General features: G+C 39.7%; 56 protein-coding genes and 1 pseudogene (2 of these 57 cut by a window edge). 20 read left to right on the top strand and 37 right to left on the bottom strand.

Going from position 1 to position 57,671, the window contains the following annotated elements; translation table 11 throughout:
* The 8 genes from ftsW to rsmH form a co-directional block, all read right to left on the bottom strand.
* Positions 1 to 772, bottom strand: the 5' portion of a protein-coding gene (gene ftsW, locus B0184_RS02810) for a putative lipid II flippase FtsW (protein WP_005709458.1). The gene continues 407 nt to the left of window position 1, outside the view; only the first 772 of its 1,179 coding nucleotides appear in the window; the start codon lies at positions 770 to 772; its stop codon lies off the left edge, out of view.
* Complete coding sequence (murD, locus tag B0184_RS02805) at positions 772 to 2,073, bottom strand: UDP-N-acetylmuramoyl-L-alanine--D-glutamate ligase (RefSeq protein WP_005709410.1); 1,302 nt, start codon at positions 2,071 to 2,073, stop codon at positions 772 to 774. Before murD ends, ftsW begins: the two co-directional genes overlap by 1 nt.
* Before the next feature lie 161 nt (positions 2,074 to 2,234).
* The gene (gene mraY / locus B0184_RS02800) at positions 2,235 to 3,317 is read right to left on the bottom strand and encodes a phospho-N-acetylmuramoyl-pentapeptide-transferase (RefSeq protein WP_005709500.1); all 1,083 of its coding nucleotides are present in this window, start codon (positions 3,315 to 3,317) and stop codon (positions 2,235 to 2,237) included.
* Positions 3,318 to 3,326: 9 nt separating this feature from the next.
* Complete coding sequence (gene murF, locus B0184_RS02795) at positions 3,327 to 4,721, bottom strand: UDP-N-acetylmuramoyl-tripeptide--D-alanyl-D-alanine ligase (protein ID WP_005709497.1); 1,395 nt, start codon at positions 4,719 to 4,721, stop codon at positions 3,327 to 3,329.
* A 217-nt stretch (positions 4,722 to 4,938) separates the two neighbouring features.
* Positions 4,939 to 6,411, bottom strand: coding sequence for a UDP-N-acetylmuramoyl-L-alanyl-D-glutamate--2,6-diaminopimelate ligase (gene murE / locus B0184_RS02790; RefSeq protein ID WP_005709466.1), 1,473 nt, complete (start codon positions 6,409 to 6,411; stop codon positions 4,939 to 4,941).
* A gap of 8 nt (positions 6,412 to 6,419) precedes the next feature.
* Positions 6,420 to 8,468, bottom strand: coding sequence for a penicillin-binding transpeptidase domain-containing protein (locus B0184_RS02785; protein WP_005709519.1), 2,049 nt, complete (start codon positions 8,466 to 8,468; stop codon positions 6,420 to 6,422).
* Positions 8,469 to 8,476: 8 nt separating this feature from the next.
* Entirely contained in the window at positions 8,477 to 8,797 is a 321-nt protein-coding gene (gene ftsL / locus B0184_RS02780; protein ID WP_005709543.1) for a cell division protein FtsL, read from the bottom strand.
* A gap of 9 nt (positions 8,798 to 8,806) precedes the next feature.
* The gene (gene rsmH, locus B0184_RS02775) at positions 8,807 to 9,748 is read right to left on the bottom strand and encodes a 16S rRNA (cytosine(1402)-N(4))-methyltransferase RsmH (RefSeq protein WP_005709383.1); all 942 of its coding nucleotides are present in this window, start codon (positions 9,746 to 9,748) and stop codon (positions 8,807 to 8,809) included.
* A gap of 337 nt (positions 9,749 to 10,085) precedes the next feature.
* Between rsmH and rnr the strand changes: the two genes are divergently transcribed.
* Complete coding sequence (rnr, locus tag B0184_RS02770; protein WP_005709407.1) at positions 10,086 to 12,446, top strand: ribonuclease R; 2,361 nt, start codon at positions 10,086 to 10,088, stop codon at positions 12,444 to 12,446.
* Between the two features lie 86 nt (positions 12,447 to 12,532).
* Here rnr and rne read toward each other — a convergent pair whose 3' ends face one another.
* Positions 12,533 to 15,505: a ribonuclease E gene (gene rne / locus B0184_RS02765; RefSeq protein ID WP_005709526.1), complete on the bottom strand. Its 2,973-nt coding sequence runs from the start codon at positions 15,503 to 15,505 to the stop codon at positions 12,533 to 12,535.
* A 420-nt stretch (positions 15,506 to 15,925) separates the two neighbouring features.
* On the opposite strand from rne, the gene B0184_RS02760 reads away from it, so the two are divergent.
* A complete protein-coding gene (locus B0184_RS02760; protein ID WP_005709467.1) occupies positions 15,926 to 16,882 on the top strand; it encodes an RsiV family protein in 957 nt (318 codons plus the stop codon).
* A 59-nt stretch (positions 16,883 to 16,941) separates the two neighbouring features.
* Here B0184_RS02760 and B0184_RS02755 read toward each other — a convergent pair whose 3' ends face one another.
* The 5 genes from B0184_RS02755 to B0184_RS02735 all read right to left on the bottom strand — a co-directional run bounded on the left by B0184_RS02755 (position 16,942) and on the right by B0184_RS02735 (position 21,035).
* Positions 16,942 to 17,580 (bottom strand): nitroreductase family protein, encoded by a 639-nt coding sequence (locus B0184_RS02755; protein WP_005709539.1) that lies wholly within the window; start codon positions 17,578 to 17,580, stop codon positions 16,942 to 16,944.
* Between the two features lie 123 nt (positions 17,581 to 17,703).
* Positions 17,704 to 18,744 carry a 23S rRNA pseudouridine(2605) synthase RluB gene (gene rluB, locus B0184_RS02750; RefSeq protein ID WP_005709439.1) on the bottom strand — a complete coding sequence of 347 codons (1,041 nt, stop codon included), beginning with the start codon at positions 18,742 to 18,744 and terminating at the stop codon, positions 17,704 to 17,706.
* A gap of 38 nt (positions 18,745 to 18,782) precedes the next feature.
* Positions 18,783 to 19,400: an L-threonylcarbamoyladenylate synthase gene (locus B0184_RS02745; protein WP_005709509.1), complete on the bottom strand. Its 618-nt coding sequence runs from the start codon at positions 19,398 to 19,400 to the stop codon at positions 18,783 to 18,785.
* A gap of 215 nt (positions 19,401 to 19,615) precedes the next feature.
* Positions 19,616 to 20,545 carry a zinc ABC transporter substrate-binding protein ZnuA gene (znuA, locus tag B0184_RS02740; RefSeq protein ID WP_416036920.1) on the bottom strand — a complete coding sequence of 310 codons (930 nt, stop codon included), beginning with the start codon at positions 20,543 to 20,545 and terminating at the stop codon, positions 19,616 to 19,618.
* A 79-nt stretch (positions 20,546 to 20,624) separates the two neighbouring features.
* Positions 20,625 to 21,035 (bottom strand): DNA polymerase III subunit psi, encoded by a 411-nt coding sequence (locus B0184_RS02735; protein WP_005709422.1) that lies wholly within the window; start codon positions 21,033 to 21,035, stop codon positions 20,625 to 20,627.
* A gap of 80 nt (positions 21,036 to 21,115) precedes the next feature.
* Here B0184_RS02735 and rsmC point away from each other — a divergent pair, with 80 nt between their 5' ends.
* Positions 21,116 to 22,102, top strand: a complete 987-nt coding sequence (rsmC, locus tag B0184_RS02730; protein ID WP_005709490.1) for a 16S rRNA (guanine(1207)-N(2))-methyltransferase RsmC — start codon at positions 21,116 to 21,118, stop codon at positions 22,100 to 22,102.
* Positions 22,103 to 22,128: 26 nt separating this feature from the next.
* On the opposite strand, the gene fabR is transcribed toward rsmC, so the two are convergent.
* Both fabR and oxyR read right to left on the bottom strand, forming a co-directional pair.
* Positions 22,129 to 22,743 carry an HTH-type transcriptional repressor FabR gene (gene fabR, locus B0184_RS02725; protein WP_005709428.1) on the bottom strand — a complete coding sequence of 205 codons (615 nt, stop codon included), beginning with the start codon at positions 22,741 to 22,743 and terminating at the stop codon, positions 22,129 to 22,131.
* 30 nt (positions 22,744 to 22,773) lie between these two features.
* Positions 22,774 to 23,652, bottom strand: coding sequence for a DNA-binding transcriptional regulator OxyR (oxyR, locus tag B0184_RS02720; protein WP_005709511.1), 879 nt, complete (start codon positions 23,650 to 23,652; stop codon positions 22,774 to 22,776).
* 123 nt (positions 23,653 to 23,775) lie between these two features.
* Between oxyR and B0184_RS02715 the strand changes: the two genes are divergently transcribed.
* Entirely contained in the window at positions 23,776 to 24,513 is a 738-nt protein-coding gene (locus tag B0184_RS02715) for a glutathione peroxidase (RefSeq protein ID WP_005709405.1), read from the top strand.
* 124 nt (positions 24,514 to 24,637) lie between these two features.
* A complete protein-coding gene (gene mpl / locus B0184_RS02710; protein WP_005709485.1) occupies positions 24,638 to 26,002 on the top strand; it encodes a UDP-N-acetylmuramate:L-alanyl-gamma-D-glutamyl-meso-diaminopimelate ligase in 1,365 nt (454 codons plus the stop codon).
* 62 nt (positions 26,003 to 26,064) lie between these two features.
* Here mpl and rsmI read toward each other — a convergent pair whose 3' ends face one another.
* On the bottom strand, positions 26,065 to 26,916 hold the full coding sequence (rsmI, locus tag B0184_RS02705) for a 16S rRNA (cytidine(1402)-2'-O)-methyltransferase (RefSeq protein WP_005709381.1): 852 nt from the start codon (positions 26,914 to 26,916) through the stop codon (positions 26,065 to 26,067).
* Between the two features lie 79 nt (positions 26,917 to 26,995).
* Here rsmI and B0184_RS02700 point away from each other — a divergent pair, with 79 nt between their 5' ends.
* From B0184_RS02700 to B0184_RS02680, 5 genes are all read left to right on the top strand, one after another.
* Complete coding sequence (locus tag B0184_RS02700) at positions 26,996 to 28,738, top strand: penicillin-binding protein activator (RefSeq protein WP_005709475.1); 1,743 nt, start codon at positions 26,996 to 26,998, stop codon at positions 28,736 to 28,738.
* Positions 28,713 to 29,087, top strand: coding sequence for a YraN family protein (locus B0184_RS02695; RefSeq protein WP_039851551.1), 375 nt, complete (start codon positions 28,713 to 28,715; stop codon positions 29,085 to 29,087). The genes B0184_RS02700 and B0184_RS02695 overlap by 26 nt, the downstream gene beginning before the upstream one ends.
* Before the next feature lie 13 nt (positions 29,088 to 29,100).
* The gene (locus tag B0184_RS02690; RefSeq protein ID WP_039851578.1) at positions 29,101 to 29,679 is read left to right on the top strand and encodes a D-sedoheptulose-7-phosphate isomerase; all 579 of its coding nucleotides are present in this window, start codon (positions 29,101 to 29,103) and stop codon (positions 29,677 to 29,679) included.
* A gap of 10 nt (positions 29,680 to 29,689) precedes the next feature.
* Positions 29,690 to 30,280 (top strand): division/outer membrane stress-associated lipid-binding lipoprotein, encoded by a 591-nt coding sequence (gene dolP, locus B0184_RS02685; protein WP_005709376.1) that lies wholly within the window; start codon positions 29,690 to 29,692, stop codon positions 30,278 to 30,280.
* A 210-nt stretch (positions 30,281 to 30,490) separates the two neighbouring features.
* Positions 30,491 to 32,083: a carbon starvation CstA family protein gene (locus B0184_RS02680; RefSeq protein WP_005709506.1), complete on the top strand. Its 1,593-nt coding sequence runs from the start codon at positions 30,491 to 30,493 to the stop codon at positions 32,081 to 32,083.
* A gap of 110 nt (positions 32,084 to 32,193) precedes the next feature.
* Here the strand turns inward: B0184_RS02680 and B0184_RS02675 are convergent, their stop codons facing one another.
* The 11 genes from B0184_RS02675 to B0184_RS02625 all read right to left on the bottom strand — a co-directional run bounded on the left by B0184_RS02675 (position 32,194) and on the right by B0184_RS02625 (position 42,620).
* On the bottom strand, positions 32,194 to 33,465 hold the full coding sequence (locus B0184_RS02675; protein WP_005709515.1) for an HlyC/CorC family transporter: 1,272 nt from the start codon (positions 33,463 to 33,465) through the stop codon (positions 32,194 to 32,196).
* Between the two features lie 92 nt (positions 33,466 to 33,557).
* Positions 33,558 to 34,349: a cytochrome C assembly family protein gene (locus B0184_RS02670; RefSeq protein ID WP_005709390.1), complete on the bottom strand. Its 792-nt coding sequence runs from the start codon at positions 34,347 to 34,349 to the stop codon at positions 33,558 to 33,560.
* 220 nt (positions 34,350 to 34,569) lie between these two features.
* The gene (locus tag B0184_RS02665) at positions 34,570 to 35,217 is read right to left on the bottom strand and encodes a TerD family protein (RefSeq protein ID WP_005709392.1); all 648 of its coding nucleotides are present in this window, start codon (positions 35,215 to 35,217) and stop codon (positions 34,570 to 34,572) included.
* A gap of 12 nt (positions 35,218 to 35,229) precedes the next feature.
* On the bottom strand, positions 35,230 to 35,808 hold the full coding sequence (locus B0184_RS02660) for a TerD family protein (RefSeq protein ID WP_005709452.1): 579 nt from the start codon (positions 35,806 to 35,808) through the stop codon (positions 35,230 to 35,232).
* Between the two features lie 36 nt (positions 35,809 to 35,844).
* Positions 35,845 to 37,344 (bottom strand): helix-hairpin-helix domain-containing protein, encoded by a 1,500-nt coding sequence (locus B0184_RS02655; RefSeq protein ID WP_005709556.1) that lies wholly within the window; start codon positions 37,342 to 37,344, stop codon positions 35,845 to 35,847.
* The gene (locus tag B0184_RS02650; RefSeq protein WP_005709424.1) at positions 37,344 to 38,894 is read right to left on the bottom strand and encodes a PP2C family serine/threonine-protein phosphatase; all 1,551 of its coding nucleotides are present in this window, start codon (positions 38,892 to 38,894) and stop codon (positions 37,344 to 37,346) included. Before B0184_RS02650 ends, B0184_RS02655 begins: the two co-directional genes overlap by 1 nt.
* 2 nt (positions 38,895 to 38,896) lie before the next feature.
* Positions 38,897 to 39,934, bottom strand: coding sequence for a TerY-C metal binding domain-containing protein (locus tag B0184_RS02645; protein ID WP_005709527.1), 1,038 nt, complete (start codon positions 39,932 to 39,934; stop codon positions 38,897 to 38,899).
* Positions 39,935 to 39,942: 8 nt separating this feature from the next.
* On the bottom strand, positions 39,943 to 40,578 hold the full coding sequence (locus tag B0184_RS02640; protein ID WP_005709454.1) for a vWA domain-containing protein: 636 nt from the start codon (positions 40,576 to 40,578) through the stop codon (positions 39,943 to 39,945).
* 18 nt (positions 40,579 to 40,596) lie between these two features.
* A complete protein-coding gene (locus B0184_RS02635; protein WP_005709530.1) occupies positions 40,597 to 41,235 on the bottom strand; it encodes a vWA domain-containing protein in 639 nt (212 codons plus the stop codon).
* A 9-nt stretch (positions 41,236 to 41,244) separates the two neighbouring features.
* The gene (locus B0184_RS02630) at positions 41,245 to 41,613 is read right to left on the bottom strand and encodes a hypothetical protein (RefSeq protein WP_039851547.1); all 369 of its coding nucleotides are present in this window, start codon (positions 41,611 to 41,613) and stop codon (positions 41,245 to 41,247) included.
* Between the two features lie 5 nt (positions 41,614 to 41,618).
* Positions 41,619 to 42,620, bottom strand: coding sequence for a TerC/Alx family metal homeostasis membrane protein (locus B0184_RS02625; RefSeq protein WP_005709553.1), 1,002 nt, complete (start codon positions 42,618 to 42,620; stop codon positions 41,619 to 41,621).
* A 100-nt stretch (positions 42,621 to 42,720) separates the two neighbouring features.
* Between B0184_RS02625 and B0184_RS02620 the strand changes: the two genes are divergently transcribed.
* From B0184_RS02620 to B0184_RS02575, 10 genes and pseudogenes are all read left to right on the top strand, one after another.
* Positions 42,721 to 43,083, top strand: coding sequence for a transcriptional regulator (locus tag B0184_RS02620; protein WP_005709442.1), 363 nt, complete (start codon positions 42,721 to 42,723; stop codon positions 43,081 to 43,083).
* 99 nt (positions 43,084 to 43,182) lie between these two features.
* On the top strand, positions 43,183 to 43,707 hold the full coding sequence (gene yceD, locus B0184_RS02615) for a 23S rRNA accumulation protein YceD (RefSeq protein WP_039851545.1): 525 nt from the start codon (positions 43,183 to 43,185) through the stop codon (positions 43,705 to 43,707).
* Positions 43,708 to 43,723: 16 nt separating this feature from the next.
* A complete protein-coding gene (gene rpmF / locus B0184_RS02610; RefSeq protein WP_005598552.1) occupies positions 43,724 to 43,894 on the top strand; it encodes a 50S ribosomal protein L32 in 171 nt (56 codons plus the stop codon).
* A gap of 18 nt (positions 43,895 to 43,912) precedes the next feature.
* Positions 43,913 to 44,938 (top strand): phosphate acyltransferase PlsX, encoded by a 1,026-nt coding sequence (gene plsX, locus B0184_RS02605; RefSeq protein WP_005709491.1) that lies wholly within the window; start codon positions 43,913 to 43,915, stop codon positions 44,936 to 44,938.
* A 109-nt stretch (positions 44,939 to 45,047) separates the two neighbouring features.
* Entirely contained in the window at positions 45,048 to 45,998 is a 951-nt protein-coding gene (locus B0184_RS02600; RefSeq protein WP_005709456.1) for a beta-ketoacyl-ACP synthase III, read from the top strand.
* Between the two features lie 149 nt (positions 45,999 to 46,147).
* Positions 46,148 to 46,897, top strand: a complete 750-nt coding sequence (trmB, locus tag B0184_RS02595; protein ID WP_005709540.1) for a tRNA (guanosine(46)-N7)-methyltransferase TrmB — start codon at positions 46,148 to 46,150, stop codon at positions 46,895 to 46,897.
* 102 nt (positions 46,898 to 46,999) lie between these two features.
* On the top strand, positions 47,000 to 47,341 hold the full coding sequence (locus tag B0184_RS02590) for a YggL family protein (RefSeq protein ID WP_005709545.1): 342 nt from the start codon (positions 47,000 to 47,002) through the stop codon (positions 47,339 to 47,341).
* A gap of 96 nt (positions 47,342 to 47,437) precedes the next feature.
* On the top strand, positions 47,438 to 47,974 hold the full coding sequence (locus B0184_RS02585) for a YggT family protein (RefSeq protein WP_005709451.1): 537 nt from the start codon (positions 47,438 to 47,440) through the stop codon (positions 47,972 to 47,974).
* Positions 47,974 to 48,270, top strand: coding sequence for a DUF167 family protein YggU (yggU, locus tag B0184_RS02580; protein ID WP_005709538.1), 297 nt, complete (start codon positions 47,974 to 47,976; stop codon positions 48,268 to 48,270). The genes B0184_RS02585 and yggU overlap by 1 nt, the downstream gene beginning before the upstream one ends.
* Positions 48,271 to 48,299: 29 nt before the next feature.
* Positions 48,300 to 48,788, top strand: a pseudogene (locus B0184_RS02575) (O-antigen ligase family protein); the annotation flags it as partial.
* 11 nt (positions 48,789 to 48,799) lie between these two features.
* Here the strand turns inward: B0184_RS02575 and rfbC are convergent.
* The 9 genes from rfbC to wecB all read right to left on the bottom strand — a co-directional run.
* Positions 48,800 to 49,363, bottom strand: a complete 564-nt coding sequence (gene rfbC, locus B0184_RS02570) for a dTDP-4-dehydrorhamnose 3,5-epimerase (protein WP_005709447.1) — start codon at positions 49,361 to 49,363, stop codon at positions 48,800 to 48,802.
* A gap of 2 nt (positions 49,364 to 49,365) precedes the next feature.
* Complete coding sequence (gene rfbD, locus B0184_RS02565) at positions 49,366 to 50,244, bottom strand: dTDP-4-dehydrorhamnose reductase (RefSeq protein WP_005709411.1); 879 nt, start codon at positions 50,242 to 50,244, stop codon at positions 49,366 to 49,368.
* 1 nt (position 50,245) lies between these two features.
* Complete coding sequence (gene rfbA / locus B0184_RS02560; RefSeq protein WP_005709495.1) at positions 50,246 to 51,118, bottom strand: glucose-1-phosphate thymidylyltransferase RfbA; 873 nt, start codon at positions 51,116 to 51,118, stop codon at positions 50,246 to 50,248.
* A gap of 76 nt (positions 51,119 to 51,194) precedes the next feature.
* Complete coding sequence (gene rffG, locus B0184_RS02555; RefSeq protein WP_005709516.1) at positions 51,195 to 52,256, bottom strand: dTDP-glucose 4,6-dehydratase; 1,062 nt, start codon at positions 52,254 to 52,256, stop codon at positions 51,195 to 51,197.
* A 22-nt stretch (positions 52,257 to 52,278) separates the two neighbouring features.
* A complete protein-coding gene (locus tag B0184_RS02550; RefSeq protein WP_005709437.1) occupies positions 52,279 to 53,589 on the bottom strand; it encodes a sugar transferase in 1,311 nt (436 codons plus the stop codon).
* A gap of 65 nt (positions 53,590 to 53,654) precedes the next feature.
* Positions 53,655 to 54,797 (bottom strand): O-antigen ligase family protein, encoded by a 1,143-nt coding sequence (locus B0184_RS02545; protein WP_157779387.1) that lies wholly within the window; start codon positions 54,795 to 54,797, stop codon positions 53,655 to 53,657.
* A gap of 204 nt (positions 54,798 to 55,001) precedes the next feature.
* On the bottom strand, positions 55,002 to 55,883 hold the full coding sequence (locus B0184_RS02540; RefSeq protein ID WP_005709401.1) for a glycosyltransferase: 882 nt from the start codon (positions 55,881 to 55,883) through the stop codon (positions 55,002 to 55,004).
* 1 nt (position 55,884) lies between these two features.
* Positions 55,885 to 56,883 carry a stealth family protein gene (locus B0184_RS02535; RefSeq protein ID WP_005709389.1) on the bottom strand — a complete coding sequence of 333 codons (999 nt, stop codon included), beginning with the start codon at positions 56,881 to 56,883 and terminating at the stop codon, positions 55,885 to 55,887.
* Positions 56,883 to 57,671: the 3' portion of a non-hydrolyzing UDP-N-acetylglucosamine 2-epimerase gene (gene wecB, locus B0184_RS02530; RefSeq protein ID WP_005709483.1), read on the bottom strand. It continues 312 nt past the right edge of the window; 789 of the gene's 1,101 nt are visible here — the last part of the coding sequence; the start codon falls outside the window, past its right edge; it ends in the stop codon at positions 56,883 to 56,885. The genes B0184_RS02535 and wecB overlap by 1 nt, the downstream gene beginning before the upstream one ends.

Here is a 57,671-nt window from a genome sequence, read left to right as displayed (position 1 = left end):
CTCGACCTAAAATTTCCCCTTGCCCAAATGCCATTTGGGAATTGGCAAGCTGGAAACCATCTCCATAAACATCCGCAAAAGGGTCAAGATAAGCAGTTACCCTTTTCATTCGATACTCTGAAGAGTAAACATAACCAGCAAAGCCAGCCACAGCAACCACACCCAAAGCGATAAACTGCTGCCATTTCGCTCCCATAATAAAGAGCATACTAAAAGTGATGGAGAAAAGGATGAAAATACTGCCTAAATCCGATTGTGCTGTTAGAATAATAATAAAAAGTGCAACGACTGCGAATGGACGGATAAAGCTCCAATGTTCCGTTCGAATAACTTCATAGCGGCGAACATAAAAACTGGCGAAATAACATATAATTGCCAACTTCGCTAATTCAGACGCTTGGAAATTCATTATACCCAACGGAATCCAACGCTTCGCACCGTTAATTTCTTTACCAACAAACAATACCGCAATGAGTAAAATCAATGAAATAAAAAATAATGCTACATTGTATTTTTCCCATTTGCGAATCGGTTGCTGAATAAAAAAAGCAAAAATGCATAATGCCATCACAATATAGCCCGCATCGCGAATAGCAAAATGAAATGGTTCATTATATAAACGAATACTAATTGGAATTGATGCAGAACCGACCACAATAAGACCTATCATCATCAAGCCAACATAGAGCCACAATAAGGTGCGATCGTAGAGCGAATCCGTCGGTGTGAGACGAAACCAATTATCAATCCCCGTTTTGATTGCTCGTAACATTAAGCCTTTTCTCCTCGAGCTAATGCCATAAAAATATCGCCACGTTCTTCAAAGTTTTTAAACTGATCTAAACTTGCACAAGCTGGAGAAAGCAATACCATATCACCCGATTTTAATTTTGGACGAATAGAGGTAATCGCTTCATATATCGTCTCTACCAACACACTTTGTGAAGAAAGTTTGACTAATTCAGCGCCATCTTGTCCGAAGCAATAGCAAACAATATTCGGTTTGTTGATTAACGGTTTCAGTTCTGAAAAATCTGCCGCTTTACCGTCTCCGCCTAATAGTAAATAGAGAGTACCCGCTACCTCTAAGCCGTTCAGAGCTGCCACTGTGCTGCCCACATTAGTCGCTTTAGAATCATTGACCCAACGCACGCCATCATGCGTTGGTACAGCTTGGAAACGATGAACCAACCCACCATAAACTTGTAGCGCTTTTATAATACCTTCACGAGGAATGCTTGCAGCATCAGCTAATGCCATTGCAGCTAACGCATTCATTTCATTGTGACGCCCACGAATTAACATCTGTTTTGTCCCAATAATCGCCGTCTCTTCTGCATAAAGTACGCCATTTCTCAAGCTATATTCTGCATTGTGTTCTGCAAAACGAATCAATTTTTTAACCGCTTGTTCAGGATACGTTTGGGGATCTTCGCCATTCACAATTACATTTTCTGCATTATTATAAATTTTAAGTTTTGCTGCACGGTAATCAGCAATTGAATCATATCTATCCATATGATCTTCACTCACATTCAGTACGGTTGCAGCAACCGCTTTGAGCGAAGAGGTCGTTTCAAGTTGGAAGCTTGAAAGCTCTAATACATAAAGTGCATAATCACCATTTAACAGGCTTAATGCAGGCACGCCGATATTGCCGCCCATTCCAACTTTAATACCCGCTTGCTTTGCCATCTCAGTCACTAATGTTGTGACCGTACTCTTACCATTTGAACCTGTGATAGCAATAATTGGTGCGGTTGCCTCACGGCAAAACAGCTCAATATCGCCCACCACTTCTACGCCTGCGTTAATCGCTTGCTGAATTTCAGGCGTTGCCAATGCAAGCCCTGGACTAATCACGATTAAATCGGAATTGAGCAGCCACTCAAGATTTAAGCCGCCTGTATGTAATGGAATTTCTTTGGATAATTGTTCGATGCCAGCTGGTTTCTCGCGGGTATCAATCACTTGTACTTTCGCATTTTTATCTGCAAAAAAATCGACACAAGATAAGCCTGTTTTGCCCAAGCCTATAATCGTTACTGTTTTATTTTCGTATTGGTTTTGCATTTTTTTATTCTCTTTTTGTTGTCTTACTTTCCCAACTATCCGCAAGCTAGGAGGTATAAATGACTATCTCTATGGCTAACTGTTTATTCATTGATAAAATAGGCTTTATCCCACCTTTGATTTTCATCATATTTGGTGGAAGAAAGCCTATCCAACTGACCTTAACGTAATTTTAGTGTTACTAAACCAATCAACACAAGCATTAGCGTAATGATCCAGAAACGCACAATAACACGCGGTTCTGGCCAGCCTTTTAGTTCGAAATGGTGGTGGATTGGTGCCATACGGAAGATGCGTTTTTGGCGAAGTTTGTATGAACCAACTTGCAAGATTACCGACAATGCTTCCACCACAAACACACCGCCCATAATCACAAGCAATAATTCTTGACGAACCAATACCGCAATCGTGCCTAATGCACCGCCTAGTGAGAGTGAGCCCACATCTCCCATAAACACTTGTGCTGGATAGGTGTTATACCATAAGAAACCCAAACCTGCGCCGACAATAGCAGTACATAAAATCACTAACTCGCCTGCATTTTGGATAAATGGAATGTGCAAGTATTGGGCGAAGTTGTAGTTACCTGTTGCCCACGCAATCAGCGCAAAAGCACTTGCGACCATAATAGTAGGTACGATTGCCAAACCATCTAAACCGTCTGTGAGATTAACCGCATTACTGGTTCCCACAATCACAAAATAAGAAAGAATAACAAAGAAAATACCAAGCTGTGGCATAAACTCTTTAAAGAACGGCACAACTAATTGGGTTGCTGCAGTATCTTTTCCGACTGCATAAATGCCAAATACCGCAATTAAAGCAATCACAGACAACCAGAAGTATTTCCAACGTGCGATCAAACCATCTGTATTTTTACGTTTGATTTTCCAATAATCGTCCACAAAACCGACGATCCCATAACCAAATAAAACAAACAACACAAACCAAACATAGCTGTTGCGTAAGTCTGCCCAAAGCACAGTACTGATACCAATAGAAGCCAAAATCATCACACCGCCCATCGTTGGTGTACCGCGTTTTTTAAAGTGGCTTTCTGGACCATCATTACGTACTTCTTGTCCGAATTTTAATAGTTGTAAGCGACGAATCACTTCTGGTCCAATCCAAAGCCCAATGCCCATAGCCGTTAATAACGCCATAATAGAACGGAAAGTAATATAAGAAACGACATTAAACGCCGTATTAAACTGAACAAGATATTCAGCAAGCCAAACTAACATAATAAATCCTTAAAATTGAATATGAAAAGCACGGCATAAATCCGCAATCAAAGTTTCCATTTTTTGGCTACGAGAGCCTTTCGCCAATAAAACAAGCGGTTGTTTTTCTGCAATTTTTTGCGAAATAATCGGTAGCAAGAAATTGCTCATGGTTTGCTTATCAGCAAAATGATGTTGTGCATTAGCACTAATCACTGCACTTTCTTTGCCAAAAGAGACGATTAAATCTAATCCTGCCTGTTGCGCAAAATCAGCAACTTCTTGATGGCATTGCGCACTCTCTTTGCCAAGTTCCGCCATATCACCTACCGCAAAAATACGAAATGCAGGGTAATTTTTCAGTACAGAAATCGCGGATTTCATCGAATCAACATTGGCGTTGTAGGTGTCATCAATAAACAAACAATGCTCGTTAATTTCAACAGGGTATAAACGCCCTTTCACTTGTGAGCACTGTTCAAGCCCTGCTTTAACATCTGCTAAACTTGCGCCAACTGCCATCGCTAACGAAGTTGCCGCTAAAGCATTGGAAACATTATGTGCCCCTAAATAAGGCAAATTGATTTCAATTTCCTCTTCAAAGGCATGCAAAATGAAAGTTGAGCCGTTCAAATTAAGTGAAACATTTTCTGCCCAAAAATCCGCATAAGAATCTTGATCTGAACCGGTATAACTAAAAGATTGCAATTCATGATCACCAATTTCTTTACGCCATTGCGGATAATAAAAAGCTTGGTTAATAATCGCTTTACCGTTTTCTTTTAGGCCTCGATAAATCTCACCTTTCGCAGCTGCAACACCTTCAATCGAACCAAACCCTTCTAAATGAGCAGAGGCGACATTATTCACTAAGCAAGCATCGGGTTGGGCAATCGCAGTAGTATAAGCAATTTCACCGATATGATTTGCACCAAGTTCAATGACTGCAAATTTATGCTGTTCTGTTAGGCGTAATAAAGTCATCGGTACGCCTAAATCATTGTTCAGATTGCCGAAAGTATAAAGCACATCTTCTTCACAAGCGGCTGTTTTTTGCAAGATCTTTGCCGTCATCTCTTTCACGGTTGTTTTACCCGATGAACCAGTCATGGCAACCGTTTTAGGATTCAATGTGCTTTTTAGCCATTTCGCTAATTCACCTAAAGCTAATCGCGTATCCGCCACAATAATTTGCGGTACAGCAATCGGCAATTCACGCTCAACAACAAGTGCTACACAGCCTTGCTCAATAGCTTTTTCTGCATAATCATGTGCATCAAATTTTTCGCCTTTTAATGCAAAAAATAAGCCATTTTCGACCGCTTGTCGCGTATCGGTACTGACTGTCGTTACCGTTACATTACTATCACCAAACAGCCTTGCATGAAGGATTTCGGCGATTTGTTGGGTTGTTTGTTTTATCATTGTTTTCCTTCTAGAGTTATTTCCCTAGGTTACGCATAAATTTGCCCCACTGGGGCAGTTATTTTTTTCATTAAAATTCAATGCTTAGAGATCAGCCCCCTCTTTAGCAAAGAGGGGAGGGGGAGATTTAGCAGAAGTAAAAACGGAGTCCATACGAAAAATAAACATCGTAATCAAATCTCCCCTAACCCCTCTTTTCTAAAGAGGGGGGAGCGCCCTACAAATATTTTCTAGCCACTTCCTGATCTGAAAAATGATGCTTGGTCGTGCCAATAATTTGATAGTCTTCATGTCCTTTGCCAGCGATTAAAATCACATCTTGTGGTTTCGCTTGCAGAATGGCTGTTTTAATCGCTTGTTCGCGATCATGAATAACTTGAACAACACCAACATTCTCAAAGCCCTTAAGAATATCTGCCATAATTTTCTGATTATCTTCAGTACGCGGATTATCATCTGTCGCAATTACGCGATCTGCAAGCTGTTCAGCAATGTTTGCCATCATTGGACGCTTACCTGCATCACGATCGCCACCACAGCCGAAAATACAGTAGAGTTTGCCTTCAGTATGAAGTCGTGCAGCTTGTAATGCTTTTTCTAAAGCATCGGGCGTGTGAGCATAATCAACCAGCACCAATGGACGATTTTCTGCAGTCACACACTCCATTCTTCCTGCCACGCCTTTAAGAAGCGGTGTAGTTTCGACTAATTTTTGCAAATCATGCCCAAGTGCTAACAAGCCGGCTAACGCTAGCAGTAAATTGGCGACATTAAATGCCCCAATTAACTGGCTATGTAAAGTGCCATTACCCCAGCTCGATTCAAATTCAATGGTCGCACCTTGTAAGGTAAACGAAACACGAGTCGCTTTAACATATCGGTGTGAAGTTTGAAAATCAGGATTTACGCTCACTGCAACGGCATCAGGCAATTTGGCTAACCAATTCGCCCCTGTTTCATCATCGGCATTTAATACTTTAGCCTTGGTGTTAAGCTCACTAAACAAACGGAATTTTGCCGCAGCGTACTCTTCCATTGTGTGATGATAATCAAGGTGATCTCGACTCAAATTAGTAAACATTGCCAAATCAAATTGCAACGCTTCCGCACGATACTGCACTAAACCGTGAGAACTCACTTCCATCGCACAAAAGTCAGCACCAAGCGCAATAAAGTTTGCAAGATTTTGTTGAATTTCAACTGCAGAGCCTGTGGTGTTAGCTGCTTCTTGAACTTGCCCAAATAAGCCATTACCAATCGTGCCCATCACAGCAGATTTGCCACCCAGTAAATTATGCCATTGCGCTAACAGCTGAGCTGTTGTCGTTTTGCCATTTGTGCCGGTAATACCCGCTAATGTTAATTTTTCGCTTGGGTTGGCATAAAATTCGCCCGCGATTTGCGAGAGCAGTTTCGGCAAATGTGGCACACTCAACACACAAGCAGTGGCATTTACAAACTCTTTTGCGATTTTGACCGCTTGCACGCCTTCGTCCGCTTCCGCCAAAATCAGGCTTGCACCTTGTTCAATCGCTTTGGGAATAAATGTTCTGCCATCCACATTATGCCCTTTTAAGGCAATAAACAGATCGCCGTTACTGACTTTGCGGGAATCAAGCGTCATTTTTGCAAGTGGTGAAATTTGCACGTTATCTTGCAATTGAGGGAAAAAGGTGAGTAATCGTTTCATTATTCGGCTTATTCTGTTAGGTTATCTGGTTTAATATTATACGCTTTTAGCGTATAGCCCATAATTTGTGAGAACACAGGAGCGGAAACTGCACCACCATAATATTTGTCTTTGCTTGGTTCATTAACCAACACCACCAATGCAAAACGCGGGTTACTTGCTGGAGCAAGGCCTGCGGTATAAGCGAGGTATTTTTCTACATATTGCCCTTTTTCGAGCTTACGTGCTGTCCCTGTTTTGACCGCCACACGATAGCCATCAACCATCGCACGGGCTCCGCCTTCGCCTTTCTGTGCCACGCTTTCCATCATATGTACCACATCACGGGTAATTTTCTCAGGCAATACACGTTCGCCAATCACAGGCGGATCCACTTTGGTAATTGAAAGCGGGCGGTAAATGCCGAAGCTGCCAAGGGTTGCATAAGCACGAGCTAGTTGAAGTGGGGTAACATTTAAGCCATAGCCATAAGCCAAGGTCGCTCGTTCAATATCTGACCAACGTTTGCGGTCACCATTGGTGCCGCGCTGTTCGCCCAAGCCTAAGCCTGTATCTTTACCAAAACCAACTTTGCTATAAGTATCAACCAGTGCGGTAGAAGGCATACGCAACGCTAAACGGCTTACCCCGATGTTACTTGATTTCTGCAAGATACCCGTAATTGAGAGGCTATCACGCGGTGCCACATCGCGGATGGTGTGTCCATTCACTACAAATGGATGGGTGTTAATCACTTCATCACGGTAGGTTACGCCGTTTTGTAAAGCGGTTAAAACTGTAAAAGGTTTTACCGTTGAACCTGGCTCGAATGTATCAGTAATCGCACGGTTACGCATCAATTCTGGTTTAAATTCCGAACGGTTATTGGGATTAAAAGACGGTGCATTTGCCATCGCTAAAATCTCGCCCGTTTGCACATCCACCAACACTGCCGTGCCTGAAATGGCATTGTTCTCTTTTACCGCATTTTTAATTTCGCGATAAACCATAGACTGCAAATCTTGATCAATACTCAACACTACATCTTGTGGGTTGTACTCTTTCTCATCACGAATATTCTCAATAATATTGCCACGGGCATCTTTACGAATAACCTGTTTACCGCTTTTACCAATGAGTAAAGCATCAAAGCTACGCTCAAGCCCTTCTGAGCCGTGTTTATCGTCAATATCGGTAAAGCCAACGAGCTGCGAAGCCTCTTCCACTAACGGGTAAAAACGGCGAGATTCTTCACGTAAGACTATCGCATCTAATTTTAACTCTTGTGCATAACGGGCAATACTTTCTGTTTCGTGGCGTACTAAATAGATAAAACGTTGACGATGAGCCTTATATAGGCGATCCATCATTTCGTTATAAGGCACTTTTACACTTTTTGCGAAGGCTTGCCATTTATCACGCTCTAATTTGGCTTCGGCATTTTCTAACTGAACGAAATACGAGTTTGGATTTTGACGTACAACTTGAAGTTGCTCTGCAGAAACCTCTGTCATTTCAGATAATAATGTCCAATATTTCGGATCCTGTGTATTTAAAATAGAACGAGGATCAAATTCAACTTTTTCGCTTGAATTATTTTTTTTATCTAAAAACCGACTTACGCTTTTAATGATTTTACTTCTTGAGCTGCCTGTTTCAATCGCTAATGCCTTCCAAGTATCTGGAGAACGGCTCAATTTGCTGTCAAAGTATTCACGAGGGTCAATGGTAATAGAATACATCGGGGCACTAACCGATAAAAACTTACCATTTCGATCTAAGATACTGCCACGTTTAAAAGGCAGCTCAATCGTTCTCAATGAGCGGTTATTTGCTTCGCTAATTAAGCGAGGTGATTCAATCACTTGAATCGCAACCACTTTATAAACCAATGCAGAAACTAAAATAATCACAACCACCCAAAGCATAATAAAACGCCTCGGCATATAACTTGGCTCAACGGCTTTTTCGTTTTCATTTTCAGCTAAGGTTGCATTATTTTCTGTTTTGTGTTTTTTACGCTTAAACAGGCTAAACCTAGGATTTTTATTGTTTTTAGGCTTAATTGCTCGTGCCATTTCTAACCCTATTTTTTCTCTAATAAAATGACTTCTTGTTCTTTTTTAATCGCTTGTAGCTCAGCTTTATTGGCATAAGCATCAATTTTATTTTGGCGACTTGCACTATTTTCTTCTAATTGCAGATGGACATATTGGCTTTCCAGTTTCCGATTTATCTTGATTAATTTTCCTTGTTCAGAAGTGAGAAGGCGTGTTTGAGCAGTAACCCAAATGGTGGCTAATGCAGTGATAATAATCAGCGATAGAAGCAATAATGCGACTTTATTTTTTCCGATTAAATCTTCAAAAATTTCCTGTCCTAACGGATAACGTTCATTTCCTGCCATTTTTATTCCTTAACGTTTTTCTGCTAAACGTAACACCGCACTGCGTGAACGCGGGTTAGCCTCTATTTCTGCCTCACTTGGCATAATCGCTTTTCCAACGGCTTTCAGCGGAATATCTTTGTTCAATTCGCTTTCCAAAATCGGCAAGCCACGCGGCACTTCTTTGCCTTTGCTGTTTTTCTTGATGAATTGTTTGACCATTCGGTCTTCCAACGAATGGAAGCTGATGATCGACAAACGCGCTTCGGGAGCTAACACGCTTAATGCCGAGTTTAACGCTTTTTCCAACTCGTCCAATTCGCTGTTGATAAAAATCCGAATCGCTTGGAATGAGCGGGTTGCGGGGTGTTTGTGCTTATCTTTAAACGGTACGGCATCGCTGATAATTTGGGCTAATTGCAAAGTATGGGTAATTTTTTGACCGCTTGTTTTGTTGAAATTCACAATCGCCGTGGCAATGCGTTTGGCAAAGCGTTCTTCGCCAAATTCTTTTAAGACCCACGTTAAATCGTGAATCGAAACCTGATCGAGCCATTCTGCTGCTGATAAGCCTTTAGTGGTGTCCATTCTCATATCCAACGGCCCATCACGCATAAAGCTAAACCCGCGATCAGCATCGTCCAATTGCGGAGAAGAAACACCTAAATCGAGTAAAATGCCATCAATTTTACCAATTAAGCCTAATTCTTCGCACACCTCTGGAATAGCTGAAAAAGCGGTATGGAAAATTTGAAAACGTGTGTCGGAAATGGTTTTGGCTTCTTCGATCGCACGAGGGTCACGATCGGTTGCGATTAAACGCCCATTTTCGCCCAGCTTTGAAAGAATAAGGCGAGAATGCCCACCACGCCCAAAAGTCCCGTCAATATAGATGCCGTTTGGTTTGATTGCCAAGCCGTCCACGGCTTCGTGAAGTAAGACGGTAATGTGTTTGTGGTGCGTATCGCTCATCGTGTAGCCTTAAATGAAGTGTTGTTTTATCGGTTATTTTATAGAGAATTGTGCCAACTAAAAAGTTCCCTGACAAAAGGCTAAATTCTATCGGTTCACAATAGGTCGGGCAAGCTGTTTTCTAAATTTGTTTAGGATTATTGGTAAAAACTTGATACTATGCCCAACATCATTTCACAAGCGGTAGAATTTTACCGAAGTTTTGCCAAATTCCTTTCCGTAGGGTGTGTCAGCTGGCTGACGCACGCTTTTCTATTATTGATTGTGCGTGAAACCATATTTAATACCCCCTACATTTTATTTCATAAAAAATAACAACAAATCAAAAGAGAACCCAATGATAGTCGATCCAAATTATCAACAAGAATTAGAAAAATACGAAAACCCCGTGCCTTCACGGGAATTTATTTTACAAACCATTCGCGAATTTGATGCTCCCATGAAACGCGAGGAGCTGCTTGAAGCCTTTCATATTTATGATGAAGAACGCACCGAAGGCGTGCGTCGTCGATTACGTGCGATGGAAAACGATGGGCAGTTAGTTTTTACCAAAGGTAAACGTTATGCTTTGCCTGAAAAGATGGATTTGCTCAAAGGCACGGTAATTGGTCATCGCGATGGCTACGGCTTTTTGCAAGTCGAAGGGGCAGATAAAAACGCTAAAAAAGATGATGATTGGTTTATTCCAAACGTGCAGATGGCACGTGTGATGCACGGTGATTTTGTGCTGGCTCAACCGAACGGGATGGATCGTCGTGGGCGTAAAGAGGTACGTATTGTACGTGTGCTAGAAGCCCGTAAAAAACAGCTCGTTGGTCGTTTTTTCCTTGAAAGTGGCATCGGGTTTGTCGTACCAGATGATAGTCGTATCACGCAGGATATTTTAATCCCTGATGAATTCCGCCAAGGGGCAAGAATGGGGCAAGTTGTGGTGGTTGAGCTACAAGAACGCAAAGCGAGCTTTAACCGCCCTATCGGTAAAATCACCGAAATTTTAGGCGACAATCTCGCCCCTGGTATGGAAATCGAAATCGCCTTGCGTAATCACGACATTCCTCATGTTTGGGGAGATGCTGTTGAAAAACAGATCCGCCATTTTAACGAAGAAGTCCCCGAAGAAGCGAAAAAAGGGCGAGTGGATTTACGAAATTTACCGCTTGTGACCATTGATGGCGAAAGTGCCCGCGATTTTGACGATGCCGTCTTCGCTCAAAAAGAGCCAAATGGCTGGCGTTTGTGGGTAGCTATTGCGGATGTTAGCTACTATGTTCGCCCGAAAACGGCACTAGATTTAGAAGCAGCAAACCGCGGGAATTCGGTCTATTTTCCAAATCGCGTGATTCCAATGTTGCCAGAAGTGCTTTCCAACGGCTTATGCTCGCTCAATCCGCAGGTAGATCGCCTATGTTTGGTAGCAGAAATGATAGTTTCCGAACAAGGCGAACTCACGGGTTACGAATTTTATGAAGCGGTGATGAATTCTCATGCACGCCTGACCTACACCAAAGTGTGGAAAATGTTGCAAGGGGATGAAACCTTACGTGAACGTTATGCTCCGCTTGTACCACATATTGAAGAGCTTTATCGTTTGTTCAATGCCTTAGCAGAGGCTCGCCAAAAACGTGGTGCGATTGAGTTTGAAACGGTCGAAAATCAATTTATTTTCAATCCTCAGGGAAGAATTGAGCGAATTGAACCACTTGTTCGTAATGATGCTCACAAGCTGATTGAAGAGTGCATGATTTTGGCGAATATCGCTGCAGCTCGTTTTGTGGAAAATGCGAATGAGCCTGCGTTATTCCGTATTCACGATAAACCAAGTGAAGAGAAACTGACTAGCTTCAAAACCTTTATTCGTGAGTGTGGCTTAACGTGGAATGTCGGTTTAGATCCAACGCCTAAAGATTACGCATCATTAATTGAACAGCTTGAAGGTCGCCCAGATCGCGAGCTTATCCAAACGATGTTGCTCCGCTCGCTCAAACAAGCCGTCTATGCAGCGGATAACGTGGGGCATTTCGGCTTAGCATTAACCGAATACGCTCACTTTACCTCTCCAATTCGTCGTTACCCTGATTTGCTGTTGCACCGTGCAATTAAATATTTAATCGAAAAGGGAAAAGGTAATACCAGAAATTACACAGAGGGTGGCGGTTACCATTACAAATTAGATGATATTGACCAATTCGGAGATAAATGCTCTGCTACCGAACGCCGAGCAGACGATGCAACCCGCGAAGTCGCAGACTGGCTGAAATGCGAATTTATGCAAGACCATTTGGGCGAAGAATTTGAAGGCGTAGTCTCTTCTGTCACGGGATTTGGCTTGTTCGTGAAATTAGATGGATTGTTAATCGATGGCTTGGTGCACATTTCCACGCTGAAAAACGACTACTACCATTTCGATGCCGATAGACAGCGTTTAGTCGGCGGTTCAGGCATCATTTACCGCTTGGGCGATAAGGTGAAAGTGCGTGTCATCAACGTGAATTTGGACGAGAAAAAAATCGATTTTGCTTTGTTAGACAACTTCCGCAAAGGAATGAATCTCAGCAAAACTGCCAAACAAAAAGCGAAAAAAGCCAATGCCAACAAGCCTGTTTTTAAAGAGGTTAAAAGCTTTAAAAAAGAGAAACCAAAGAAGAAAAAACAAGCGGTGAAATCTAAGAAAAAAGTGGCGAAAAAGGCGAAGAAGTAGTGATTACTACTAAATGAATTTTATATGCAAAAATTAACCCGCTTGTATCACAACAAGCGGGTTATTTTCTTTAAGGCTTTACCAAATTAGTTGGCTACACGTGGGGCTGAGTGCACGTGGCTGTCTGCCGCTGCGTGTCCTGCAGCTCCTTTGCCGTGGAAGTAATATTTTGAATGATTCCACACACGAATTTGGAAGGCGGGTGCTGCTGGCTCTTTGTTCTTTGCTTTAGTCATCGCTGCTTTGGTATGTTCCACGCGAGAGAATGTACCTAAATGTCCTTCAAACACATATTCGCTTTGGTAAGTAGAAACAGGCACGATAATCGCTTTTTGCTCAGTCTCTTCAATTGCAGGTGCAGCTGTTGCTTGAACCATCGCAGTTTGAGCATTGAGATTGCTACGACGTTCCTGGTTTTCTTTTACTAAATCACGATCAGAGTGTTGGCTTACCACTTCACCAAATGGGGCAATGTGTTCTGCCACTTTAGTGACTTCTGGTTTTGGTTCTGCCGTTGCTGGATGTGCCACACGCTCATGACGCTCTTTCACCAAATCGCGATCGGTATGTTGGGTAACAAAGCCGCCAAATGGTACGGTGCTTTCCACTTTGCGTTCTGCTTTTTTTGCCACTTGTTCCACTTTCACTTCGGTTGAAGTCGCTTGCTGTTCGAGCATCTCATCCACTGACAAGAAGTTTTGTTTTTCTTGTACTGGTTTTTGAGGGCGAACGTTAATTGCCAGTAAAATTTTACCGCTTGCGGCTTCTGGTGAAGCAACAGCAGAAGTTAATGGCATCGCACGTACACGATCATTGTATTGGCGATTATCACGACGTCGTTGGTTGCCTACGCGTAAATGGCGAGGCAGGCGACGTTGACGGCTGTTTTCGCGGTTGTTCTCGTTGCTTTCTACATGCTCTTCGTTTGTGGTTTCAGCTTCAACAAGCGGTTGAATTTTCGGTGCTTTTTGCACTTCAGCTTGAACAGGGACTTGCTCTGGAGCAATGGCTTGTACGTTTGCGTTTTCGTTACTTTCTGCTGCTTCAACATTGTTTTCTATGCGCACTTTTTTACGTAAATCGCGGCGTTGGCGACGCTCTGCAACTTGGCTCGATTTTTCGACCGCTTCTGATACGCCAGCCGTTTCTTCCACAATTTGACGACGCGGTTGACGCTCTTTACGTTCAGCTTTTTCGCCTTTCGCTTTTTGTTCGTCTTGTTGTGCTTTACGTTGTTCTTGGCGTTCTTGACGATCTGCACGGTTATTGCGTTGACGACTATTGCGGCGTTCGCGAGGGTTGCGAGATTTTGCTTTTGGTTTCTCTTCTTCCTTCGGCTCTTCGCTGAAAATCGCTTTAATTTTCGCGATAATGCGGCTTAATAGAGACGGTTTTGTAAGCTCAACAGGAGTTGGTGCTGGTTGAAGATTAAGCTCTGTGCTGTTGAGTACAGATTCCACGGTAATCACTGGCTCATTACGGCTCACGAGAGCTTCGTCTGAATGTGAGTGATGATATGGATTTTGCTCATCATCTTGGCGAGCCAAATAGCGTTTTGCTAGGTCGTAGCTTAACATCGGCTCGATTTCATTTTCGCGCAAACGGTAAACGCTAAAGTGTGGTGTTTCCATACTTTCGCTTGGTACAACCACCACGCTCACATTTTGGCGAGACTCAATGCCTGAAATTGCTTTGCGTTTTTCGTTCAATAAGTAAGAGGCAACTTCCACCGGCACAATTGCGTGAATTTGTGAAGAATTCTCTTTAATGGCTTCTTCTTCCACTAAGCGTAAGATAGAGAGTGCGATCGATTCGTTATCGCGCACTTTACCTGTACCTTGGCAGCGTGGACAGATATGGCTTGACGCTTCGCTTAGTGATGGGCTTAAGCGCTGACGGCTCATTTCAAGCAAGCCAAAGCGTGAAATACGGCTGAATTGGATGCGTGCACGGTCTTGGCGAGTTGCTTCACGAATGCGGTTTTCCACTTCGCGTTGGTGGCGAACAGGGGTCATATCGATGAAGTCGATCACAATTAAACCACCTAAGTCGCGTAAACGTAATTGGCGCGCGATTTCATCTGCCGCTTCTAAGTTGGTGTTGAGTGCAGTTTCTTCGATGTCGCCACCACGAGTTGAGCGTGATGAGTTGATGTCGATTGCCGTTAAGGCTTCGGTCACATCAATGACAATTGAACCGCCAGATGGCAAGCGAACTTCACGTTGGAATGCCGATTCAATTTGCGATTCGATTTGATAATGGCTGAAAAGCGGCACCTCGCCTTCGTATAAACGCACACGATTGATGAAATCTGGACGCACTAGGCGAATATGATTTTTTGCTTTTTCGAAGATTTTTTTGTTATCGATTAAGATTTCGCCAATGTCGCGGCGGAGGTAATCGCGAATAGCACGCACGATTACATCGCTTTCTTGGTGAATTAAGAACGGTGCAGGGCGAGATTGTGCCGCATTTTTAATTGCTTCCCAGTGATGCAATAACACTTTTAAGTCCCATTGCAACTCTTCTGGTGATTTTCCTACGCCCGCGGTACGCACGATTAAGCCCACATCTTCAGGCACATCTAAGCAATCTAACGCTTCTTTGAGTTCTAAACGCTCATCGCCTTCAATACGGCGAGAAATTCCGCCTGCACGTGGATTGTTTGGCATTAACACTAAGTAACTGCCCGCAAGTGAAATGAACGTGGTTAAGGCAGCACCTTTGTTACCACGTTCTTCTTTGCTCACTTGTACGATTACCTCTTGCCCTTCTTGAATAATATCTTTGATATTCGGGCGACCACTGAATACATAACCTTCAGGGAAATATTCGCGTGAGATCTCTTTTAAAGGCAAAAAGCCGTGACGCTCAGCACCGTAATCTACGAATGCGGCTTCAAGGCTTGGTTCAACACGGGTAATTTTCCCTTTGTAAATATTTGATTTTTTTTGTTCGTGCCCTGGCGACTCAATGTCCAGATCGAATAGACGCTGCCCATCAACAAGGGCAACGCGCAACTCTTCTTTTTGAGTTGCATTGATTAACATACGTTTCATTGTGTTTCTCTTATCTTTTTTGTTGTTGCTTGAGTTATTGCGTATTTTCAAATGACTCAACAGATTGTTGGCATTTCCGCCAATCTCACGACTGTCTTCGCTTTAACTATGAATAAATGATAATTTTTGTCTTACGCCCATTTCGTTTGTCTAAAATAGCTGCAAAATCAAAGGGTTATACCCTAAAGGAGTTTTTTGCTCACAAGAGCAAAGCGGTCTCTTTTTTACCAAAATTTGCAGGTAAAAAGAGGGCTTTATTATCGCATTTTGAAGACTAAAAAGGCAAGGTAAATCTGCCCAGTAAAGTCGTTTAGATATGAGCGAATTTCAGATAGTTTTGAACAAAAAACAATGAAAATAACCTAGCCTAGTGCTATGATACCAGAGCATTTTTTTATTCTCTATTTTAAGGATAATCCCATGAAAAAATCTCTCTTCGCATTTCTGATTTCTTCCACTTTTCTTCTGTCAGCCTGTAACGAAAAAGATACTCAAGCCCTTAACGAAAAATTACAACAAGCCGAACAAACCATCACTCAACTTAATCAAGATCTTGCAAAAGCCCAGCAAGATTTAACCGCTTTACAAGCAGAACAACGCAAGTTACAAGCACAATTGCCAGCACTTGACGTGACAATTGAACCATTATTTTCAAAATCAGAACAGGTAAAATTACCCGCAGGGAATGATTTTGGAAGAACAGAAAGTGGGCTTTATTATTTTGCAAGTATTGCAAAAACAGGCTTAGATTGGCTGGATAATTTACTGATTCGTCATACCTTGCTTAACCATGATGGAAAAATCAATCATCAAGTGACAGGGACTGAAAAAGAAGAAGCTCTAAAATTAATCGAAAAAAATTATCAGGATTCAAAAGCTGCATTGAAAGAGTATGGCGATATTGCGATTCGTGATAGTTCACAAATGGCATATGTTGGGCAGCGTGGCAATATTGCAACCTTCATTCAGTATTGGGATAACTACACGGGCGGTGCACATGGTCTTTATGGCACAAATTACTTCAACGTAGATTTAAACAAAAAAACCGTGATCTCGTTGGATAGCTTGATGTCGAAAGCACATCAAGAACAAGCCAAAGCTATTTTATGGAATAGTTATTTGAAAAAAACAAGAATGGAAGCTCAAGACGAAAAAGCTGAGCCATTTACCCCAAAAGCCGACTTTGATTTAGTTGATAACTTCTATTTCACTAACGAAGGGATTAATTTTGTTTATCCTGTTTATGCTTTAGCCTCTTTTGCTGAAGGTGAAGTGACTTTAACTTTATATTGGAATGATGCGAATAAATTGGTTTCAAGCGATTATCAGAGAACTAAAAAAGATGGGGTGGGATTGGCACTCGAAGGAAATTGGTAGTGATTAAAGAAAAAAGGGCTGATTTGTGATTTAAGCAGCCCTAAGTTTTATAGATTCCGTTATTTTTTAAACCCTTTTCCATTATTCCAAGAAACCGTATATTCCAACGGCAAACGCACGCTTGGAATTGGTGCGGTGGCAGCTTTGCCGATAGCGAGCAGCATTAAAGGTGCATAACGCTTGCTATCCACTTCTAAAGCATTCATTACGGCCTCACGGTCAAAAATGCCAATGGCGTGTGTGTCATATCCTTTATCTTTGGCGATTAACATCAATTGCATTGTGGCAAGGCTGGTGTCGATAAGTACTTGATCGCGAATTTCTGCTTCGCTTGATTTTTCGTGTAATCCTAATAAGAAATTATACGAATTGTCGCGAAATTGCGGCATTAAACAGCCTTTTTCGACTGAATAATCCAAAATATCGCCTAATATTTTTTGGTATTCTAAATCGGCTAAGACCAAAATAACCGCTGAAGCACTTTCACAAGGCGGGGCATTATGTCCAACAAAACCGAGTAACTGGTTTTTCTTTTCCGCATCATCAACCACCACATAGCGCCAAGGCTGTAAGTTGGCTTTTGAAGGAGCAAGTTGAGCAATGGTGAGCATTTCTACCATTTCTTCACGGCTAATTTTCACATTCGGATTAAACATTTTGATTGTTTTGCGAGCTTCAATAACTTTGGTTAGGTCCATTTTTATCTCCTCAAGCGGTTAATTTTTGTGGAATATTGCAAGTAGTATATGCCTCTCAAAATGTAACTAAAATACCCCACTTTGGGCAAATAAAAAGCGTGCCGAGCACGCTTTAAAATCTGATTAACTTTTCGCACGATATTTTGCGTGCTGTTTTACCGCTTTACGAATTTGGTGAATGTTAGTGCGTCTTCTGTTTTTTGTCACATCCACTTTGGTTTCAGTTTCTGGAGAGAGACCAACTAATTCACGCAGATAATTCACTTGCTCAAGCCCCATCTCTTCCCAGCCACCACGTGGAAGGTTTTTTTCGAGCTTGATATTGCCATAGCGAATGCGGATCAAACGGCTCACTTCTACTTCTTGCGATTCCCATAAGCGACGTACTTCACGGTTGCGCCCTTCGGTTAAGGTGACATCAAACCATTGGTTAATCCCCGTACCGCCCACAGCCTTAATTTGCTTGAAGTTAGCAGGACCATCTTCCAACTGCACGCCTTTGCGTAAGCGTTGTAGCATCGCTTCGTCTACATTGCCGAACACACGCACTGAGTATTCACGCTCTACTTCACGGCTTGGATGCATTAAGCGGTTGGCCAATTCGCCGTCGGTGGTAAAGAGCAATAAGCCTGAAGTGTTGATGTCTAAGCGCCCTACAGCGATCCAGCGTGATCCTGTTAAACGTGGTAAACGGTCGAAAACGGTTGCACGACCTTCAGGGTCAGAGCGAGTGCAAAGTTCGCCTTCAGGTTTGTAATACATTAACACGCGACAAATTTCTTTTTGCGTTGGGATGATGTTGATTAAATGCCCGTCGATACGGATTTTGGTTGCAGAGCTTAATACTACACGGTCACCAAGTGAGGCAATTTTGCCGTCTACACTCACGCGTCCTGCTGCAATTACCTCTTCTAATTCACGGCGTGAACCTTGCCCCGCTCGAGCTAAAATTTTCTGTAATTTCTCGCCTAAAACTTTCTCTTTTTTCTCTGTCGTTTTATCTAGAGAAGCGGTCGGTTTTGCCATTTTTTTTGCAAGCCGACGAGAAGTTGGGCGTGCAGCACGCTGTTCGTTGCGTTCCGCTAAGCGTGGATTTTTGCTCTTTCTTTTCTCGTCTGATTTTTGGTTAAAAGCAGGCTTTTGTTTGTTTTGAAAGGTTTTCATGGTTTGTCCTTTGTCGCTTTCACAAGCGTCTAAATGTTTTAAATAAATGGTGTGAGGTTGCCCGATCCTTCACGGATAATTTCAGGGCTATCATTCGTTAAATCAATCACCGTTGTCGGTTCAACGCCCAAATAGCCACCGTGAATAATCAGATCCACTTGGCGTTCTAAAATGTTGCGGATTTCTTCAGGATTCGACTGCGTCATCTCTTCACCAGGCAACATCAAAGAGCAAGAAAGCAATGGCTCGCCAAGGGCGGCAATCAATGCTAACGCAATTGCATTATCTGGCACGCGAATACCGATGGTTTTACGTTTGGTTTGTAGCCGACGCGGTACATCTTTAGTCGCTGGCAAAATAAAGGTGTACGGATTCGGTACGTTATTTTTCATCAAGCGATAAGCTTGGTTATCCACCATGGCATAAGTCGAAAGCTCGGATAAATCGCTACATACTAGCGTGAAATTGTGATTTTCAGGCAACTGACGAATTTTCACGATACGTTCCATCGCCGCTTTTTCCCCAATCCCACAACCGAGAGCATAGCCTGAATCGGTCGGGTAAATAATCACGCCACCTTTACGGATAATTTCAACCGCTTGGTTAATCAAACGAGACTGCGGATTTTCAGGGTGAATGTAGAAAAATTGGCTCATAGCAACTCCTTTTATGTTCCGCTTATGATAAGTAAGTGGAGGCTAAGTTGGGGAAACATTATACATGAGAATTGGGTAGGAAGGATGGAATTAGTAAAAATAGATTGGGTAATGATGCTGTTTTTACGAACAACGATTAGTTGTAGTGTAGCAACTGTCTTTACCTAAAAACACAGTTGCTATATTACATTAAGAATATCTAGTTGTATGAAACCTTATTTCGCTAAACATTTCGTAAACTCATCCGCAATACCTTGTAAGAATTGTGGATAAGCTTCTGCACTCATCTCAATTTTCGCACCAAGCGGGTCTAGCTGACCAACGCCTACTTGCGTGCCTTTGCTTAAACTTTCTACTACACGAGGTGTAAATTGTGGCTCAGCAAATAAGCAAACGGCTTTGTGTTCTGCAATATGCTCTTTGATTTTCGCCAAAGTTTTTGCACCAGGGGCAACCGTTGGATTGATGGTAAATGAACCAAGTGAGTTCAAGCCGTAAGCCGATTCAAAATAGCCATAAGCCTCGTGGAAAGTGTAATAACCTTTGCCTTTTACTGGCTCAAGCTGGGCTTTTAATTGCACGGTTTTGGCATCTACTGCAGTTTTAAATTTCGCTAAGTTTTCGGTAATTTTTACCTTTTTCGCTGGATATAGCTGAGTTAAACGATCCGCGATTTGCTCTGCAGCAATTTTACTCGCATCGCTTGAAAGCCAGATGTGCCAGTCGTGGCTGTGGTCATGTCCGTGATGATCGTGACCATGAGCATGTTGATGATGCCCATGATCGTGGTCATGGTCGTGATCTTCGTGATGTGTTGCTTCGATAATCTCTTCAATAGCAGGTACTTCACCTAGTTCTAGCACCTTGCTTTCAGGTAATTTTTCAACAGATTTTTCTAAAAATGACTCTAGACCGTGCCCTACCCAAACTACTAATTCTGCTGATTTTAATTTTTCAACATCAGAGGGCTTCAAGCTGTAATCATGCGGTGATGCACTCACTGGTAATAGCACTTGTGTATCTGTTATGCCATCGGTAATTGCATTCGCAATAAAGCCTAGAGGTTTGATGGTGGTTAATACATCCGCGTGAGCAAATGAAGTTGCGGCTAAAATCCCTGCTGCAAGTAACGTTTTTTTCATAATTTGTCTCCTGTTAATAAAACGTTAATTTTGAGCATTCTAGCAGAAAGATTTTAAATTACCATTATTTTTTTATGGGAATTTAAATCTGTTTTTGAAAAACATTATCCAATCCTTTCCACAACTTCCTTTTACTTTCAGGCTTCAATAATTCTGCCCAACTTTCGACCTTCAATTGTGGCTGATTTGTACATTTTTTCTGAATTTTGACCGCTTGTTCTTCGTTTTCTATCACCAATAAAAAGGGAGTATGCTTGAAACGGATTCGTTGAAATTGCTCGTGATTTACCCAGTAAAATTCATTTGATTGCAATGAGAGTGCAAAAAGTAAGTCTTGAAAAAGCCTGCTTTTTTGTTGTTCTTCTTCACAAATCACCACTAATTTGACCGCTTGATCTAACCGAATTTGAGCATCGCCTTTGAGTGCTTGTGGCTTAACCAACTGCCATTGTGTTACGCCCATTGCTTGCAATAATAAATCTCGTCTATTCATCTTGTTCTCGCAAAAAATTGATAGGGAATAGTAGCAAAACTGGGTAAAATGCGGAAATTATTTTTAAAGGAAAGGAAATTATGTTCTCTCTTGAAAGCGAGGTGTTAGCTCGCCATTTGCCTTTATTTATCGAAAAATCAGTACTGTTTTTTGGTTATGTGCGTGATGATTTTGCTCAAAGCTTAACTGGTGCAAAATCGGTGTCAGTATTCAGCAGTTATTTTGATTACGCTCATTCACGACAAACGGTCGAATTTGGTGTGGAAAACAGCAAAAAAGCGGACTTAGCCGTTTATTATTGGGCGAAAAATAAACAAGAATGCCAATATCAACTGTTGGAATGGCTGGCTCAAGCAGAAGTCGGGCAAGAATTGCTGATTATTGGCGAAAACCGTGCGGGCGTGCGTTCGGTGGAAAAAATGCTCGAACCGTTCGGCAATATTGCCAAAATTGACTCGGCTCGTCGCTGTGGTTTGTACCATTTTGAGCTGCAAAACGTGCCAACTTTCAATGCAGAAAAATTCTGGAAAAGCTATGAGTTCAATGCTTTAACGATTTCCGCCTTGCCTGCGGTGTTTAGCTCAGCAGAATTAGACAGTGGCACAAAACTATTACTTTCAACCTTCCATAAAGCTGACGGCTTAAAAGGTAAAGTGTTGGATTTAGGTTGTGGGGCTGGCGTAATTGGGGCGAGTTTGAAAAAACAGTTCCCGAAAATTAAGCTGACGATGAGCGATATTCACGCAATGGCAATTGCGTCAAGTAAACGTACTTTGTCGGAAAATGCATTGGAAGGCGAAGTGTTGGCAAGCGACGTGTTCTCGCATATTGACGGGCGATTTGATCTGATTGTTTCCAACCCGCCATTCCATGATGGTGTAGATACGGCTTATCAAGCGGTCGAAAATTTGATCTTACAAGCGAAAAACCATTTAACCCAAGGTGGAGAATTACGCATTGTAGCAAATGCCTTTTTGCCTTATCCAGACTTGCTAGACAGCGCGTTCGGCAAGCATGAAGTGGTGGCGAAATCGACTAAGTTTAAGGTCTATTCAGCACGAAATTAAGTCAGACAGGGTGTATAAATAATCCTCTATTTTCTGACATAAGCGGACGCACCGTGCATCAGCATTCGGAGTTGGGTCATCACCCGTTTTTTGAGTTCATTACGCTGTTGGTTGCTCATATCTAAAGCGTGCGAACCTGCAGTAAAAACGAGAGTGACCAATCCTTCTGCTTGAATATGAGCGATTTCACGCCCTAATTCGGGGCTTTTCATTAAGATGTAATCAGTAAGTTCTGCAACAAAATGCTGAATTTCGCGCGAAGCTGCGGTTCGAAAGGCTTGCGATGTGCCTGAACTTTCACGCAATAATAAGCGAAAAACGTTGGGGCGGTCGTTAATCAGTTCAAAGAAAGTTTCAACCGAAAGGGCAACCACGCTGCCGCCTTTCTCAATACGTTTACGAGCTTGACGCATTAACTGACGCAGTACTAAGCCTGATTCATCTACCATTGCCAAGCCCAGTTCGTCCATATCTTTGAAGTGGCGGTAGAAAGAGGTTGGGGCAATACCCGCTTCGCGTGCCACTTCCCGCAAACTTAAGTTGCTGAAACTTTTTTCGGCACTCAATTGGTTGAACGCCGCATCCACAAGGGCACGGCGGGTTTTCTCTTTTTGTTGTGCTCGAATTCCTATATTACTCATTTGTTATCTCTGCGTCGCTTATGCAGCATTTTATTTTTTCATTACTTCTTCAATGCCTTTAGCAAGGCGTTCATAGCGGGTGCGAAGTGGTGAACCTGGGCGATAAATTAAGCCAACCGCACGGAACGGCGTTGGATCGCAAAATGAAATGTATTTCACACCGCTTGTTTCTTTGGCGGCGAGTTTGGGAATCAGCGAAATGCCTACATTGGCTGCTACCATATTGCGGAGTGTTTCTAAATTAGTTGCTTTGAAATGGGCACTCTCTTTCGCCCCAACCGATAAGCAGTAATCCAGCGTTTGCGTGCGTAGGCAGTGACCATCATCTAAGAAAAGCAGCTCTTTATCTTTTAAAACTGAAATCGGTAGCTGTTTTTCTTTTGCCCATTCGTGCTTATCTGAAACAGCAAGCAGAATCTCTTCGTTAAAAAGTGGCACTTCGATAAAAGGTTCGCTCTCTTTAACGAAAGCCAAAATACCGCAATCGAGCTGACCAGCAGAAAGTTGATCTACCATTTGAGAGGTTTGCAATTCGTATAAATAAAGCTCAAGCTCTGGGAAGGCTTCTTTCATTGCGGGCACAATAATTGGCGAAAGGTATGGGCCGAGCGTAGGTAAAATCCCCACGTGAAGTGGGCCTGACATCTCTTTGCCCTGATTGCTTGCCATCTCTTTTAATACCTTTACTTCACGCAATACTGATTTTGCTTGATCCACTAATGCCAAACCTGCTTGGGTGAAAAGCACTTTACGGCTAGTACGTTCAAGTAAAATCGTTCCTAATTCATCTTCTAATTTACGAATTTGACCGCTTAAAGTTGGCTGACTCACGTTACACGCATCGGCAGCACGACGGAAATGTTTGTACTCTGCTAATGAAATTAAATATTCCAGATCTCGTATATTCACAATAATCTTTTCCTTATTTTATTTATAAATCTTACCTATCAATAGAATAAGATGAATTATGGCATATTTATCTGTAAAATGCGTCAGATTTTTAATTCTTATTTATTTTTTTGGAGAAAAAATATGTCTTTAAAAGATATGACAGGTCAAAAAGTTCCTTCAGTAACATTCCACACACGTCAAGGCGACGCATGGGTTGATGTAACTACAGATGAAATCTTCAACAACAAAAAAGTAGTTGTTTTCTCATTACCAGGTGCTTTCACACCAACTTGTTCATCAACTCACTTACCACGTTACAACGAATTAGCGAAAGAATTCTACGCATTAGGCGTTGATGAAATCGTGTGTGTATCTGTAAACGATACATTCGTAATGAATGCGTGGAAAGAAGACCAAGAGTCTGAAAATGTAACAGTTATCCCAGATGGTAACGGCGATTTCACTCGTGGTATGGGTATGTTAGTAAGCAAAAACGACTTAGGTTTTGGCGAACGTTCTTGGCGTTATTCTATGTACGTTGTAAACGGTACAGTTGAAAAAATGTTCATCGAACCACAAGAACCAGGCGACCCGTTCAAAGTATCTGATGCAGATACAATGATCAAATACTTAAACCCAGCTTGGGAAGCAAAACCATCAGTGTCAATCATCACTAAACCTGGTTGCCCATTCTGTGCAAAAGCAAAAGCATTATTAGAAGTGAAAGGCTACCAATATGAAGAAATCGTATTAGGTAAAGATGCTTCAACCACTTCTGTACGTGCAATTACTGGTCGTACTTCAGTTCCACAAGTATTCATCGGTGGTAAACACATTGGCGGTAGCGACGATTTACAAGCATATTTTGATGTAAAATAATTGAAATTTGATTAGCGAAAGGCTAGGTTCTTATGGAATCTAGCCTTTTTTGTTATACTTGATTGATAAGCTTCTCTCTTTTCTAAAGAGGGGGATATTTTTACGTAAATTAAATGGATTTCTAATGAAACAAAAACACATTCACATCCTTGGCATTTGCGGCACTTTTATGGGTGGCGTGGCAATGATTGCTCGAGAGCTTGGCTATAAAGTGACAGGTTCAGACACCAACGTTTATCCGCCAATGAGCACTTTTTTAGAAACGCACGGCATCGAGGTTATTCCTAACTACAATGTTGACCAATTACAACCTGCCCCCGATTTAGTTGTTATCGGTAATGCAATGAGCCGTGGTAATCCTTGCGTGGAATATGTGCTTAATAATCAGTTAAATTACACATCAGGCCCACAATGGTTGCACGATCATCTGCTTAAAGATCGCTGGGTGCTTGCTGTTTCAGGTACCCACGGAAAAACTACTACCACAGGTATGTTGGCGTGGATTTTAGATCAAAACCAGATCGATACTGGCTTTTTAATTGGTGGTGTGGCAGGCAATTTCGGTATTTCAGCACGTTCTGGTTCAAGCAAATTCTTCGTGATTGAAGCGGACGAATACGATTCCGCCTTCTTCGACAAGCGGTCTAAATTTGTGCATTATTCGCCAAGAACCTTGGTTATCAACAACATCGAATTCGATCACGCCGATATTTTTGATGATTTGCACGCAATCCAACGTCAATTCCACCACCTTATCCGTACCATTCCAAGCGAAGGGCGAATCCTTGCGACAAGTGACGATCAAAATGTGCAAGATACGCTCAAAATTGGCACCTACAGCGAAGTACAAGCGATTGGCGAAGGCAAGGAGTGGTTTGCAAAACCATTAAGTGCGGATTGCTCACATTTTGAAGTGTATCATTTCGGCAAAAAAGCAGGTGAAGTGCGTTGGAACATTATCGGTCGCCACAATATGCATAACGCATTGATGGCAATTGCCGCCTCACAGCACGCTGGTGTAAGCGTTGAAGGTGCTTGTAAAGCGTTAGGCTCGTTCATCAATGCCAACCGCCGTTTGGAAGTCAAAGGCGAGGTAAACAGCATTACTGTTTACGATGATTTCGCTCATCATCCAACCGCAATTGAAGCCACAGTCGATGCACTTCGTGGTAAGATCGGCAAAGATGCTCGCATTATTGCGGTGTTAGAGCCTCGTTCAAACACAATGAAAATGGGCGTGCATAAAGATGACATCGCACCAAGCCTACACGATGCACAAGCGGTCTTTATTTATCAGCCTGATACCATTCCTTGGAAAGTGAGCCAAATCACTGATGCATTAACCCAACCAGCAAAATGGTCAGCAAGCATTGATACGTTAGTTGAAATGATTGCCCAAGAAGCAAAAACAGGTGATCATATTTTAGTGATGAGCAACGGGGCTTTTGGTGGCATTCATCATAAATTGATTGAGAAGCTAAAAGGCTAAATGAGTAAAATAGAGAAAGAAAACACCCGCTTGAGGTTAAATCTAAGCGGGTGTTTTTTATCCTATTTTGCAAAATTTTCTAAACCAAACTGATAAAGGGCATTTTTCTTATAGCTAAAGGTTTCTGCCACGATGCTTGCGGCTTTTTTCATTGGCATTTCGTTGGTTAAAAGTCGAAATAATTTGACCGCTTGTGGGCTAAAACTTTCCTCTTCGGTTTCGGATTTGCCTTCCACAATCAGAACGATTTCGCCTTTAGTGCGGTTGTTGTCTTCATTCAGCCATTCAATTAAGTTGCCGAGCGTGTCACCGTGAATGGTTTCCCACGTTTTAGTGAGTTCTCTTGCCATCACAATATAGCGGTCTGAACCCCAGATTTTTTGCATATCCGCAAGTGTGTCTAAAATGCGGTGGGTTGATTCGTAGAAAATCAGCGTTCTAGGCTCTTCACTTAAGGCTTCTAATTTATCGCAACGTGATTTTGTTTTGGCGGGCAAGAACCCTTCGAAACAAAAACGGTCTGAGGCAATGCCTGAACAGCTTAATGCGCCAATTGCAGCACAAGCACCGACTACAGGCACAACACGAATGCCTGCTTGTCGGCAGTGACGAACGAGGTGAAAGCCAGGGTCGCTAATCAGCGGTGTGCCTGCATCTGAAATCAGGGCGATATTTTCGCCTTTGGTTAATTTCTCGACTAAAATAGATGCTTTCTGTTGTTCGTTGTGGTCGTGTAAGGCAAAAAAAGGCTTTTTGATGCCGTAGTGACTTAAAAGTAATCCACTGTGGCGGGTGTCTTCAGCGGCGATTAAATCGACTTGTGCGAAGGTGTCTAATGCACGCTGAGTGATGTCGCCTAAATTACCAATTGGGGTGGCAACAATATATAAAATGCCGTTTTGTTCGTTTTTCATTTGATTTTCAGATATTTGATAAGTAAGATTTAAAAAATTACCGCATTATACTTTTTTTATGCATTTTAGGGAGAATAAAATGGCAGTAGCACTTCGACAAAAAATGAAAACCGTTTTTGTCCCAACTCTTGTGGCTCTTTTAGTGGCAGCTTGTAGTTCGCCTAATTTAGTGACGGAATCAATGAAAAATGAGGCGTATGCAAGCTCTGAGTTTTACATTAACAAAGCAGATCAAGCAAAAGAGAAAGAAGATAAGGTTTCTTATCAGCTTTTGGCGGTGCGTAAGTTGGTGGAAGAAAATAAAGCAGACGAGGCACAAGATGCGTTAAATGAGCTTACGCCATTTATGAAAGATATTCAAGAAAACCCTGTGCAAAAATTAGAATATGCGTTAGTGTCTGCTCAACTTGAGGCATTGCAAGGAAAAAATGATGAAGCCTTAAACGGTTTGAGAAATTTGCAAAATAATGCGAAAAATGAACCGCTTAGTCAGGCTCAAATGTTGCGTGTTTACCAAACCCAAGCTCAAGTAGCGGAAAACCATAAAAATGGGGAAGAAATTGTTCGAGCTCGTTCGTTGATGAATAGCTATTTGTTTGACAACAAAGCTCGCCAAGAGAATAACGATATTATTTGGAATACACTTAGAAAGGCTAATCGCGGGATTGAGCAAGCTCAACCGCAAGCGGGCGAAGTCGAATTTGCAGGTTGGATTGCCTTGATTTCGCTTTACAATCAAAATGTGATGAATCCGTCACAAATGCAACAGGCGTTGAATCAATGGAAGGCACAATATCCAAATCATAGTGCGGTCAATGTGATGCCAGCTGAGTTACAAAATGTAGCAAGTTACCAACAAACGCAGCTTAATGGCGTGGCAGTGTTATTACCGTTAAGTGGTGATGCACAAATTTTGGGGCAGTTGGTGCAAAAAGGCTTTAATGATGCTCGCGGCAATGATGGCACAATGGTGCGTTTTTACGACACCGCAGCAGCGGATGTTAATAGTCTGATTGCACAAGCGAAACAAGAGGGGGCAAGCACGATTGTTGGTCCATTGTTGAAAGAGAATGTGGATGCGGCATTAAGTAGCCCAGAGCTTAACAATGTGAATTTATTGGCGTTAAATGCGACACCAAATGTGAGAGCGATTCCTCAAGTTTGCTACTACGGCTTAGCACCAGAAGCCGAAGCGAAAGCGGCTGCAGATCGTATTTATAATGAAGGTAAACGCAATGTGATTGTTTCCGTACCGCAAGGCGATGCAGGACAACGTTCAGGCGATACTTTCGCCCAACGTTGGCGTCAGCTCACAGGTAACGATGCGGATGTGCGTTATTACTCTTCTGCCGAAGATGCGATTGCGTCAATTTTAAGTGCGGGCATCACGCAAGGTGGTTTGTATCTGCTAGGTTCGCCTGATGATGTGGTGTTAATTAAACAAGGCATCGACGCTTCGCCATTAAAAGATCAGCTGGCGATTTATACCTCTTCACGCACCAATTCGCCAACGAATGATGCTGATTTTTATACCGCGATGGAAGGTGTGAAATTCAGTGAAATTCCGCTGTTAGCTGATTCAAATTCAGATGAATACAAAAAATCAGCGAACTTATCTGCGGGTGATTTTGCCAAAATGCGTTTATACGCAATGGGTGCGGATGCATGGTCTTTGGCAAATAAATTCAATGAGTTAAGTAAAATCCCTGGTTATAAAGTGTCTGGCTTAACTGGCGTGTTAAGTGCAGGACAAAATTGTAATATCGAGCGCAATTTATCTTGGTTGCAATATCACAATGGTGCTGTTGAGCAAGCTCAGTAACAAGCGGTCACAAGGTTCGCTTTATGAGCAAAAAGCCCGAGCTTATTTAGAAACGCAAGGGCTGAAATTCATTGCAGCTAACCAGACTTTTAAATGTGGCGAGTTAGATTTAGTGATGGCAGATGGCGATACTGTCGTGTTTGTAGAAGTTCGCCAACGTAAATCGAACCGCTTTGGTAGTGCGGTGGAAAGTATCGATTATCGCAAGCAGCAGAAATGGCTCAATGCAGCGAATATGTGGTTATTTACTAAGCGTAAGCAGAGTTTAGACACCGCAAAATGCCGTTTCGATGTGGTTGCCTTTGAGGGAGATAATCCGCCTCTTTGGTTACCCAATTTTTTAGGATAATGCCAACATTATGATGTTAGAAAAAATCCAAAATAGCTTTACCGAAAGTATCCAACTCCAAATTGCCGCAACCGAATTATTGCCCGCAAAGTTAGAACAAGCAGCAAAACAGATGCAAGGCTGTTTGTTGCGTGGCAATAAAATTATTGTTTGCGGGCACGGGCGTTCTTACGGTAATGCGCAGTTATTGGTCAGCCATTTATTGCATCAATATGAGATGGCTCGCCCAACGCTTTATGCTGTGCAATTAGACTTAACAGGCACGGTGGCAGGGGTAGCAGTTCAACGCAATGAGTTTGATTTGCTCTATCAAAAACAGCTGCAGGCTGTGTATCGTGAAGGCGATATTTTCGTTTGCTTTTCTCCCCTTGGTAATGAAGAAGCGGTCTTAAATGCGATCCATTTTGCAAAAGGTGAAGGCTTGGATATTATTGTGTTTACTAGCAATCTTAATGAGCATACGCAAGGCTTGCTGGATGAAGAAGATATTGAAATTGCTATTCCATCGATGAATGAAGCTCGTGTTATTGAAGGGCATTTGTTCTGTGTGAATTTGCTTTGCGAGTTAGTTGATCATCTACTTTTTTCTTAAGGATAGTATTATGAAAACATTAATCAAAAAGAGTATTACAACCATTTTATTTGGCGCTGGATTACTTTCGCTACAAGGCTGTATTACTACGGCTGTTGTAACTACGGCTGCGGTTGCGGGCAAAGTAGCAACGGATCCTCGCTCAACAGGCACACAAGTGGATGATGAGATTTTAGAAGAGAAAGTTGCGCATAATCTAAACAATGACGCCCAGCTAAAAACAGAAGCTCGCATCAATGTGGTTTCCTATAATGGAAAAGTGTTGTTGATAGGGCAAGTGCCGAATTATACAGCTGCTGAAACAGCAAGAAATATCGCCGCTGGCGTAGATGGCGTAAAAGAAGTTGTTAATGAAATTCGCACGGGCGAAAAGATTGGTACTTCTCAAATTGCGATGGATAGTTGGATTACTGCGACTGTGAAATCAAAATTACTTTTGAATGCCGAAGTGAAGACTACCGAGGTTAAAGCCATTACCGAAAATGGCGAGGTATTTTTGCTAGGTACACTTTCGCATTCACAGGCTGATGCTGCAGCTGAAGTGGCTCGTAATGTACGCGGTGTTTCTAAAGTTGTGAAAGTCGTGACTTACGCGATGTAAAAATAGGGGAGCTGATGCTCCCCATTTTCTTTTCTTAACATATCCCTCCATTAAACAATCAAGTTTTGCTCGCATTTTCAACAAAAATGTGAAGTGTTTCACACTTTTTATAAACTCTTTGGCAATTTAATTTACTTTTAACATACAAATAACTAAAATTATGTACTGCCAATTAGGCAGAATTTAACTTTTTTATTCTAGGATAACGTTATGTTGTGGTTTTTCTTTTGTGTAGCCATTTTGGTGCTTGGCTACTTTATTTACGGCAAAATTATCGAAAAAATTTTCGTAATTAACCCGAAACGCCAAACGCCCGCTTATCAAGTTAATGATGGTGTGGACTATATGCCAATGTCAAAAACGAAAATTTGGCTTATTCAATTATTAAATATTGCGGGAACAGGCCCAATTTTTGGCCCTATTCTTGGTGCGTTATATGGACCTGTTGCGATGCTTTGGATCGTACTTGGCTGTATTTTCGCAGGTGCAGTGCACGACTATTTCTGCGGTATGTTAAGTATCCGTCATGGTGGGGCAACAATGCCATATTTGGCGGGTAAATTCTTAGGTCGCCCTGTTAAAGTATTCATCAACGCATTGGCACTTATCCTTCTTTTATTAGTGGGTGTGGTATTCGTAGCAAGCCCGGCACAATTGATGGGTACAATCACCATGGATGTACTTGGTGCTTCACAAGGTGCATTACAATTGGGTGATGCAGAAGCTGTTCACCAAGCTGTTGAAGCGGGGGGGATTAAAGTTTGGGGTATGGATAAAGCAACTGTTATTGCCGTTTGGACATTTATCATCTTTGCTTACTATATTCTCGCAACATTACTTCCAATTGATAAAATCATTGGACGCATCTATCCGTTATTCGGTGCGTTATTGCTCTTTATGTCTTTAGGAATGGTCTATGGGCTAGTTTCTGCTCACTTTAGTGCAACCGATCCAATTGAATTCTTCCGTACTATCAATGCAGATGGCGAAGGTTTAACTTGGGCTAAATTCACTCAAAACTTCCAAGTGAAAGGTAATGTTCCAGTTTGGCCACTTTTATTCTTAACCATCTCTTGTGGTGCGTTATCTGGTTTCCACGCAACGCAAACCCCGTTAATGGCACGTTGTGCAGAGAATGAAAAAGAAGGTCGCTTCATTTTCTACGGCGCAATGATTACTGAAGGTGTTATCGCATTAATCTGGTGTATGGTTGGCTTGGCATTCTATGAAAACCCACAAGCGTTACAAGATGCAATCTCTGCAGGTTCACCATCTAAAGTAGTATACGATAGTTCGTTACACTTCTTAGGTTTCATTGGTGGTATTTTTGCAGTATTAGGTGTAGTTGTATTACCAATTACTTCAGGTGATACAGCATTCCGTGCCGCTCGTTTACAATTAGCGGAAATCTTTAATATTGATCAACGCTCATTAGCGAAACGTTTATATATCGCAATACCGTTGTTCGTATTAGGTTATTTTGTGTCAACTATTGACTTTAGTATCTTATGGCGTTACTTCACTTGGGCAAACCAAATGACAGCAATGGTAATGTTATGGACAGCTGCGGCATACTTATACCGTTACCATAAATTCCACTGGGTAGCTTCAATTCCAGCATGGTTTATCACAACTGTATGTGCAACCTACTTATACTACAACCCAATTGGTTTCCACTTAGATTATCAATTGTCTGTATACTTAGGTTTAGCAACCACAGTTGTATGTATCGTTCTTTTCTTCACAATGCTTAAACCATTAGGTGAACGCGATGAAGAAGCTTATGTAGCTGAAACAAAATAGCTAGAAGCTGAACAATAGAAAGGGCGTGAATGTAAGTTCACGCCCTTATTGTATCTACTAAAAAGCGGTTGGATTTTTGCAATGTTTTACAAAAATTCAACCGCTTATTTTTATTCTTCAGAATCTATTAAAGGCTCAACCTTCGCTTGTTTCACCATATTATCCGCCACTTCTAATACGGTAACTTTCAGGTTATACAACTCAAACACCGTGTCTTCATCAGGAATTTTTTCTAAGTGTTCGAGGATTAAACCGTTGAAGGTGCGGACTTCATCCACAGGCAGTTGCCAGCCAAATAGCTTGTTCAAGTCGCGTAAATTTGCAGAGCCTTCGATAATCACTGTGCCATCGGCTTGTTGTTTGACTTCTTCTTCCAATGTTGGGGCGGTTGAAGTGGTAAATTCGCCGACAATCTCTTCTAAAATATCTTCTAGCGTGACTAAGCCTTTAATGTCACCATATTCATCGACCACCAAGCCGATACGCTCTTTATTGGCTTTGAAGTTCATCAATTGCGTAGTCAGCGATGTGCCTTCAGGGATGAAATAAACCTCATCCACAGCACGAATCAGCATCTCTTTAGTGAACTCATTTCGCTCTAACATTAAGCGGAACGCCTCACGCACGCGGAGCATCCCAAGCACGTTTTTGTCCATATTGCCTTTGTAGATCACCACGCGGGCGTGCGCTGCCCCTGTGAGCTGACGCATAATCGCTTTCCAGTCGTCGTCGATGTCAATTCCGCCAATGTCATTGCGAGGCACCATAATGTCTTCGACTGTCACTTTTTCCATATCCAAAATGGAAACTAGCATCTCTTGGTGTTCGGTTGGAATAAATTTCCCTGCTTCAAGCACTACACCACGCAGTTCTTCTGCACTTAAGCCTTGGTTTTCATCCTTATGAATGCGGAAGAGCTTCATTAAGCCGTTGATGATTAAGTTCATCAAAAAGACTAATGGTAGGATGATTTTTTTCAGTGGAACAAGAATGTAGCTAACAAAAAAGCCGATACGCTCAGGGTAAATTGCAGCAATGGTTTTCGGCAGAATTTCAGAGAAAACTAACATCACAAAGGTCAGAATACCTGTCGCCGCAGCAACTCCCGCATCGCCTGCAATACGCATACCAATAACGGTTGCAATCGCTGAGGCAGCAATGTTTACAAGGTTATTACAGATTAAGATAAAACTTAATAAAACGTCGGTTTTTTCAAGCAGTTTGCTGGCTAAAATCGCACCTTTATGCTCTTGTTCGGCAAGGTGTTTCATTTTGTAGCGGTTAAGTGACATTAGCCCTGTTTCAGAGCCAGAGAAGAATGCCGAGAGGGCTAAAAGAATGGCAAGCGTGATAAAAAGCGTACTCAGGGGGATACTGTCCAAAATAAATTTCCTATGTTCGTGAATGTTCAAGCGGTTAAATTTTCTTAACATTTTGCAAAAAACAAAATAAATTCAACCGCTTACCGTTCTGGTTATTTCACCAGATGGCTACCAAAATAGCCGATTGTGAGTAATATCATACCCGAAATTGAGTAAATAAGCACCCGATTTCCACGCCAGCGGAATTTCCACTGTCCAAGCAGTTGCACCGCATAGACAATCCAAGCTAATGAAGAGAAGATGGCTTTATGCACTTGCTCAGGAGCAAAGAAATTGTGCAGATAGATCATTCCTGTCACCAAGGCAACCGTGAGCATTGCTTGTGCTGCAAGGGTGAGCGTGAAAAAGTGGCGCTCAACCGTCATCAATGGTGGCAGCATGGCACAGAAAAAGAGTTTTTTGCTTTTGAGTTTACGATCGAGCCATTTAAGTTGTAAGGCGTAAATCAACGCTAAGAAAAAGAGGGCATAAGAGAACAGAGCGATACCAAGATGGAAAATTAAGCCTGCATTCTCGGAAATATTTTTGGTGAAATTTCCTGTTGCAACTAGGCTTACTGTCACACTACAGATCCCGAAAGTGTAAACAATCATCAACGGAAACCAGATGGTTCGCCATTTGAGCAATGTAAAGGTTGCAAAAGCACTTAATAATAGGCTCATCAATGCATTTACATTGGCAAGCGTAAAATTTTGACCTTCACTTAAAAACAGCTCTTGCGAGGTGCTAATAAAGTGGCAAGCAACGGCAAGCAAGCCAATAGAAAAAACGGCTTTGATGTTCGGTTTTTTATCACTATTTTGGTTTTCAATGTTTGCCAATGTAGGAGCAATCCAGAGCAGGGCGGTACAATAAGAAATAATGGAGAGGACGGAAAATAACATTGTAATCTCTATCTGTTAAATAAGAATAATTTTCAGCTGAAATAACGTTATCAGTTTTAATGGCTTTTGGCTATTACTTCAGAGAAATTTTTCCAAGAAATTTATGTTTTGTCAAAAAATAGAATAGAAACACGATAGGTAAAATTTGAACATCTTGTGGGTAAAAAGGACTTATGTAATGATAGCGGTTAAAAAGTTTTAACCGCTATTTTATTAAATATTATTTAGACCCAGCCGAGAACTCAAATCCCCAGCCATAATATTGGCTACAATCTGCATGCCCATTAAAGAAGTTAATGTCTTTACGAACTGACATCTGAGAATCATCAAAGTCAATGCTTGCAATCGCACAGAATGTGCGAGGATCAGTTTGTTTCCCCATTTCAACAACGATTTCAGGCTGGTTAGGCACTTTAACGGTTACCACTGCATCAGACTCAGCCCATTTAGCAGCCCCCTCATAAATGAAACAATAGATAACCAAACGACGTAGATCTCTGATACCTTTTGGGTTGACTAAAATATTTTCACCTTCGGCTGAGCTGCCATTCCGATCATCTCCACAATGCCATACCCAAGGTGCTTGGCTGTAACATCCTTGGCGTGTTAGACGTTCTCTTGACCCGCCACGACCTTGGGAAAATTGCAAACCGTCAATAAGTGAAGCTGTTCCATCTTGTAACTCCCAGTAACACCCAAGATCTAAGTCAATCTCTTTATTTGAATTAAATAAGCTACTGAAGAAACCAGTGGGTTTTTGTTGAGTCCAATTTAAGTTAATAGTAATTTGCTGATCAGTTGATTTCGATAAATCAATTTTATGCGAATCACCTTTTTTTTCTAAAGTAATTTTATTTAATGAAACCATTTTTCACTCCAATTAACCTACATTTACACCATATTGTTGGCAAAGTGAATATAATCCCCCTGTATATCCTTGACCAATTGCACGAAATTTCCATTCACCGTTATGACGATAAATTTCACCAAACACCATTGCTGTTTCGGTGCTGTAATCTTCAGAAAGATCAAAACGAACAATTTCATCACTAGTATCATTATTAACAATACGTACGAATGCATTGCTGACTTGACCAAAATTTTGACGACGAGCTTCTGCATCGTGAATAGTTACAGTAATAAAAAGTGATTTGATATTACTTTGCACTTTGTCTAAGCAAACGATCACGCTTTCATCATCACCATCTCCATCACCGGTTAGGTTATCGCCAGTATGCTCTACACCACCACAAGGTGAAACTAATTGATTATAGAAAATAAAATGTCTATCAGAAGGCACTTTACCATTTTCTGTTGCCATAAATACACTTGCGTCTAAGTCAAAGTCTTGCCCATCAGTTGAACGAGCATCCCACCCTAAACCAACCAATACATTTTTTAAGCTTGGATCGGTTTTACTTAATGAAATGTTTTGACCTTTGGTTAATGAAATTGCCATATTATAATTCTCCAGTTGTTATTAGGTTAATAAATCTTATGCACCAGTCATTTGAACAACGATAAGCCGTCCGCCTTCGCCTTTTTTCAAAAGAATTTTGGCACCTTCTTCGAGTTTCACTTTTCCACCAATAGGAATAGATTGTTTAGTATTGACATCTACCATATCAGTCAGATTTTCGTTCACAAGCCACCAATTTCCTTGATATAACACGAAATATCCAATGCGTTTTGCATCTTCCACTTTTAATTTCTCATTCGGGAAAATACGATTATCTGAATGCCATTTGAAAAGTGATTGTCCGCTGTAGACCATAATTCTGTGATTATCAGGACGATAACTACCATTTGGTGCAGCAGAATATAAATTTAACACGGGCAATTTACCTTGATGTGCTGTGCCACAAAACGGACATTTAGGAGATTTAGAATTATCAAAAGCATACCATTTCTGTTCACAATTAGCGCCTTGACAAGGCTGAAGCAAATCTACTGTTTTTACTAATGCCTGTTCCCATTCATCTGCTGTCGGACGAGCAATAGGATTATGCAAGCCGTCAATAAAGGCGCGTTTAAATAATTCGCTTAAATAAGGTCCAGTAATGGAATAAGGCATTTTTTGTGTGTCTTTCCAAGGCAGTTCGCTAGGTTTAACATTCCCTACTTTTATACGATTAGAATGATCGGTTGGGTGTTCAATGAATAACGCCTGTTCTCCCATTCCTAATTCTTCATCACGCTGGCTATCATTCATATCAAAAACCTTATCACCTCGAAGTGGATGGCGATAAAGTAAATACATATAAATTAACACTGCTAACGCGTGTAAATCCGTAGTTCGGCTAGGTAACTTACGCTTAGGATCGTTTTTATCTAAATGTTGTGTTGCCACTACTTCAGGTGCAATAAAATCAGGTGTTCCCACAACAGTTGGCGGATGTTTCCCTGGCACTACTAAACCGTCAATATCAATCAAGCTCGCTTGACCCGTTGTTGGGTCGATTAAACAGTTTTTGTAACCTAAGTCACTATGACTTAATCCAGCCATATGCATACGGCGAACGGCACGGGCCAGCATCAAGCAGACTTTCAAATGCAACATCCAATCGCCTAACTCTCTTGGGTCAAGGAATTTATTTCGATTAGAAGCACTAGCAAACCATTTACCGTCTTTATCTTTGCCTTTAATGCCTAACATATCGTTATTACGGCTACCATATTGGAAGAAAAAGCAATCACGATAAAAAGGGCTAACCACACCGAGCTTGCCTTGATATTCCACTACAGCGGTAGGCCAACAGAATAATTTTTTAAGATATTCGCCACCTTCTTGATTAAAGATCTTTTCGCGGTAAGTTCCTGTTATCATTTCTAACCGCTCTTTCGTGGCAAGATCAGCAGGTTCACGGAAGAATGCAACAACATAATCTTTATTAGGTGAGAACATCACATCTTTCATTCCGCCTTGGGCTTTGATTTCATCAACAAATTGAATAGTTTCACCATTTGTTGCAGTGAGCGTGATAACTTTACCCATTATTCAGTTCCTTTTTGAAGTGGTATGTCACTTGCTTTCTGGAGCGTGATTGTTTTTGTTTCATTGTTCTGAGTAATGTTGATAGTTCTGACTTTTTCATTAGCAAATTCTTGATTATTTTCAGCCGCTTGTAGAACTATCTCATTCACTATTGTTGATTCTTCCTTCAAGATTTCATTGCTCATTGATGTATAAGTCATTCCCTGCCATTCTGACTGCGGAATAAACATCGCTAAAGTGCGATCATCGTGCTCTCCTTTTGAGAAGAAATCTAGCCATTCCTCTAAGGCTTTTTCTGGTTGTTCTTTTTGTAATGGTTCACGTAATTCTTGCCAAAAGATTTGCCAAGCCTCAAAGGTGTTAAGCTGTACATCACTATGAAATTTAGGATCGGAAACGCCATCTGTCATTAATATCAGGATTGGAGGATAATCACGAATATCTGTATAAATACGTGCGGTGATTTTTTCCGCATTGGCTTCAGCTAAGGTTAAAAATTGGGTTTCACCTGAATATTGTCCTGAGTCAACTTCACCCAATAATTTGATTTTTTGTATAGCGGGATCAAAGATTGCAGCTGCACCATCTCCCACCCAATAACAAGCAGTGAACCATTTTCCATCGATTAAAGGTAATGTAAACGCCAGCAGTAATGTGCAAGAAAGTGATTTCTGTTCAATAACATAATCTTTTGCCGCTGTTTCTTGGGCAAGATAAGCGGCTTGAACCGCTTCTTTAAACATCACTTTGGTAATATAAGCGAGTTCTTGTTCGTTTTTTTGGGAAAGTTTTTGGTAGTCTTTACCTTCAATATTCAGTAACTCAAAAAATTTATCTTTTGCGGCCTCTACAGCTAGTTTTGAGCCTTGACGAGAAAATTCTGCACTTCCAGCACCGTCGGCAACAGCAATGAAATGAAATTTTGATTTCTCGTGATAGCCGATAGTAAAATCATCATCACAGCATGTTCCTTTCATTGCGTGAGTACGTCCGCGCATACGTGCTGCGATTAATTGTCCTAAGTCTGTGGAAATCTGGCTACTTGCACTATCTGGTTTCCAAAAACGGCTATTTTTATCGGAAGGAATGTTCTTCCATAAATATTTTGGATTAGGATTGATAAAAAGGGTTGAGTGTACTGTATTACCGTCAGTAAGTTGAAAAGTCAGTAAAAATTCACCGCTCTTTATCGGTACACCATCTAATGCTTGCGCTTCTACATTCCAAGCTAATCCAAGGTCCTCTTCGACTTTTAGAGATTGAATTGTAGGGAAATCATTGGTTTTTTGGTAAAAATAAGGTTCATCTTGTTTTGCATTTGGCAATGTAATGATGAGATCTTTTTTATATACTGGTGTTGTTTCTGTTGGTTGAATGATCAACATATTATTTTCCAATGATGTTATGTTTTTAGCTTCCTGAAAACGTTGCCATATTTCACAAATATGGGATATTAATGTCTGATTTTGACTGGCAAAGGCATCAAGATATTTTTCATCAGCCTGATTTAACCAAGATTTTATTTTTTCTAATTGTTCGGTTGCATTCATCCCTAGCCCCTTGCACGCGTAATATCAAAATCAGCACCGTCGGCTTCATCATTAAAATACAAGGTTTCATTACAACCAGGGCAGACGACTTCTTTTTCGCCGTTAGCACAGAAAATTTGCCCACAGTTGCACATACACAAACCAAAAGCAGCTCCACAATGGGGGCAACCGCCACCACCCCATAATTGTGAGGTAGAAATTTTGCTGTAATTTGGGCGATGATCAGACCAATCTACGTAATCTTTTTCAGCAGGGTAAACACCAACATATTGAAAAATCGCATTATCAAGCGGACTGTTTTCAAGCCGTTCATATTTCATTAAATAAGGCAATTTCACCTTGCTACATTTACCTACGATGATTGCATAATTTTCATCTAAAGCGACCGCTTGCTCTTTTTCTTTAATCAAAGAAATCGCACCACTTTCTAAAATTTCTTTATTCAGTGATATAGGCAATTCCACACCCAGCGAGCGACTTTGACTTAGAATGGAATCCGCAACAGATTCACATAAAGCACGGTAAACTTTTTCTATATCTTCATCATCTAGTCGATAGGTTAAATCACTAATTGCACTTAATGTATCAAGGTTGGCAAATTTACCAATGCCAATATTGATTAGCTTCGCCTTATTTTGAAAATGGTATTTCCAGCGAGAAATAGCTTGTGTAGGATCATCTGTTGGCGAACCGTCTGACATAATGTAAATCAATGGTTTCCAATCCCCCTTTTTCTCTGGCGTACTACGCACAATATCTTTTTCTAAAGAATTCATTAAATGATTCAGTGCTGCACCAATAGATGTTCCAGAACCAATCGGCAAACGAGGTGGGTAAAAACTCATTAATTCCGTTAATGGTGCAAGCGTACCAGCCGCCCCAGCAAATGCGATCACAGAAAGATAAACAGATTCTAACGCGTAAGGATCACGGCGAAGTTGATTAACCAAGCGACTAATGCCTTCTTGCATTTGACGAAGATTTTCGCCAGCCATACTTTCGGAGATATCAACAACAAGATAAACAGGTAAACGACGCATAATTTCTCCTAAAATACAACAGTGATTTCATCAGGTGGAGGAGGGAGATCATTGCTTGTTGAGCCCATACTGACGCTGGTTTGAGCAACTGAAGCAGAAACCCATTGGAAGAACTGTGCAAAGCTATTTGCATCCATTGTATCGAGTGATACCACGGTATCCGTTAATTTTTTTAAGATGTTTGGATCCGCTTTTGGACCTGCTGCACAAGCGACAATGTTGCCAAAATTTAAGGCTTTAATTTGTGGAATGGCGAGTTCATAAGCTAATGTATCGGAAGGTTTTCCGTCTGTGAGTAAAATTAAAATCGGTCGCCAATCGCCTTTTTGTTCAGATGTAGCAAGAATACGATCTTTTTTAACCGCTTGTGAGATTTCTTCTAACATTTTGCCAAGAAAGGTTGCCCCACTATCAGGGCAACTAATGGTCGGCAATACCACATCTTCAAGTGCGGTTAATGGCAGCACATTTTTTATTTGCGTATCAAATGTTGAAATGGAGAGATACACACTTTCTAATGCATAAGGATTTTGTCGTAAGGCGGAAAGCAGTGATTGCAAACCAACATTCACTGCTTCGATTGGCTCTCCTTTCATCGAGCCTGATGTATCAATACAAATATAAGTGAGTAGTCTTCTAGACATATCTACTAACCACCTAAATTATAAAACAATATTTAATTCTGCTGGTGGTGGAGGAAGTTCACCTAATCCGCCTACATCTTTTTTGTTGAGATCTACTTTTTGACTTGATACAGAAATAGAAGCAGATACCCATTTAAAGAAGGCTTTAATAGAGTTAGCATCTGCGGTATCTAATGATACTACACTTTCTGTAATTTGTTTTAATACATTGGTATCTGCTCCAGCACCTGCCGCACAAGCCACAAAGGTGCCAGTTTTCACGGTTCTCAATGCATTAATTCCCTTTTGTAGATCGTCTGTTGGCACACCATCAGAAAGTAAAAAAACAACTGGTTTCCAGTCACCTTTTACTTCGGCTGAGCCTTTTTGTACTTCACGGTTGATACAATCTGTTAATAATGAGAGTGCTTCGCCCATTGATGTTAAGCCTGATGCTTCAATAGTTGGAAGCTGAAAACTCATTAGCTCCGTTAGTGGTGTAACTTGTTTGGCTTTGCTATCAAAAGTAATCACAGATAGATAAGCCGTTTCTAATGCGTAAGGATCTTGACGTAATGCAGAAACTAGCATTTGTAAACCATTACGCACAGATTCAATAGCCTCGCCCATCATTGAGCCAGAAGTGTCGACTAATAAATAAACAGGTAAACGACGCATAAATTTCTCCTAATAACAATTTTGTGTTGGTATCCCATTTTTACGATTTAGTTCCATTGCAGCTTCACAAGCAGAACGTGATTGTTTTCCTGCGCAATTTTGATTAAACCAATTTATCATTTGTGAATGTTGAGCTATTTTTTGGTTATAAGCATTTACTGATGCACTCGAATATTGATCAACATAAGTATTTTGAAGTGAATCACCTAACCATTTTGATTGGTTATAGATTTCAACACATTTCTCCATTTGTTCATCACTAATAACCGGAACATGCCCCCTCGTAGAAGATGTTGGTGGGGCAACATAATATTGATTAGCCATTGTATTAATGGAAATTAAACCGATTGAAAGTAGTATTAATTTTTTAGTAACCATATAGATTATTCCTGTTCTTTGTCAGGGAAAATAAATGAAGCAATAACTCCTATTAGCAAAACACCTAATACAATATAAAGACTTACGTTTGCTGGAATATGAATACCTGTATCAAATACCGCATGATTCCAAGATTGAATTCCCATTTTGATACCAATAAAGAACAATAAGGCAATGACAGCTTTTTCGAGGTGAACAAGATATTTTGTGAGTGCAGCAAGAATAAAATAGAGACTACGTAATCCTAGAATCGCGAAAATCATTGCAGCATAAACGAGTAATGGTTCTTGAGTAACAGCAATAACAGCAGGTACTGAGTCAAAGGCAAATGCTACATCAGATGTTTCAATAGCCATTAAACATAAAAATGCAGGCGTTGCGTAACGAAAACCTTGACGAGTAACGGAAACTATTTGATCTGCATTTAATTCGTTATTTTTTACAAAGAATTTTTCTTGCACTAGTTTTGGGAAAACAGGCATTATTTTCCCTACCAAACGAACACTCCAGTGATGAGTATAGTCTTCGATTTCTTCTTCATTATCATCTCCGCCTCGTAACATTTTCCAACCACTCCAAAGTACAAATGCAGCAAAGATAAATCCAATCCAAGGACTGGCGGCAAATAATCCTGTTCCAATCACAACGAAAATAGCTCGGAAAATCAATGCGCCTAAGATTCCCCAATAAAGAATACGGTGTTGAAGGTGATCTTTGATACCAAAAGATGTAAAGATCGCAACAAATACCATCAAGTTATCAATGGATAAACTTTTTTCAAGTACATAACCGGCAAGATAGAGATCTGCCCATTCCGGCTCAAAGCGGAAATAAAGATAAAAGTAGAACGATAATGCCAATGAAATCCAAAAAATTGACCAAAGCGCGGCATTTTTTACGGTAATTTCTTTACTATGTCGGTGAGAAACTAAGTCAATATAAATTGAGAATAAAATTGCACAGAAGAAAACAACCAAAACCTCGAAAGGAAATCCAAAATGATGCATAGATGAAACCTAAAATGAAAATATATAAACCAATACAGTTTATATAAAAACCTAAATGGTTTACAAGATCTTTTTGGATTTCGTCATAATTATTTTCATTATGAAAATATTAAGTGAAAAAGAAAAATTTAGTGCACGTTTAAAACTAGCTCTTTCAGCAATGGCTATGCATAATTTAAAGACAAGTGAAATAGCAACTAAATTTAATCTACGACATCCTAATGAACCAGTAACACAGCAAGCTGTGCATAAATGGCTAAATGGATTGGCGATACCCTCAATGGATAAAATAGAAACATTGTCAGAATGGTTGTTAGTTAAACCAGAATGGTTAAGATATGGTGTAGGTGATGAAACTCAGAAAACAATGTTAGATGAAGTTCTATTAAACATGATCGTAAATCTGTCTGAACAGCAGAAATCTGCTTTAATAACATTTATTAGTTCTTTTCAAATAAAATAGAAACTACCCTGTTAGTAGAGCATCTTTTAGTCTATTTTTGTTAAAAAAGCCGATTTTCCTTTTGACTATTTGACGTTCTATCTGTAATATATCGACCCTATGCAAAAGGTAAAACTACCCCTAACAATTGACCCATATAAAGACGCTCAGCGTCGAATGGATTACCAAGGCTACTTTCCGAAGAACCTTTTGATCCGTTTGGGTGAATCTGTTGGTCACGTGCTAAGCGATGCACAAGTTACTCTCTCGTTATATGTTGATCCTCAAAAACTCGTGGTGATTAAAGGCACGGTGACAGTTGATGTGGAGCTTGACTGCCAACGTTGTGGTAACCCATTTACGCAAACGCTCGACTGCACATTTTGTTTCAGTCCAGTGTCAAATATGGATCAGGCGGACGATTTGCCCGAAATTTATGAGCCGATTGAAACCAATGAGTTTGGCGAAGTAAATTTACTAGATATGATTGAAGATGAGTTTATCATTGAATTGCCTCTAGTCCCGATGCATGATGCTGCACACTGTGAAGTGTCCACGCAGGAACAGGTTTTTGGCGAATTGCCTGAAGAACTGGCGAAAAAACCGAACCCGTTCGCTGTATTAGCTAATTTAAAAAAGAACTAACTTAGGAGTATAGCCAATGGCTGTTCAACAAAATAAAAAATCTCGTTCACGTCGTGATATGCGTCGTTCACACGATGCATTAACAACTGCTGCAGTATCAGTAGATAAAACAACGGGTGAAACTCACTTACGTCACCACGTTACTGCTGACGGTTACTACCGTGGTCGTAAAGTAATCAACAAGTAATTCCTTTAGAGGTTTAACTTGAATCATCTAACTCTTGCGTTAGATGTGATGGGCGGGGACTTTGGTCCCCGTATTACTATGCCCGCCGTACAAAAAGCACTGGAATCCAATCCAAGGCTTACTTTTCTTTTATTTGGTGATCAGCAACAAATTGCTCCAATTCTGCAAACTTTTCCTGAAACACTGCAATCTCGCATTCAATTTCAGCATACAGACAAAACCATTGATTCTGAAGTCCCTTTTTCAGTGGCGATGCGTCAAAGCAAAAACAGTTCTATGCGTTTAGCTATTGAAGCGGTTGCTAATGGGCAAGCTGATGGCTGTGTAAGTGGTGGTAATACAGGTGCTCTACTTGGTTTGGCAAAATTATTGATTGCTCCTCTGCCGAATATTGATCGCCCAGCACTCACTTCGCTTATTCCAACCATGAATGGTAAATCTACCGTGATGCTCGATTTAGGGGCGAATGTCGAGGTTAATCAAAAGCAACTTTTGCAATTTGCTGAAATGGGCAATATTTTTGCCCAAACCATTTTAGGCTTGGTTTATCCTCGTCTCGCCTTGCTTAACATTGGCACGGAAGAGAGCAAAGGTACGCAAGTATTGCGAGACGTAAACAAGATTCTGCACAGACGTTATGACATCAACTATCGCGGATTTATTGAAAGCGATAAGCTGATGAATTATTTGGCGGATGTGATTGTTTGCGATGGTTTTAGCGGCAATATGGCGTTGAAAGCATTGGAAGGTGCCGCGAAAAATATCATCTCTTTGCATAAAGAAAAAGAGGGTTCGCCTCTCTGTTCGTTGGTCAAAAATTTCTTTATGAAGGCGTTTTTGTATCGTTACTATCGCAAGTTACAAGAAATCAATCCAGATAGACACAACGGGGCGACTTTGCTTGGCTTATCAAAAGTAGTGGTAAAAAGTCATGGTGGAGCGAGTGCTAATGCTTTTTTCTATGCGATTGAGTATGCCATTCAGCAGATTGAGCACAAAATCCCTGAACGTATTCAGCAAAAATTGGTGAGTTTAGCTCATTGATTTGCAAAACTTTCCCTAAAATCGTCCGCTTGTTTTCCTATAAATTTTGGCTATTTCAGGCTATAATAGTCAAATTTTCCATAATTAAAAATATCGTTGAGAACAAAATATGAACAGCAAAATTTTAGCGACAGGGAGTTATTTACCTAAGCAAGTTCGAACTAATGCTGATTTAGAAAAGATGGTGGATACTTCAGATGAGTGGATTGTTACCCGTTCAGGAATGAAAGAACGCCGTATCGCTGCCGCAGATGAAACAGTGGCAACAATGGGTTTTGAAGCGGCGAAACAATGTTTGGCTCAAGCCAATTTAGATCCACAAGAGATCGATTTAATTGTGGTTGGCACAACCAGCAACTCACATGCTTACCCAAGTGCTGCTTGCCAAATCCAAGGCTTGCTTGGCATTGACGATGCGATTTCATTTGATGTCGCAGCCGCTTGCACAGGTTTTGTGTATGCATTAAGCGTCGCCGATCAATTCGTCCGCACAGGCAAAGTGAAAAAGGCGTTAGTGGTGGGAGCTGACCTCAACTCTCGCAAATTAGACGAAACTGACCGCAGCACAGTGGTGCTTTTCGGTGATGGTGCAGGTGCAGTCATTTTAGAGGCAAGCGAAGAACAAGGCATTATCTCGACCCATTTACATGCTTCAGCTGACACTAAAGAATCGCTTGTGTTACCAAATGCTGAACGTGGTGAGGCGAATTCAGGATTTATCTCGATGCAAGGCAACGCAACTTTCAAACTCGCGGTGCGTGAACTTTCAAACGTAGTGGAAGAAACATTACGCGAAAATAATTTAGATAAAAGCGAATTAGATTGGCTTGTGCCTCACCAAGCGAATTTACGCATCATTACCGCAACCGCAGAAAAATTAGAGATGTCGTTAGACCAAGTGGTGGTTACGGTGGATCGCTACGGCAACACCAGTGCGGCAACCATTCCTGTGGCATTAGATGAAGCCGTGCGCGATGGACGTATTCAACGTGGACAACTATTATTGCTCGAAGCTTTCGGCGGTGGCTGGACTTGGGGTTCGGCATTAGTGCGGTTTTAATAATTTTTGTAGGGTGTGAACAACGTTCATGTACGCAAGCGGTTGATTCTGGTTATTTTCTTGCAATCGTGCGTGAATTTTTCAAATTCACACACCCTACGATATATAAAAAGTACTGAATTTTCAGTGCTTTTTTATTGAGTATAAACATGTCAGAAAAAATTACTTTTGCAGATAAAAAACGTAAAACCGTTGAGCAAGCGGAATTTACCGAAGATGGCCGATACTTACGTAAAGTGCGTAGTTTTGTGTTACGCACAGGGCGTTTGAGCGACTATCAACGCGATATGATGAACAATAACTGGGCAAATCTCGGCTTAGATTATCAAAATACCCCGTTCGATTTCCAAGCTATTTTCGGCAACAGTAACCCCGTTATTCTCGAAATCGGCTTCGGAATGGGGCGTTCATTAGTCGAAATGGCAGAGCAAAATCCAGATCGCAACTACATAGGAATTGAAGTTCACACACCTGGAGTGGGGGCTTGTATTGCCTATGCGTTAGAAAAAGGCGTGAAAAACTTGCGTGTAATTTGCCACGATGCCACCGAAATCCTACGTGATAGCATCGCAGATGGTGCACTTGGCGGCTTGCAACTTTATTTCCCTGATCCGTGGCAGAAAGCAAAGCACCACAAGCGCCGCATCGTGCAACCCGCTTTCATTACTCGCGTTTTAACCAAACTTCGTCCGAATAGTTTTATCCATTTTGCAACGGACTGGGAAAACTACGCAGAACATATGCTTGAAGTTTTACGCCAATTTGAAAATGAATTAGAGAACACTTCGGCAACGAATGATTTTATTCCTCGCCCTGATTTCCGTCCATTGACTAAATTCGAAGAGCGCGGACATCGCCTCGGTCACGGTGTTTGGGATTTATATTTCCTAAAAAAATAATAAACAAGCGGTGAAAAAGGCTTGAAAAATCGCAAAATGTAACCATCTTTTGCCCATTCAAGTTTCACCAATTTCAAACGAATACACCATAAGGAGAAAAATATGGCTATTCAACGTAACGCGCGTCAGCGTAAAAAAATGCACTTAGCAGAATTCCAAGAATTGGGCTTTTTAGTAAAATTTAACTTTGCGGAAGGCACTGGTATTGACCAAATTGATGCAATAGTTGATCGTTTTATCGATGAAGTGATCAAAGCAAACTGTCTTGCTTATGAAGGCAACGGCTACCTCGCTTGGGAAGGTTTAGTGTGCTTAGAAAAAATTGGGAAATGTGATGAATCACACCGCCAATTAGTAAAAACTTGGTTAGAAAATAATGGCTTACAAAATGTACAAGTAAGTGAATTATTCGATATTTGGTGGGATTTCCCAGCAGAAGCTTAATTAAGTATTTTCATCTCAAGCGGTCAATTTTTGCAAAAGTTTTACAGAAATTGACCGCTTACTTATATCAAGAACTAAAAAATAAAAGGAAATAAAATGGAAATAATCGGTTCAATTTTGTCGGTCATTATCGGCTTTTTTACCTTTATTTTAATTCTGCGCTCCTGGCTAGAATTTTGCCGAGTCGATCCTCGAATGCCACTTTCACAATCATTATTGAGAATGAGTGAACCCGTGCTTGCTCCAATCAAAAAAGTCATCCCAACCCGCAAAGGCATTAACTTCGCAGCAATTTTATTGGCGGTAGTATTACTGATGGCGGAAAAATGGATTGTTTTCGGTTTATCTGTTCCGCTTGCTGTATTAGCGGGTGTATTAGGCGTGGTTAAAACCTTCGGGCAAATTCTTTTCTTTACCACCTTGATCCGAGCGTTAATGAGCTGGGTAACTCAAGGCAACCACCCGCTTGATTATATGGTGGCACAAATTACCGAACCCGTTTTAGGCATTATCCGCCGTATCTTACCTCGCACGGGAATGTTAGATTTCTCTGTAATGGTTCTTGGCTTTGTGTTAATTTTGCTTAACAACGTATTCTATAAGATCTTCAGCGTATTGTGGGCAATTGCGTAATGCGAGCCGTCGAAAAAGTAGAAAATCCTGATGGCATTCGGTTGCGCATTTTCCTGCAACCGAAAGCCAGCCGAGATCAAATTATCGGCTTACATGATGGTGAGTTAAAAATCGCCATCACATCCCCGCCCGTGGATGGTGCGGCAAATGCTCATCTGCTTAAATATCTCAGCAAATTGTTTAAAGTCCCGAAAAGTAGCATCGTACTAGAAAAAGGTGAGTTGCAACGGCATAAGCAGATTTTTGTGCCAAGCCCGAAGCTGATACCGAAGGAGATTGAGGAATTTTTGGCATAGTAGACAAAATAGTTGCTATAAAACAGTTTGAAAAACGATATAATGCAGAAAAATCAGATATTGTTAGCTATTTAGAAAAAAACAATAGAAATACCTCATTAGGTGCCAGATTTGACATGTGGGAAAATGCCTTAATTGCTATAAAGGAAGCGCCTATCTTTGGCCATGGGAGTAATGGATACGAGGAGTTTAGACATAAACAAGTAAAGTCTAAACAAATGGCTGAAACCACTTTAAATTTTGGAAGTTTACATAATCAATATTTAGAATCTTGGGTGAAACGTGGTTTAGTTGGATTTATAGCATTAATCCTGATTATTCTAACTCCAATATTTTTCTTTATTAAAAATTTAAACACCCCAAATTTAGAAATAAAATGCATTGCTATTTTAGGTGTTACACATATTATTTCCCACCTATTCTTTTTTACAAGCCAATCATTCTTAACTCACAATTCAGGTAGTATATTTTATTTTTTCACTTGTATTATATTTTATAACTTAGTAAGGAAAACATAATTGCATTAACGTCATTTTGAAAAATTATCTAGGTATATAAATTTTACAGAATCCAGTAATGTTTTTCCGGCTAAATCTTTCATTGATAGGCTAGGTTCACCTTTTAATGGCCATTCAATACCAACTGCTTCATCATTCCAAATAAGAGAGTGTTCTGCTTTTGGATTATAGTAATCAGTGCATTTATAAGTAAATTCAGCCTCATCTGTTAATACATAAAAACCGTGAGCAAAGCCTTCTGGCACCCATAATTGACGTTTGTTTTCAGCAGATAAAATTTCACCCACCCATTGCCCAAAAGTTGGAGAGCCTTCACGCATATCCACAGCCACATCAAATACAGCACCTGAAACAACACGCACTAATTTACCTTGCGTGTTTTCAGTTTGGTAATGTAACCCACGCAATACGCCTTTAACTGATTTTGAATGGTTTTCTTGTACAAAAATACGGTCTGCAACATTTTTTTTAAACCATTCATCACGGAAGGTTTCCATAAAGAATCCGCGTTCGTCGCCAAATACTTGTGGCTCTAATAATTTTACTTCGGGGATTTTGGTATCAATAACTTTCATTTTTACTCCGCATATGCTTGAATATTTTTCAATGCTTTTTTCCAATCGCTTGGTTGAATGCCAAACACTTGTTGGATTTTAGTTAAATCTAAGCAAGAATTGGCAGGTCGTTTGGCTGGTGTTGGGTAATCTGCTGTGGTAATAGCATTCACGAGCGGTGATTTTTCTAACACATTTTGCGAAACCGCTTCATCAAAAATGGCTTTTGCAAAATCACACCAGCTTATATAAGGTTCACCTGTGAAATGGTAAATGCCATATTGAACATCTTCGCCAGCAATAATTTTTTCTGCAATTTGAATTAAGCTTGCTGCAATATCACCTGAATAGGTAGGTCCGCCAATTTGGTCTGCTACGACCCCTAATGTATCGCGAGTTTTTGCCAAACGTAACATCGTTTTCACGAAGTTATTGCCGTGTTCACCAAATACCCAAGCAGTGCGTAATACGATAAATTTATCGTTTGAGTTTGCAACGGCTTGTTCGCCTGCAAGTTTAGTTTTGCCGTAAACCCCCTGCGGTTCCGTTGCGTCTGTTTCTTTATATTTGCCTTCTCGCTGTCCATCAAAAACGTAGTCAGTTGAGATATGTAAAATAGCTGCCCCCACATTTTTTGCAGCTTCTGCCAAGTATTGTGGACCTTTTACATTAATGGCTTCAGAAAGCTCTATTTCTGTTTCTGCGCGATCCACTGCGGTGTGTGCAGCGGCATTGATAATTACATCTGGACGGAAATTTTCAACTGCATTTTTTACCACACTTTGATCGGTAATATCAAGCTCATCACGGTCAACTGCTAAAATTTCGTGTTTACCTTGTAATTGCTGCGTTAAACAGTAACCGACTTGCCCTTTGGCCCCCGTAATCAAAAACTTCGCCATTTTATTTGCCCTCTTTGATTAAATGAAGGAGGTATTGACCATATTCGTTTTTCGCCATTGGTTTTGCCAATGCTTCGACTTGTTCATAGGTTAACCAGCCGTTACGCCATGCAATTTCTTCTAAACAAGCGACTTGCAAGCCTTGTACATTTTCAATGGTACGCACGAAAGAAGCAGCTTCGTGTAAACTCTCATGTGTACCCGTATCTAACCACGCAAAACCACGTCCAAGTAATTGCACGTTTAACGAACCGTCTTTTAGATACATTTCATTTAATGTGGTAATTTCTAATTCACCACGCGCCGATGGTTTGACTTGTTTTGCAAAATCCACTACGCGGTTATCATAGAAATATAAACCTGTTACGGCATAGTTAGATTTTGGTTGAATTGGTTTTTCTTCGATTGAAACGGCTTTGAAGTTTTCATCAAATTCAACAACACCAAAACGCTCAGGATCTTTTACAAGATACCCGAATACTGTTGCACCCTGAGGTTGTGCAACTGCTTCTTGCAACATTTGAGAGAAATGCTGACCGTAGAAAATGTTGTCTCCCAATACCAAACAGCAGCTATCGCCGTTGATAAATTCTTCGCCGATGAGAAACGCTTGTGCTAAACCATCTGGGCTTGGTTGAATAGCATATTGTAAATTTACGCCAAAATCACGACCATCGCCTAACAAGCGTTTAAAACTTTCGTTATCTTCTGGTGTTGTGATGATAAGAATGTCACGAATACCCGCTAGCATCAAAACAGAAAGCGGATAATAAATCATAGGCTTGTCATAAACAGGCAGAAGCTGTTTAGATACGCCACGCGTAATAGGATAAAGGCGAGTTCCAGAACCGCCTGCGAGGATAATGCCTTTCATAGAGATCCTTTTTAAAGTGCGGTTAGTTTTTGCTCTGTTTTTGCCAAAAAGTACTAAAACCTAACCGCTTGTAAAATTATTGACTACCCAAACGCTCACGGTTATAAGAACCATCTAACACGCGACTCCACCATTTTTTGTTGTTTAGATACCATTCCACGGTTTTGCGAATACCAGATTCAAAGGTTTCTTGTGGTTTCCAGCCTAATTCACGACCGATTTTAGCGGCATCAATCGCATAGCGCACATCGTGACCTGGGCGATCTTTCACATAAGTGATTAAATCTTCATATTTCGTTACATCTGCTGGTTTATTTGGCACTAGCTCTTCTAATAAGGCACAGATAGTGCGAACGACATCAATGTTAGCTTTTTCATTGTGCCCACCGATGTTATAGGTTTCACCTACTTCACCTTCTGTAACCACTTTATATAACGCACGTGCGTGATCTTCAACGAATAGCCAATCGCGAATTTGTTGACCGTTACCATATACAGGAAGCGGTTTACCATCTAACGCATTTAAGATCATTAGTGGGATCAATTTTTCTGGGAAGTGGAATGGACCATAGTTGTTTGAACAGTTGGTCACAATCGTTGGCAAGCCATAAGTACGCAACCACGCACGAACTAAATGATCGCTTGAGGCTTTTGAAGCTGAATAAGGGCTGCTTGGTGCGTAAGAGGTGGTTTCAGTAAAGAGATCATCTGTCCCTTCTAAATCACCATACACTTCATCGGTTGAAATGTGGTGGAAACGGAATGCAGGTTTTTTCTCATCGCTTAAGGTATTCCAATAAGCACGAGCCGCTTCTAATAAAGTATAAGTGCCAACGATATTGGTCTCAATAAACGCCGCAGGCCCATCAATAGAACGGTCAACGTGGCTTTCTGCCGCTAAGTGCATAACTGCATCAGGTTGGTGTTGTTCAAAGACACGAGCAAGTGCTTTTGCATCACAAATATCCACTTGTTCAAAAGCGTAGCGTGGATTATTTTCTACAGATTCGAGAGATTCTAAATTCCCTGCATAGGTTAATTTATCTACGTTAACTACGCTATCCTGTGTGTTTGCAATAATATGGCGAACAACTGCAGAGCCGATAAAGCCTGCCCCGCCTGTGACTAAAATTTTCATAAAATAATTTATCCTTATATTATTAACGTGCTCCACCACGCCCTAAAACAGTACCAATTGTTTTTAATAGAATAACAATGTCATTCCATAAAGACCAATTCTTCATATACCAAATATCCATTTCAACACGGTTATCAAAATCAACATCACTTCGACCGCTGACTTGCCATATTCCAGTAATACCTGGTTTTACTGCAAGCACAAGATGAGATTTCTGACCAATATCTTCTTTTTCAGTTACCATATAAGGACGAGGTCCAACTAAGCTCATTTCGCCTTTTAACACATTAATGAGCTGTGGCAATTCATCTAAAGAGGTTTTTCTGAGAATATTTCCGATTCTTGTAACCCGAGGATCATTGATGTATTTATGATATTTATCATAATATTCTTTTTCTTCTGGGTGTTCTTTAAGCCATGCTTCCATAAATGAGTGATCAGTATACATGGAACGGAATTTATAACAAGTAAAGACTTTTCCGTTTTTACCTAATCTTTCCTGCTTAAATAAAACACCTCCATTTGGGTCTTCTTTCTTTATAATTCCTGCAATAATAAGTAATACAGGTAGCCAAATTGGCATTGACATTATAACAAGTGTGTAATCTAAAAACATTTTACAAACCTGATTACGTTTAACTAACAGTTCATTTTCTAAAGTAAAAATATTAGTTCTAGAGTTGAACATGTTATAAATATAGGAATTGGAAAAGTCATACCCATTTAAAACAGGAGTAAAAACAATTTCTCTACTATTTCTTAGATTGCTTTCTATAATTTTATCTAATTTCTCTTTCCCTATTGTTTGACCATCTATGAATATTATTCCTCGTTGTAATCCAGTTGCTCGAACATATCCTAAATATGGATCGTCAAATAATTGGCTCTTAAAATCTACATTTTCACTGATAACTGTTGCTATTTTTTTCCATACATCAAATCTAAAAAGAAGTCTTTTAATATAAAACTTTGAAATAGGTAAGATTAAAGCTGATATAATGAAGATAAATAACAAACCAGTTCTAGAATAAAAATTAGTATTTTGTTCCAGTGCTAGATTAGCAAAAATAATAATAAAAGAAAGAATTGAGGATCTGATTATTATTTTGGTCTCGTGCCAGAAGTCAAAACGTTTTGTATAAACACCTTCAAAAGCAAGAATAGCTATCAAAATAATATATATATTCAAGAATGTTATATAAGAATAATTAACATTGGGAAGATCAAAAAAAACATTTAGAAGCTTCCTGATTGATATAGCTAATAGTATAGATATAAAAATAAAAAATATATCAGATAAAAGCAATAAAATAATATGTAAATTTCTTCTCATTATATAATTCTCATCTCAAGCAATAGGTTGGAACTAATGTATCTATTTTAACAATTAAAAATGACCTATTTACTAGTCTGTTTAGACATACCATATACCATAAATATAACCATATAGTAAAATATATTATTTAGCAAATAAAACTGATTAGGATTAGCATTTGATACGATGATATTAACTATAAAGAGAAAAAGTGCTAATACCCTATAATTTAAACTTAAATAGTTACTGATTAATATTTTATATAATGGATATAGGTTAATAAAAACAAATACCAAAAAAGATATTACACCTTGTTCGGCTAATACGTTTAGATATTGAGAATGTATATACAGATCAATTACATCATATGTATAATACATATAAGCTCTCCACTGACCTAAACCTATTCCCCATATAGGATGTTTTAAAACAGCATTATCAAAAACCTCTGCAAATTGGACTATTCTAGATGATTCAGTATTTCCTCTATTTATAAATAATTCCTCATAAACACTATATCCAAAAAGGTAAGTCGCTATACTAATAATAGTTATTAGCATAATTCCAATATATATGTTTCTCTTCTTAATTTTAAAATCAAACTTGAAAGCTTTATAAATAGAAAATAATATAAAAACTATTACCAAAGCTAGCATTGCAACCCTTGTTTGAGATAATGCAATAGCAATTACTGAAAGTATACAGGCAACTAAAGATATTCTATCCTTTGATTTAATAAAATTAAAACAACAAATTGTAAATAGTAATGCTCCTAAATTACCAGCAGCATTATTGGAGCCTATGATTCCTATAGCTCTATAACTATTAGTTCCGCCAACTGTATATAAGATAGAACCATCCCAATAATTAAATAACAAACTCTTTTTTGTAATAATCTGCATAATAGAGATTATTCCATTATATATAGCAGTATAATTGATAAATGAAAGAAACTTGTTTACGAAATAAGTATCATAAGCTACATTAAATGCAATAAAATAACATAAAAAAATAGATAATAAAATTGAATAACTTCCAACATATTTTGGTAAATCGATTATTAGATCTAATGTGTATAACTGGTATAATGGATAGATCACTAGTAGAAAAATTACAAAATACAAAAAGTCTTTTTTTATATTTTTTATCATGAGAAAATATACTAGAATAGAGAGTAATGCTATTGCTGTACTATCTACACTAAATTTTGATGCTAACCCAGCCATATAGTATTCTGAATCAGAAAATGGCACTAAGAAATTAAAGCAGGAGATAATGGGGATTATAAGTAATATGTTATTCTTTTTCTTATAAAAGAATAAGTAAAGAAGAATTATAAATATAAAAAATAGGAATACTATTAGAGCTTTCATTTTATCAGTCTTATACTAGTTATTTATGAATAATATTTTTATAAGATTATATAGTATTTATCTTCTTAAAATCTTCCATTTTATATGTCCTAGAGCAATCTTAGAACCATTTATAAATTCAACTAAAAATAAGAAAGGGATAAGTATGCTAGAGTAATAAGTTGATATTAAATACTTCCTAGAAGTAAATCTAATTCCTAGCATTTTCATTTTATTTAATAATGTTTTATTTTTATCTTTCGAGAAATTATGATTATGATAATAATATTGATCTAAAATAACTGCTGCTTTATAACCATATTTTCTTAGCTTTATGCCCAAAATATTTTCTTCGTTATATAAGAAAACATTTTCGTCAAAATAGCCTACTTGCTTAAAGATATCTTCTTTTATCATAAAAAAACAGCCTACAATACATTCCGTTAGGCCAATGTTATCCTTAATTACAGTTAATTGTGTTATCTTCTTAGGTAAAAACAATGCTCTATCTAAAACAACATCCTTCCAATTTGGTATATTCCACGCTGATTTTTCTAGAGAAAATGTTTTATTTTCGATAGTACAGCCTCCAACTAAAGCTATATCGTCATTCTCTTTAAGAACTTTCTTTAACTCTGTTAGATTAGAAATATTAGGTAAGAAGATATCAGGGTTTAATATGGCGATATATTTACTTTGATATTTATTTTTAGAATAAATTATGCCATAGTTGTTCCCGTAACTATAACCGCCGTTTCTATCTGTTTGTATCAAATCAATTAGATTATTATCTAGTTCTACTGAGAAATAAGTTTTAAGTTCTATAAATGAGTTATCAGTAGAACAATTATCAACAATAATTATTCTAAAATCTGATTTAAATGATAAGAGATTTTTAACGCATTTTTTTGTATCAAAAAAACTATTATAATTAAGGATTATTATAGATAAATCATTCATATTATTTCTCAAATAAAGATTTAATGTTATATTTTTTTTCGAATTCTTTTATTAGGTTTTCCTTAGCAGAATCGAAATTAGGAAGATCATTCCCATCGTTCAAACATATTAATTTATGCTTTGAGTTCCTAATATCTAATAGAATATTAAATAGTTCATCTGAAATATCATAATATCTACCAAAATTAATATTTCTAGGTGAAAAGAAACCTTCAGATAATTGCCAGTAACGTATTAACCAGTGATTAACATTCGTTTTTTCTCTAAATTTAGTTTCAAATGTCTTATTAAACTGTTCTTTCTCTAATTCAAATACTTTATTAAAATAATTTTTATCATAGGATACAGGAAGATGGGCATCATAATATCCTAATACGGGTTTCCAAGGCAATGTACATAAATTCTTAATTAAGTGCTTCCCGTAATAGAGATTAAAAAATTTCTTAAAGTTTTTCTTTAAGATTTCCCTTTGATTAAAGTATTTATTGATAATTTCTAGATTATTTAATACCGTTGAAGCGATTCCCCCAAATTTAGGTACTATAGGACTAAATATCCCTAAATCTTTGGGAAGTCCATTATTAGTAAAGAAATCTTCTGCTGTAACTTTGCTATTAATAAATGTATCATCATTAAACAATACAAATTTATCTGATAAATCTTTAATATTTAGTATATTTAATTCAATAACATTAGAATTAAACGTAGGCAGATATTGAGAATCTATATAATCAGAATGTTTAATATGAATTAACTTAGGATGTTCTAAATTCAACCAATCTGGAATATGTCCTTCTGTGATTAGAAAAATCTTATTGACCCAAGGAGCATACTTCTCAACCGCTCGGAACCAATATTTAAAAATATCCCAATCTCGAAATCGAGCATCAGAGTTTAGAGTTTTATTTATATTAAAAAAGTGTTTTTCTTTTTCAGATTTCCATTTAGGATCGTTACCATCAACCCAAGTTACAACAAAATCAATTTTATCGTTTTTCATTAATTTGTCTCTGATATAATTTTTGCAATTTTCTGACTTGCCGTGCCATCTCCGTAAGGATTGCTTGCTTGGCTCATTTTTACATACTCAGTTGAATTCGTTAGTAACAAAGTGAAATGTTTATAAATTGAACTTTCGTCCGTACCAACTAATTTTAATGTTCCTGCAGAAATACCTTCAGGGCGTTCAGTTGTATCACGCATAACCAACACTGGTTTTCCTAAAGAGGGAGCTTCTTCCTGTATTCCACCTGAATCGGTAAGAATAAGATAACTTTTATTCATAAAGTTATGAAAATCTAATACCTCTAAAGGTTCAATAATTTTGATATTAGTAGGATTATCTCCAAAAATATCATTGGCTATATTTCGTACTCTAGGATTCTTATGAATAGGATAGATCGCTTTTACATCAGGATTTTCATCAAGTACCCGTTTTATTGCACGAAACATATTTTCCATAGGAATACCTAAGTTTTCCCTCCTATGGGCAGTAATCAAAATTAATTTAGAATTATCTAGCCATTCAAATAGCGGGTGTTGATAGTCTTTTCTAACTGTAGTTTTTAAGGCATCTATTGCTGTATTACCAGTAACAAAAATTGTATTGGTGCTTACTCCTTCTGAAATTAAATTATTTTTAGCAATTTCAGTTGGTGCAAAATTATAATTAGCAATAATAGATACAGCTTGACGATTAAATTCCTCGGGGAATGGGCTTTGTAGATTATAAGTTCTTAACCCTGCTTCCACATGACCGATCTTAATTCCAAGATAAAATGCTGCTAG

This window comes from Haemophilus paraphrohaemolyticus, from assembly GCF_002015045.1.
In the GTDB taxonomy this organism is placed as follows: Bacteria; Pseudomonadota; Gammaproteobacteria; order Enterobacterales; family Pasteurellaceae; genus Haemophilus_A; species Haemophilus_A paraphrohaemolyticus.
Note: the sequence above shows the minus strand (reverse complement) of the source record. Positions and strands in the feature narration are given on the sequence as shown.

Excerpts from the sequence above, each read along its gene's own strand:
- B0184_RS02660 (WP_005709452.1), bottom strand. The coding sequence starts at position 35,808 with ATGGCAATTTCATTAACCAAAGGTCAAAACATTTCATTAAGTAAAACC.
- B0184_RS02755 (WP_005709539.1), bottom strand. The coding sequence starts at position 17,580 with ATGGACCTAACCAAAGTTATTGAAGCTCGCAAAACAATCAAAATGTTT.
- B0184_RS02630 (WP_039851547.1), bottom strand. The coding sequence starts at position 41,613 with ATGGTTACTAAAAAATTAATACTACTTTCAATCGGTTTAATTTCCATT.
- rne (WP_005709526.1), bottom strand. The coding sequence starts at position 15,505 with ATGAAACGTATGTTAATCAATGCAACTCAAAAAGAAGAGTTGCGCGTT.
- B0184_RS02700 (WP_005709475.1), top strand. The coding sequence starts at position 26,996 with ATGGCAGTAGCACTTCGACAAAAAATGAAAACCGTTTTTGTCCCAACT.
- B0184_RS02670 (WP_005709390.1), bottom strand. The coding sequence starts at position 34,349 with ATGTTATTTTCCGTCCTCTCCATTATTTCTTATTGTACCGCCCTGCTC.
- B0184_RS02585 (WP_005709451.1), top strand. The coding sequence starts at position 47,438 with ATGGAAATAATCGGTTCAATTTTGTCGGTCATTATCGGCTTTTTTACC.
- B0184_RS02635 (WP_005709530.1), bottom strand. The coding sequence starts at position 41,235 with ATGCGTCGTTTACCTGTTTATTTATTAGTCGACACTTCTGGCTCAATG.
- B0184_RS02590 (WP_005709545.1), top strand. The coding sequence starts at position 47,000 with ATGGCTATTCAACGTAACGCGCGTCAGCGTAAAAAAATGCACTTAGCA.
- rluB (WP_005709439.1), bottom strand. The coding sequence starts at position 18,744 with ATGAAAACCTTTCAAAACAAACAAAAGCCTGCTTTTAACCAAAAATCA.
- rfbD (WP_005709411.1), bottom strand. The coding sequence starts at position 50,244 with ATGGCGAAGTTTTTGATTACGGGGGCCAAAGGGCAAGTCGGTTACTGT.
- rsmC (WP_005709490.1), top strand. The coding sequence starts at position 21,116 with ATGTTCTCTCTTGAAAGCGAGGTGTTAGCTCGCCATTTGCCTTTATTT.
- mpl (WP_005709485.1), top strand. The coding sequence starts at position 24,638 with ATGAAACAAAAACACATTCACATCCTTGGCATTTGCGGCACTTTTATG.
- rpmF (WP_005598552.1), top strand. The coding sequence starts at position 43,724 with ATGGCTGTTCAACAAAATAAAAAATCTCGTTCACGTCGTGATATGCGT.
- B0184_RS02645 (WP_005709527.1), bottom strand. The coding sequence starts at position 39,934 with ATGCGTCGTTTACCTGTTTATCTTGTTGTTGATATCTCCGAAAGTATG.
- rfbC (WP_005709447.1), bottom strand. The coding sequence starts at position 49,363 with ATGAAAGTTATTGATACCAAAATCCCCGAAGTAAAATTATTAGAGCCA.
- B0184_RS02680 (WP_005709506.1), top strand. The coding sequence starts at position 30,491 with ATGTTGTGGTTTTTCTTTTGTGTAGCCATTTTGGTGCTTGGCTACTTT.
- B0184_RS02760 (WP_005709467.1), top strand. The coding sequence starts at position 15,926 with ATGAAAAAATCTCTCTTCGCATTTCTGATTTCTTCCACTTTTCTTCTG.
- B0184_RS02545 (WP_157779387.1), bottom strand. The coding sequence starts at position 54,797 with ATGGCTGGGTTAGCATCAAAATTTAGTGTAGATAGTACAGCAATAGCA.
- B0184_RS02650 (WP_005709424.1), bottom strand. The coding sequence starts at position 38,894 with ATGAATGCAACCGAACAATTAGAAAAAATAAAATCTTGGTTAAATCAG.
- B0184_RS02715 (WP_005709405.1), top strand. The coding sequence starts at position 23,776 with ATGTCTTTAAAAGATATGACAGGTCAAAAAGTTCCTTCAGTAACATTC.
- murE (WP_005709466.1), bottom strand. The coding sequence starts at position 6,411 with ATGAAACGATTACTCACCTTTTTCCCTCAATTGCAAGATAACGTGCAA.
- B0184_RS02535 (WP_005709389.1), bottom strand. The coding sequence starts at position 56,883 with ATGAAAAACGATAAAATTGATTTTGTTGTAACTTGGGTTGATGGTAAC.
- B0184_RS02540 (WP_005709401.1), bottom strand. The coding sequence starts at position 55,883 with ATGAATGATTTATCTATAATAATCCTTAATTATAATAGTTTTTTTGAT.
- rfbA (WP_005709495.1), bottom strand. The coding sequence starts at position 51,118 with ATGAAAGGCATTATCCTCGCAGGCGGTTCTGGAACTCGCCTTTATCCT.
- rsmI (WP_005709381.1), bottom strand. The coding sequence starts at position 26,916 with ATGAAAAACGAACAAAACGGCATTTTATATATTGTTGCCACCCCAATT.
- dolP (WP_005709376.1), top strand. The coding sequence starts at position 29,690 with ATGAAAACATTAATCAAAAAGAGTATTACAACCATTTTATTTGGCGCT.
- B0184_RS02640 (WP_005709454.1), bottom strand. The coding sequence starts at position 40,578 with ATGTCTAGAAGACTACTCACTTATATTTGTATTGATACATCAGGCTCG.
- B0184_RS02550 (WP_005709437.1), bottom strand. The coding sequence starts at position 53,589 with ATGAGAAGAAATTTACATATTATTTTATTGCTTTTATCTGATATATTT.
- B0184_RS02690 (WP_039851578.1), top strand. The coding sequence starts at position 29,101 with ATGTTAGAAAAAATCCAAAATAGCTTTACCGAAAGTATCCAACTCCAA.
- murF (WP_005709497.1), bottom strand. The coding sequence starts at position 4,721 with ATGATAAAACAAACAACCCAACAAATCGCCGAAATCCTTCATGCAAGG.
- B0184_RS02695 (WP_039851551.1), top strand. The coding sequence starts at position 28,713 with ATGGTGCTGTTGAGCAAGCTCAGTAACAAGCGGTCACAAGGTTCGCTT.
- B0184_RS02785 (WP_005709519.1), bottom strand. The coding sequence starts at position 8,468 with ATGGCACGAGCAATTAAGCCTAAAAACAATAAAAATCCTAGGTTTAGC.
- yceD (WP_039851545.1), top strand. The coding sequence starts at position 43,183 with ATGCAAAAGGTAAAACTACCCCTAACAATTGACCCATATAAAGACGCT.
- murD (WP_005709410.1), bottom strand. The coding sequence starts at position 2,073 with ATGCAAAACCAATACGAAAATAAAACAGTAACGATTATAGGCTTGGGC.
- yggU (WP_005709538.1), top strand. The coding sequence starts at position 47,974 with ATGCGAGCCGTCGAAAAAGTAGAAAATCCTGATGGCATTCGGTTGCGC.
- rsmH (WP_005709383.1), bottom strand. The coding sequence starts at position 9,748 with ATGAGCGATACGCACCACAAACACATTACCGTCTTACTTCACGAAGCC.
- rffG (WP_005709516.1), bottom strand. The coding sequence starts at position 52,256 with ATGAAAATTTTAGTCACAGGCGGGGCAGGCTTTATCGGCTCTGCAGTT.
- mraY (WP_005709500.1), bottom strand. The coding sequence starts at position 3,317 with ATGTTAGTTTGGCTTGCTGAATATCTTGTTCAGTTTAATACGGCGTTT.
- B0184_RS02665 (WP_005709392.1), bottom strand. The coding sequence starts at position 35,217 with ATGGTTTCATTAAATAAAATTACTTTAGAAAAAAAAGGTGATTCGCAT.
- rnr (WP_005709407.1), top strand. The coding sequence starts at position 10,086 with ATGATAGTCGATCCAAATTATCAACAAGAATTAGAAAAATACGAAAAC.
- B0184_RS02735 (WP_005709422.1), bottom strand. The coding sequence starts at position 21,035 with ATGAATAGACGAGATTTATTATTGCAAGCAATGGGCGTAACACAATGG.
- B0184_RS02745 (WP_005709509.1), bottom strand. The coding sequence starts at position 19,400 with ATGAGCCAATTTTTCTACATTCACCCTGAAAATCCGCAGTCTCGTTTG.
- B0184_RS02620 (WP_005709442.1), top strand. The coding sequence starts at position 42,721 with ATGAAAATATTAAGTGAAAAAGAAAAATTTAGTGCACGTTTAAAACTA.
- ftsL (WP_005709543.1), bottom strand. The coding sequence starts at position 8,797 with ATGGCAGGAAATGAACGTTATCCGTTAGGACAGGAAATTTTTGAAGAT.
- fabR (WP_005709428.1), bottom strand. The coding sequence starts at position 22,743 with ATGAGTAATATAGGAATTCGAGCACAACAAAAAGAGAAAACCCGCCGT.
- B0184_RS02625 (WP_005709553.1), bottom strand. The coding sequence starts at position 42,620 with ATGCATCATTTTGGATTTCCTTTCGAGGTTTTGGTTGTTTTCTTCTGT.
- trmB (WP_005709540.1), top strand. The coding sequence starts at position 46,148 with ATGTCAGAAAAAATTACTTTTGCAGATAAAAAACGTAAAACCGTTGAG.
- B0184_RS02655 (WP_005709556.1), bottom strand. The coding sequence starts at position 37,344 with ATGGGTAAAGTTATCACGCTCACTGCAACAAATGGTGAAACTATTCAA.
- B0184_RS02600 (WP_005709456.1), top strand. The coding sequence starts at position 45,048 with ATGAACAGCAAAATTTTAGCGACAGGGAGTTATTTACCTAAGCAAGTT.